This is a genomic window from Xenorhabdus lircayensis (assembly GCF_016306625.1).
Lineage (GTDB): Bacteria > Pseudomonadota > Gammaproteobacteria > Enterobacterales > Enterobacteriaceae > Xenorhabdus > Xenorhabdus lircayensis.
In genome coordinates, this window is sequence record NZ_JACOII010000020.1 from 173015 (window position 1) to 220412 (window position 47398).

The 47398-nt window shown below is 43.0% G+C and carries 38 protein-coding genes, 1 tRNA gene and 4 pseudogenes (1 of these 43 only partly in view); 25 read left to right on the forward strand and 18 right to left on the reverse strand.

Features of this window, described 5'->3' with window-relative positions; genetic code table 11:
* Window positions 1-109 carry the 5' portion of a GNAT family N-acetyltransferase gene (locus H8A87_RS03325; protein WP_198688577.1) on the reverse strand. 338 nt of this gene lie to the left of the window's left edge, so only the first 109 of its 447 coding nucleotides appear in the window; it begins with the start codon at window positions 107-109; its stop codon lies off the left edge, out of view.
* A gap of 266 nt (window positions 110-375) precedes the next feature.
* Window positions 376-579, reverse strand: a pseudogene (locus H8A87_RS03330) (helix-turn-helix domain-containing protein); the annotation flags it as partial.
* 472 nt (window positions 580-1051) lie between these two features.
* Between H8A87_RS03330 and H8A87_RS03335 the strand changes: the two are divergent.
* Window positions 1052-1645, forward strand: a complete 594-nt coding sequence (locus H8A87_RS03335) for an ATP-dependent Clp protease proteolytic subunit (RefSeq protein WP_198688578.1) — start codon at window positions 1052-1054, stop codon at window positions 1643-1645.
* A gap of 31 nt (window positions 1646-1676) precedes the next feature.
* Here the strand turns inward: H8A87_RS03335 and H8A87_RS03340 are convergent, their stop codons facing one another.
* From H8A87_RS03340 to H8A87_RS03370, 8 genes and pseudogenes are all read right to left on the reverse strand, one after another.
* The gene (locus H8A87_RS03340) at window positions 1677-2270 is read right to left on the reverse strand and encodes a GNAT family N-acetyltransferase (protein WP_198688579.1); all 594 of its coding nucleotides are present in this window, start codon (window positions 2268-2270) and stop codon (window positions 1677-1679) included.
* Window positions 2271-2557: 287 nt separating this feature from the next.
* A complete protein-coding gene (locus H8A87_RS03345; RefSeq protein WP_198688580.1) occupies window positions 2558-3697 on the reverse strand; it encodes an MFS transporter in 1140 nt (379 codons plus the stop codon).
* A gap of 17 nt (window positions 3698-3714) precedes the next feature.
* The gene (locus H8A87_RS03350; RefSeq protein WP_198688581.1) at window positions 3715-4638 is read right to left on the reverse strand and encodes an FkbM family methyltransferase; all 924 of its coding nucleotides are present in this window, start codon (window positions 4636-4638) and stop codon (window positions 3715-3717) included.
* Window positions 4639-4660: 22 nt separating this feature from the next.
* Entirely contained in the window at window positions 4661-5656 is a 996-nt protein-coding gene (locus H8A87_RS03355; protein WP_198688582.1) for an aKG-HExxH-type peptide beta-hydroxylase, read from the reverse strand.
* A gap of 1087 nt (window positions 5657-6743) precedes the next feature.
* A pseudogene (locus H8A87_RS03360) lies at window positions 6744-8172 on the reverse strand (primase-like DNA-binding domain-containing protein).
* Window positions 8109-8555, reverse strand: a complete 447-nt coding sequence (locus tag H8A87_RS19740) for a toprim domain-containing protein (RefSeq protein WP_232370050.1) — start codon at window positions 8553-8555, stop codon at window positions 8109-8111. The pseudogene H8A87_RS03360 and the gene H8A87_RS19740 overlap by 64 nt, the downstream one beginning before the upstream one ends.
* Window positions 8529-9713: pseudogene (locus H8A87_RS03365) on the reverse strand (tyrosine-type recombinase/integrase); the annotation flags it as partial. The gene H8A87_RS19740 and the pseudogene H8A87_RS03365, both read right to left, overlap by 27 nt.
* Before the next feature lie 153 nt (window positions 9714-9866).
* Window positions 9867-9961 (reverse strand) — tRNA-Sec (locus tag H8A87_RS03370).
* A gap of 227 nt (window positions 9962-10188) precedes the next feature.
* On the opposite strand from H8A87_RS03370, the gene prlC reads away from it, so the two are divergent.
* Complete coding sequence (gene prlC / locus H8A87_RS03375) at window positions 10189-12231, forward strand: oligopeptidase A (protein ID WP_198688583.1); 2043 nt, start codon at window positions 10189-10191, stop codon at window positions 12229-12231.
* A gap of 6 nt (window positions 12232-12237) precedes the next feature.
* The gene (gene rsmJ / locus H8A87_RS03380; RefSeq protein WP_198688584.1) at window positions 12238-12981 is read left to right on the forward strand and encodes a 16S rRNA (guanine(1516)-N(2))-methyltransferase RsmJ; all 744 of its coding nucleotides are present in this window, start codon (window positions 12238-12240) and stop codon (window positions 12979-12981) included.
* Between the two features lie 46 nt (window positions 12982-13027).
* On the opposite strand, the gene gdhA is transcribed toward rsmJ, so the two are convergent.
* Window positions 13028-14371, reverse strand: coding sequence for an NADP-specific glutamate dehydrogenase (gdhA, locus tag H8A87_RS03385; protein WP_198688585.1), 1344 nt, complete (start codon window positions 14369-14371; stop codon window positions 13028-13030).
* Window positions 14372-14630: 259 nt separating this feature from the next.
* On the reverse strand, window positions 14631-15062 hold the full coding sequence (uspA, locus tag H8A87_RS03390; RefSeq protein WP_198688586.1) for a universal stress protein UspA: 432 nt from the start codon (window positions 15060-15062) through the stop codon (window positions 14631-14633).
* 362 nt (window positions 15063-15424) lie between these two features.
* On the opposite strand from uspA, the gene uspB reads away from it, so the two are divergent.
* Window positions 15425-15754, forward strand: coding sequence for a universal stress protein UspB (uspB, locus tag H8A87_RS03395; RefSeq protein WP_198688587.1), 330 nt, complete (start codon window positions 15425-15427; stop codon window positions 15752-15754).
* Between the two features lie 102 nt (window positions 15755-15856).
* On the opposite strand, the gene pitA is transcribed toward uspB, so the two are convergent.
* The gene (gene pitA, locus H8A87_RS03400; protein ID WP_198688588.1) at window positions 15857-17347 is read right to left on the reverse strand and encodes an inorganic phosphate transporter PitA; all 1491 of its coding nucleotides are present in this window, start codon (window positions 17345-17347) and stop codon (window positions 15857-15859) included.
* Between the two features lie 299 nt (window positions 17348-17646).
* Here pitA and H8A87_RS03405 point away from each other — a divergent pair, with 299 nt between their 5' ends.
* The 8 genes from H8A87_RS03405 to H8A87_RS03440 all read left to right on the forward strand — a co-directional run bounded on the left by H8A87_RS03405 (window position 17647) and on the right by H8A87_RS03440 (window position 27190).
* A complete protein-coding gene (locus tag H8A87_RS03405; RefSeq protein WP_198688589.1) occupies window positions 17647-18843 on the forward strand; it encodes a BaiN/RdsA family NAD(P)/FAD-dependent oxidoreductase in 1197 nt (398 codons plus the stop codon).
* Between the two features lie 678 nt (window positions 18844-19521).
* Entirely contained in the window at window positions 19522-20652 is a 1131-nt protein-coding gene (locus H8A87_RS03410) for a LuxE/PaaK family acyltransferase (RefSeq protein WP_198688590.1), read from the forward strand.
* Between the two features lies 1 nt (window position 20653).
* Entirely contained in the window at window positions 20654-23074 is a 2421-nt protein-coding gene (locus H8A87_RS03415) for an acyl-CoA reductase (RefSeq protein ID WP_198688591.1), read from the forward strand.
* 15 nt (window positions 23075-23089) lie between these two features.
* A complete protein-coding gene (locus H8A87_RS03420) occupies window positions 23090-24334 on the forward strand; it encodes a phenylacetate--CoA ligase family protein (RefSeq protein WP_198688592.1) in 1245 nt (414 codons plus the stop codon).
* Between the two features lie 12 nt (window positions 24335-24346).
* Entirely contained in the window at window positions 24347-25273 is a 927-nt protein-coding gene (locus H8A87_RS03425; protein WP_198688593.1) for a GNAT family N-acetyltransferase, read from the forward strand.
* A 378-nt stretch (window positions 25274-25651) separates the two neighbouring features.
* Entirely contained in the window at window positions 25652-26002 is a 351-nt protein-coding gene (locus tag H8A87_RS03430) for a type II toxin-antitoxin system RelE/ParE family toxin (protein ID WP_198688594.1), read from the forward strand.
* 1 nt (window position 26003) lies between these two features.
* The gene (locus H8A87_RS03435; protein ID WP_198688595.1) at window positions 26004-26303 is read left to right on the forward strand and encodes a helix-turn-helix domain-containing protein; all 300 of its coding nucleotides are present in this window, start codon (window positions 26004-26006) and stop codon (window positions 26301-26303) included.
* A gap of 170 nt (window positions 26304-26473) precedes the next feature.
* On the forward strand, window positions 26474-27190 hold the full coding sequence (locus H8A87_RS03440) for a pirin family protein (protein ID WP_198688596.1): 717 nt from the start codon (window positions 26474-26476) through the stop codon (window positions 27188-27190).
* Between the two features lie 60 nt (window positions 27191-27250).
* On the opposite strand, the gene pckA is transcribed toward H8A87_RS03440, so the two are convergent.
* The 4 genes from pckA to H8A87_RS03460 form a co-directional block, all read right to left on the reverse strand.
* Window positions 27251-28870, reverse strand: a complete 1620-nt coding sequence (pckA, locus tag H8A87_RS03445; RefSeq protein ID WP_198688597.1) for a phosphoenolpyruvate carboxykinase (ATP) — start codon at window positions 28868-28870, stop codon at window positions 27251-27253.
* Window positions 28871-29108: 238 nt separating this feature from the next.
* Window positions 29109-29981, reverse strand: a complete 873-nt coding sequence (gene hslO / locus H8A87_RS03450) for an Hsp33 family molecular chaperone HslO (protein WP_198688598.1) — start codon at window positions 29979-29981, stop codon at window positions 29109-29111.
* A gap of 26 nt (window positions 29982-30007) precedes the next feature.
* Entirely contained in the window at window positions 30008-30421 is a 414-nt protein-coding gene (gene hslR, locus H8A87_RS03455) for a ribosome-associated heat shock protein Hsp15 (protein ID WP_198688599.1), read from the reverse strand.
* An 81-nt stretch (window positions 30422-30502) separates the two neighbouring features.
* A complete protein-coding gene (locus H8A87_RS03460; protein WP_198688600.1) occupies window positions 30503-32611 on the reverse strand; it encodes an IgaA/UmoB family intracellular growth attenuator in 2109 nt (702 codons plus the stop codon).
* A gap of 357 nt (window positions 32612-32968) precedes the next feature.
* On the opposite strand from H8A87_RS03460, the gene nudE reads away from it, so the two are divergent.
* Window positions 32969-33520 carry an ADP compounds hydrolase NudE gene (gene nudE / locus H8A87_RS03465; protein ID WP_198688601.1) on the forward strand — a complete coding sequence of 184 codons (552 nt, stop codon included), beginning with the start codon at window positions 32969-32971 and terminating at the stop codon, window positions 33518-33520.
* Window positions 33521-34048: 528 nt separating this feature from the next.
* A pseudogene (locus H8A87_RS20390) lies at window positions 34049-34147 on the forward strand (hypothetical protein); the annotation flags it as partial.
* Window positions 34148-34639: 492 nt separating this feature from the next.
* On the opposite strand, the gene mrcA reads toward H8A87_RS20390, so the two are convergent.
* The gene (gene mrcA, locus H8A87_RS03475; protein ID WP_198688602.1) at window positions 34640-37171 is read right to left on the reverse strand and encodes a peptidoglycan glycosyltransferase/peptidoglycan DD-transpeptidase MrcA; all 2532 of its coding nucleotides are present in this window, start codon (window positions 37169-37171) and stop codon (window positions 34640-34642) included.
* Between the two features lie 174 nt (window positions 37172-37345).
* Here mrcA and pilM point away from each other — a divergent pair, with 174 nt between their 5' ends.
* From pilM to trpS, 11 genes are all read left to right on the forward strand, one after another.
* On the forward strand, window positions 37346-38209 hold the full coding sequence (pilM, locus tag H8A87_RS03480; protein WP_198688603.1) for a type IV pilus biogenesis protein PilM: 864 nt from the start codon (window positions 37346-37348) through the stop codon (window positions 38207-38209).
* Entirely contained in the window at window positions 38206-38757 is a 552-nt protein-coding gene (locus H8A87_RS03485; RefSeq protein WP_198688604.1) for a PilN domain-containing protein, read from the forward strand. The genes pilM and H8A87_RS03485 overlap by 4 nt, the downstream gene beginning before the upstream one ends.
* A complete protein-coding gene (locus tag H8A87_RS03490) occupies window positions 38747-39349 on the forward strand; it encodes a hypothetical protein (RefSeq protein WP_198688605.1) in 603 nt (200 codons plus the stop codon). Before H8A87_RS03485 ends, H8A87_RS03490 begins: the two co-directional genes overlap by 11 nt.
* Window positions 39346-40440: a type IV pilus secretin PilQ gene (gene pilQ / locus H8A87_RS03495; protein WP_198688606.1), complete on the forward strand. Its 1095-nt coding sequence runs from the start codon at window positions 39346-39348 to the stop codon at window positions 40438-40440. Before H8A87_RS03490 ends, pilQ begins: the two co-directional genes overlap by 4 nt.
* A gap of 392 nt (window positions 40441-40832) precedes the next feature.
* The gene (gene aroK / locus H8A87_RS03500; RefSeq protein ID WP_038237472.1) at window positions 40833-41354 is read left to right on the forward strand and encodes a shikimate kinase AroK; all 522 of its coding nucleotides are present in this window, start codon (window positions 40833-40835) and stop codon (window positions 41352-41354) included.
* A 45-nt stretch (window positions 41355-41399) separates the two neighbouring features.
* Window positions 41400-42497 (forward strand): 3-dehydroquinate synthase, encoded by a 1098-nt coding sequence (aroB, locus tag H8A87_RS03505; RefSeq protein WP_198688607.1) that lies wholly within the window; start codon window positions 41400-41402, stop codon window positions 42495-42497.
* Window positions 42498-42654: 157 nt separating this feature from the next.
* Window positions 42655-43632: an SPOR domain-containing protein gene (locus tag H8A87_RS03510; RefSeq protein ID WP_198688608.1), complete on the forward strand. Its 978-nt coding sequence runs from the start codon at window positions 42655-42657 to the stop codon at window positions 43630-43632.
* 85 nt (window positions 43633-43717) lie between these two features.
* A complete protein-coding gene (gene dam / locus H8A87_RS03515) occupies window positions 43718-44536 on the forward strand; it encodes an adenine-specific DNA-methyltransferase (protein ID WP_198688609.1) in 819 nt (272 codons plus the stop codon).
* A 58-nt stretch (window positions 44537-44594) separates the two neighbouring features.
* Window positions 44595-45269, forward strand: a complete 675-nt coding sequence (gene rpe / locus H8A87_RS03520) for a ribulose-phosphate 3-epimerase (RefSeq protein ID WP_198688610.1) — start codon at window positions 44595-44597, stop codon at window positions 45267-45269.
* A 5-nt stretch (window positions 45270-45274) separates the two neighbouring features.
* Entirely contained in the window at window positions 45275-45979 is a 705-nt protein-coding gene (locus H8A87_RS03525; protein WP_198688611.1) for a phosphoglycolate phosphatase, read from the forward strand.
* A 4-nt stretch (window positions 45980-45983) separates the two neighbouring features.
* A complete protein-coding gene (trpS, locus tag H8A87_RS03530; protein WP_198688612.1) occupies window positions 45984-47018 on the forward strand; it encodes a tryptophan--tRNA ligase in 1035 nt (344 codons plus the stop codon).
* The last annotated feature ends 380 nt before the right edge of the window (window positions 47019-47398 follow it).

Sequence of the window (47398 nt, forward strand, 5' to 3'; positions counted from 1 at the left end):
CAGCCCAACTGGAACATGTAAGAAATTGGTAGATCGCGGTGATATCTAATAGAGATTTCTCTGTTGATACTTGATAGTTTTCTTTCTGCCAGTGGAAGTCTTGTTCCATATTTTTATTCCCCAACACATTGAAATTAATTATTTTTATTGAAAACAAAAGACATCACAGGAGTACTAAAAGCAAACTAACTTGATGATTAATAGTAAATTTTATTTTATAAAAACGACAAAACACCCCCTTAAATACCCCCAGAAAATTTTATCTGAATTTGTATATCTTAGTAGTTATATATTCATGATAGTGATTAAGGTGCTATACAGCCATGAGAAATAATGATATCGAATGTTGCTGTATCTCACGGCTGGGATATGAAGTTATTTAGCCATATTATCGCGAACTTTGCGTTCAACAAGATTACCGTTCATATCAAAATAACGGCTAGGCCAGATTTCTGACGGGTGAATATTGAGATAATTTGCAATAATCCATTCACCCTTAGACCACGGTCTGCTGAGAATATTTGCTAATGTCGATGAACTGAGTCCTGCTTCACGAGAGACAGCCGCCAAGGTTGTACCGCAATGCTTGCTCTCCCTTTCAGGCTACGGGAGTTTTTTATAGCCGTTTTTAACGGCGCGTACCCATCTGTGATGGTGATTAAACAGGTTTAGACTAACGTTTTTTTCGAACTACTGCAATTAAATGTTACTAATTCGAAAATTTTATTGATAAATTTTTTACACAAGAAATTTCTTAATAAAACTACTAATTTAAAGTGACATATATATAATTAAAAACACAAATCACAATGGATAACTATTTCATATGTTACGGAACATGACAGAAATAATGTATTTTAATTTGGTTGAAAAATATTTAATAAAATTAAGTTAAGTGAAAATATTTATATTCAGGCATATTACTTTTTACCTCAGGCCATCTGATGTCAACATGCCAATTGGATTATCTATGATTTATTTGTTATAGTTCATATTCGGAACATCAAGTTAAGTATATTTTTACTCAACTCAAGTATAAGAGGTCTGTACTATGTTAGAAGAATCATCAAAAGATTCGCCTGAGCTTCCTAAAGAAATCCCCTATGAGCAAAGTTATTTATTAAAATCCAGATGTATTATGATATCTGGTGAAATTAACCAAAAATTAGCTGAAAGAGTAACAACACAGCTACTGATTTTACAAGAAATAAGTAACGAACCAATCAAGGTTTTTATTAATAGTCAAGGTGGACATGTTGAAGCTGGCGATACCATTCATGACTTAATTAAATTTATAAAACCGGAAGTTTTTATAATAGGAACCGGTTGGGTCGCAAGTGCTGGTATTACTATTTTTCTTGCTGCCAAGAAAGAAAATCGTTATTCCCTTCCAAATACTCGTTTTATGATTCATCAACCTTTAGGAGGGTATGAAGGAAGAGCATCTGATATTGAAATAGAAGCTAGAGAGTTTTTGCTGATACGTAGTCGTATAAATCAGCTTATCAGCGATGCCACAGGACAGCCAATAGAAAAAGTAGAAAAAGATACTGATAGAAATTATTGGATGCGCCCTCAACAGGCTATTGAATATGGAATCGCAGGTCGAATAATAACCAAGTGGGAAGACATCAGCCATGTATAAATGATAAAGAGGGTGGGCAAAAGCTCACCCTCTATTTTATATTAATATCATATTCTTTTAAAAACCTTGGTACTTGCCATTCATCTTTCAGAATTGCGTATATATACATGTCACTCCATATTCCATTAACGTATTCGTTTTGTAATAAGTGAGCCTCTTGACGCATTCCTAGTTTTTCAACTAATTTTTTAGAACCTAGATTTAAAGCATCTAATCTTGCATAAATTCTATGATATTTAAAATACTTAAAACTAATATCTATTAATGCACCTAAAGATTCTGTTCCAATAGATTTTTTTTGATATAATGGATGAAATATACAACCTATTTCCCCCTGCTGTGATTCTTTGCTCGTTACCCTTAACATAATTTCTCCTGCTAAATCATTATGTTCGCGTAGAACTACAGCAAGTCTTATTTCATCACCATTATCATTAAATGCAGGGTTAAGGACTTTATTAAATTGTTCACAAATATCTTTATCTGTAGGGAGTCGTGTGTATAAAAACTTATAAATCTCTGGTAATGAATGATAGTTTTTATACTTGATGAAATCTTTTTCCTCAAATTTACGAAGAATTAAGTGTGATGTAAAAAATAAAAGAGAATCATTATTTAGTAGCATAAAACCCCCTAGATTACTTATTGATTTTCTGATTTATTAATATTTCTATTTTCTTTTAGAAAGAAAAGAAAAAATAACCCAGCTAGTAATGTCAAGATAAATATAATTATAAAAAACACTTTAAATATTTCTCTATAATAAACTATTTGAGTGCTATCACTAATTGAATTGGAATTAATATACTTCTAAGTAAGCATATTTATCAACGATCCAACAAGTGTAATAGCAATGGCTTCGCCTGCAACTCGCATAGTATTAAACAATCCAGACGCTAACCCAGCTTTTTCTTAAGGAACAACACTGACAGATAAAGCATCCATTAACCCCCAAGGTAAGGCATTACCAATTCCTATTAATGCCATAGCAAAAGATATTAACCAAATTTTTTCATATGTGGAGTTGATTAGTATACATACTCCAATAGAAGCTATAAAAAAACCAATCCCAGAAATATTATTGATTGGATAATTTTTAGCAAGATAACCAGAAATAAGCGGAATAAAAATCATCGGCAAAGTCAAAGGTAAAATAATTATCGAAGTTTTAGATGCACAGAAACCTCCTCCAACCATAAGCCACATTGGTAAATAAACAAAGAGTGATATATAACTAAAAGCAGTTAATAAAGGTAGTAATTGCACCCCAAAAAATAAAGGAATCTTAAATAATGATATATCGACTAAAGGGTGAGCGGTTCGTTTTTCTGTAAAATAAAATACAATTATAATAAATATAAGTGTATGAAATTTCATATCACTAAATCCATTTTTCCCAGCTAGAATAATTGCATATGTGAACAAGATTAAAGATAGAGTAAAAATAACAAGACCAATCCAATCTAGACGTTCGGTATTATTATTTTTTGATTCTTTAATTCTCCATCCTCCTAATGAAATTATTAGAATGGAAAAAATAGATATTCCCCAATAGAGTGAACACCAACCTAGGAAATCAATCATAAAACCAGAGATAATAGACCCAAATGCAAGCCCATCCCCAAAAGATGTACCTAAAAAAGAAAATGCAATAGTTTTATTTTTTCCATAAAATTCTTGAGCTAATAACGACGTAGCAGAAGTTGATACTAACGCACCGCCCATACCCTCAAGTATTCTCATTATAATTATAGTGAGTAAATCATGACTGATTGCAATATATATAGATGACAGGCTAAATAAAACAAAACCAATTATAAAACATAATTTTCTGCCAATATAATCACCTGCAACACCAGCAGCCATAAAAAGCCCGGCGAATGCAATGACATAAGAATTGATTATCCATTCTAGTGAAAACCTGTCGCCACCTATATCATTTTTCACGGCATGGAGAGAAATTGCAGGTCCAGTAAATACCAAAGGTATCACAAATGCTGCACAGCAGATAATTATAAGGGTGTCATGTCTTTTTTTTGTAAATTCTGTCATGGTATTATATAAACATGCTAATCTTGTATTTTGTTAAAAATTAACTGAGAATAATCAGTTGAATCAATTTCTAACTTATCTGTAATATTTTCATTTAGCCATTTCAAAAAAATATTAGAATGTTCTGTATTATTTCTTTTGTCTATTATTGATATAGCCTTATATGAAAAATCATACAGTTTATAGGATTCTGCAAGAATTATCGCAAGAACACAAAGTTTTTCATTAGGCATGGAATCCCATTCATTAATATCTCTAATAAACAATGCATCACTCCATATCCATTGATTTCCATAAATAAAAGGATCTTTATTTATAGTGATCGGTTCCAAAGGTCTTGTGCCATACCCCATGAATTTAACAAAATTAAAACCTTGTGAGCGTAGTAAAATTTCTATTTCTGAGAATCGAGGTTGACCTATATATTGCTCTACAAATTCAACTTCACATTCAATTACAAGAGTGTCTTTAAGTTTTTCCAAAGAATTATATAATGCAAGATATTCGCACCCTTGAATATCTATTTCATATAAATCTATATATTTTATATCATCTATTTCATCAAGTCGTTTCGTTTGAACTATATGTTCATCTACAACCAACATCCATTCAGAAAAAGATTTGTATTTACTCATTTCTTCTAAGTTAGGTATTAAAATGGAAGAGCAACCAGGAATCTGGCAAATAGAAAGTTTATGTACCCCACCATCCCCAATAGCATATGGAAAGTATGTAATCCTTACATCTTTATTTTTCTTTAATTTTTCGAATTCATCAGGGTTTGGTTCAAATCCATAAATTTTAAATGGATAAGATTCAATTATTTCATTGTAGTTGTTTTCTGTTGTGTCAAAATTAGCTGCACCTATATCTACTATATTTATATTTCTATTTTCTTTTGTTATATTTTTATATAATTCAATAAGAGGTTTGATCGCCATATTTAATTTACCTAATCAAAGTTCATTCAAAAGCCATTTCTCTTGTGCTATTCATTAATTTTTTTCCTAGCTCAGTTAATTTTGCATTTTCTAATATTATATTCCAGCAATCATAAAATTTGTCTTCAAATGAAGCTGGATTATTGGCATTGTTGTATGCAGTGTCAACTCGTTCTAAAATTGGATCATAATCATGATAAGAACTTAATTTCTTTAAAATACGCATTGTTCTAGCAAGAACAAACATTGCATGATATATTCCACTTAATGGCCTAGCCTCACGGCGTAATGGCGACTTATATGTACCACTATCTTCGTTTAAAATTATTGGGTCAATAAAAAAAAGCATATTTAAATGATTATGCCCAGCTTCATGAGCCAGATTCTCAAAATACCGAGTCCAAATTTGATTTTCTCTTAATTGACTAATTCTTATGATTCCAAATGTATTTAATGATGAGCCAGCATTCATGGTAGGGGAATTGACAATGATAATATCTGTAATTAAATAATTAAGCTCATCAAATAAATCCCGATCAACTTCTTTCATTCTATTTAAAGATTTTTCTACGGCATGAGTTGAATGCTCTAATTCTTTCTTCGAGGGGATATCTCCATCAAAATGATAACCATAGGTATTTATCATTCCATAGTCACATGTATCATAATAAAACTGATGTAGGGATTGTGTATATCCATTAGTAAATAATCCTATAGTACGTGGTGACTGTTCAATATAATTTAACTCCTTAAAAGAGTCTAATATGTTTTTAATTAAAATAACATTTTCATCTTCAATAGCTTTCAATAACCTATTATGTAATACATGCATCATTCCACTTATTTTGCTTTTCTTATTTAAATTTCTTATTATTTTCTCTGCTGAATTACAATTAAATCCAGAAGTATTACACTGTTCAAATATATATGAAAGACTGTTTATTAGCCTTTCATTTATCTGTTCTCTAAGTGCAATATCTCTTATTGCATCTGGGCGAGCATCATATATATCAAGCATAAACACCTCTATTAATAAGATATCCTTATGTCAAATGCATAAAAATTATTATGTTGATAATTATAGATTAAATTTTTTCTCAAAAAATACTGCCGCAAACTTTTCGCTTGCGGCAATAACTATGGATTAGTTTACTTGATCCATAATAGGTGCAGTTCGATTTGCCGAGGCAGAAAAAATTTTCTTGGCATCGAGTTTTATCTTATTAGTTTTCTTATCTTTTTTTGCAGTATTCATAGTGTATCTCCTAGATTTAATATCGTTGATTTACTACTAGAATTTACCAGAATGTACTAATTAATAACAAAACCAGATATGGTTAGTGTATCTGGTAAAAGAATACTATCAGATAAAAACAGAAGTTCGACATTTAAATAATAATATCGCATGTGTTTTTTTTTGACTAGACAATAAAAATACACAGCTTATTATTTTTAATTTCACTTTTGGCTTTGATTATAGCGATTTATAATTATAATCGTCATTCCGAAGGCATATCACAACAATCTGTTTTAATTAAGAATTAACATGTGCACAAAAAACATGTAAACGTGTATAAATCATAACATTACAGAATTATTTGTGGAATGTCGGTTATAAAACACTTATTAAATTTTATTCCTAATAAATTACTTATTAAATTTTAACTAAATTAAACTTCAAGTAGTACAATAGATTAAAATCATACTGACGCGCTGCGCTTGTCTTCTCTGGTTTGTCTGGTTGATGCATTAGCCAGACAAACCAGAGACCCTGAAAAACACCATACCCGCCAGAAAAAAATCTTCCCCCCTCCTGTTAAAGAATTAGGGATAAAACTGTTCACCCTATTCACCTTTAGATATTTTCATTTAAATTCATTATGTTAATAGATTATGACTTGAAATCCAACTCATCACCACTCTTCACCCAACCCTTCACCTTCAAACCAGAAAAAAGTGAACAGGGGTGAATACTTGTGAACAGTTTAAAAACAACTGTTCACCCTACAATATATTGATATATCTGGTTTAAATTATAGGGTGAACAGTAGTTAACACTTTTTTATATTTTTTAGGAAATGTTTATCGGTGTGAAAAGAAAAAAATTATTCTTCTGGCAGGCTGTTCCTTATCAGCTTAGGCAACCATTCAATGGTCGTGTCGATATTCAAGCTCAGATTGCTGCGAATACCCTGTTTGCTTTTCTTACGCAGGTAATGCTGGCTGTATTCAGCCAGTGCGCCCGGCATATCCATACCGAACCGAGTCACGGAAATGGGTTTATTCAGGTTGTTGCCTTTCATATAAGCAAGGTAGGCGTGATAGAGATATTTGCGGGGATTTAACGGCACTATTTCCTATTTCCGCATTGCCGATTAACAGGCCGTCAGCTTCATGAGAAGCCACCAGATAACCGCAAAAATCAACCAGTGGATCTGTACCGCGTTTGATATCCAGTGCTTCTTCAGACTTTTGTTGCGCTGCCAGTAAACGCCTTGCTGTTTGTGGGTCGGTAAACGATGAAGCAACTGCCGGATAATGACGGGTAATTCCGCCGCGGTTTTATCCCGCAGAAGTGGATCGCGCTCATGCTCTGGCACCACTTCGGAAAAATTAAAAATCACCCGACGCCGCGACACTCCGCCACTGCGATCACTGAAACTCATGGCGTTATTATTCACCACCAGTACCACAGCGGGTCTGGTCGGGCAGAATAATCAACGAATATCCCACAATCAGCGCACGCTCCCGTGGGTTTTCCAGTGCAACCATACTGGCAGAAACAGTATTGCCTTTACCTGCCAGCATCGCGCAGATTTCAGCAAAGATGCTTTTACCACTACCTCCGGCACCGGTGACTTCCAGAAACAACTGCCAGTCGTAACGGTTTGCCAGCACCATAAACAGCGCGGCCAGTACTCTCTCTGCTTTGTTTTCACAGTTGGCTGTTGCCCGGTTAAGCCAGCGCCAGAATTGTGGTGAATGATCTTTCAGGGTTTCCCCCGAAACGGGGGAGTTGAATTCAACGTCATTCGCAAGCAGCAGCCAGTCACGTTTGTGATGAGGTCGGAACTGGCTGATTTTCAGATCAAACACGCCATTACTGAACCCAATTAAATGGCGTTCTGGCGAGTTCATCATGGGAAGCTGTAATTTCAGGGCATCCACGGCAGCGCCAATACCATGCGGTGAGTACGGCATTTTCTCTTCCATAAAGGCCGCCACCATTTCCCGCCTTAAATCGCGGTCACTGACCGGACGCCAGACAATGCCATCATAGTGATGAACGGTTTCCGAAGCGCCATCCAGTGCCAAATCACCGTCATAACGTGCCAATAACACTTCTCCGCGTTGACTGGCTCCCATCTGACATAATGTCAGTTTTGACGGTTCGGCATCATTGGGCTGAATGACAGCTTTTTTCGTTGTTGGTGCCGGTTGATAAAGCCCTTGAGAAAAAGCCAGATTTGCTATTTCCACACTGTGTTGTTGACGGTAGTCATCCCAGTCCGCTTTATGCTCTGTCGGTTCCAACCATTAACCGCAATGGCCGTTTTTTCTGCTGAGATTTTACCGATATTTACTTTCGGTCTCCCGTTCTTATCCTGTTCTCTGGGATGATGCCAGTCATTATCCGCTGCAATAATGATTTTTGTGTCCGGCCAGCGCCCCCGAACGGCTTTGGCAGCAGAATGTAAATTGCCTGCATCCAGCGCCGCCAGAACAGTCCCTTTACAGAGCTGGTTAACCGTGAGTGCCGTGGCGTAACCTTCGGTAATGATTACCGTGTCGGGGTGTTCGTTCAGCTCAGACAGAGCAATAAAAGCCCCTTTCTTCTGGCTGCCGGGGAATAATTTTTTCTCGCCATTCGGTTTGATGATCTGTAGGACATTTTCATCCCGTTCCAGTGTCTCCATATAATCCGCATACCATTGCAGCATTTCCCTGCGACCCTCCAGATATTGGGCGTGATTGTAAGTTCCCCGGATACTGTTCTTATCAACATGAGCAAGCTGAGTTTCAATCCAGGCAGTGTTATAGCCTTGTTCATGCAAAATTGTGCTCATGGTATGGCAGAATCCGTGACCTGTAAGCCTCTCCCTTTGTATCCCAAAAACTCTATTACCTGATTGATACTTTCTTTACTTATCGGTTTACTGCGATTATTCCGGCCAATAAACACCAATGGATAATCACCTGTAATCAATTTCAATTCCTCAAGCAATACAACATATTGCTGAGATAATGGAACGATATGAGGCTGTCTCATTTTCATAATATGCTCAGGGACTTCCCAAATAGCATTATCAAGATCGATATCTTCCCATTTCGCATAACGTAATTCTTACGTTCTGACTCCCGTAAGCATAATAATTCGTGTTGCTGTTTTTGTGATTACACTGCCTGTATAAGCAGATAACTCTTTCAGGAAAAAAAAGTAATTCCTGTGCGGTCAAAAAAGGGAAGTGCTGCTTTTTAGGTGAAGCCAGTACACTGGCAAGATCGGGGGCAGGGTTATATTCCGCACGTCCAGTAACAATGGCATATTTAAAAACCTCGCCACAACGCTGACGAACTTTCCGCATTTTCTCCAATGCACCTCTGGCCTCCAATTTTTTCAGCACTTCAAGTCATTCCAAAGGCTTTATTTCTGATATGGGACGATGACCGATATAAGGAAAAATATCCTTTTCAAAGGTATCAATAATTTCATCACGATAACGTAATGACCATCTGTCAGCTTTGGATTTATGCCACTCTCTCGTGATAGCTTCGAATGTATTGTTTAGTTTGTGTTGGCTGGCTAATTTCTTCTGCTTTTTATCAATATTTGGATCTTATCCCTCTGCAATCAACTTATTAGCTTCCTCGCGTTTCTTTCTTGCCTCAGCCAGAGAAGTATCAGGATAAACACCCAATGCAAGCAGCTTCTCTTTGTGATTAATTCGGTACTTCAATCGCCAATATTTTGAACCACTTTGCTTAACCAACAGATACAAACCGCCACCATCAGACAACTTATAGTCTTTTTCCTTTGGCTTACAGGTATCCACTTGACGGGCGGTTAATTTCATTTGGGGGTATCTCTTTTAGAGGGTACATTTTATACTCCCCAGTTGAGAGTGGATTGCAATAGATTAAGTTAGACCACTCAAGACTTGATAACTATTTAATGTATTGAAATTGATTATTTTTATTGAAAACAAAAAACGGTACTGGACAAATTATGGCGGAAGATCACAGGAGTCGAACCTGCCGGGAGCCGCTGGCGGCCCCATCTGGATTTGAAGCCCAGCCGCCCCACCGGGGACGATGATCTTCCATTAAGAAAATTGATGAGGAGCAGGGATTATAGCGTGTCTCCCGAAACATCTAAACTCATTCGTCACTTCACAGATATCTGATATAAAAAGAACCGGATTACTCGCATAAAAGTGCAGCATTAGCATTGAACTCACGATATCTTACCCCCATCTATCGTCAACAACCCCATGGGATATATAGGGCTGGTTTCAGCGTATACCCAACTACACATATAAGGCGCTCATTATGACTAATCCGTTACTGACATCTTCTGCATTGCCTAAGTTCTCTGCAATTGAACCAAAACATGTCGTGCCTGCTGTGAAAGAGACGTTAGCCAACTACCGTCAAGTAATTGAGAAGGTTTTATCCGAAAATACCGCCTTTACTTGGGATAATCTGTGCCAGCCAATTTCCGAAGAGAAAGATAAACTTTCCCGCGTATGGTCGCCTGTCAGTCACCTGAATGCCGTCAAGAATAGTCCAGAACTTCGCGAAGTCTATGAGCAAAGCCTGCCCCTGCTCTCTGAATTTGATACTTGGCTGGGACAACACAAGGGGTTATATCAAGCATATAAGTCACTGAAAGCGAGCGAAGGCTTCAAAACGCTTCCCCAACCGCAGCGTAAGGTTATTGAAGATACTTTGCGTGATTTTGAATTGACCGGCATTGGCTTGCCAGAAGAAAAGCAGAAACGTTACGGTGAAATTACTGCCCGTTTATCTGAACTTGGCGCTAAGTTCGGCAATAATGTGCTGGATGCCACAATGGGATGGACCAAGCTGATTACCGATGAGTGCGATCTGGCGGGTCTGCCTGAAAGTGCCAAAGCCGCAGCCAAGGCCGCTGCCGAAGCCAAAGGGCAGGACGGATGGTTGCTGACGCTGAATGCGCCAAGTTATCTGCCTGTCATGACTTATGCCGATGATTCTGAATTGCGCGAGGAAATGTATTACGCCTATACGACCCGTGCGTCCGATCAAGGGCCAAATACCGGGAAGTGGGATAATAGTGAAATCATGGCAGAAATACTCGCATTGCGTCATGAACTCGCTCAATTGCTGGGGTTCAAGAACTATGCGGAAAACTCCCTCGCCACCAAAATGGCTAAAACACCTCAGCAAGTGCTCGATTTCCTGAACGATCTGACCAAACGCGCCCATCAGCAAGGTGAGGATGAGTTGGATGAACTCGCCAATTTTGCAGAATCACACTACTGGGTTGATGAGCTGGAAGCGTGGGATCTGGCGTATTATAGCGAGAAGCAAAAACAGCACGATTTCTCCATCAATGATGAAGAACTGCGTCCTTACTTCCCTGAACAACGTGCGCTGGAAGGGCTGTTTGAAGTCGTTCGCCGCATTTATGGTATCACTGCCAAAGAACGCCACGGTGTGGATACATGGCATCCCGATGTCCGTTTCTTTGAATTGTATGATGATAAGCTGGTATTGCGCGGCAGTTTCTATTTGGATCTCTATGCCCGCGAGCATAAACGTGGCGGTGCATGGATGAACAGTTATGTCGGCAGAATGCGTCACGCTTCTGGCGAATTACAAAATCCTGTCACTTATCTGACTTGTAACTTCAACAAGCCAGTCGGTGATCAGCCAGCCCTGTTCACGCACAATGAAGTGACAACGCTGTTCCATGAGTTTGGACACGGGCTGCACCATATGCTGACCCAGATCGATACTCTGGATGTTGCGGGCATCAATGGCGTACCGTGGGATGCTGTGGAGTGTCCAAGCCAGTTTATGGAGAATTGGTGCTGGGAGCCAGAAGCGCTCGCGTTTATCTCTGGTCACTATCAGACTAACGAACCTCTACCAAAAGAAATGCTGGATAATATGCTGGCCGCCAAAAATTATCAGGCGGCGATGCATATCCTGCGTCAGCTTGAGTTTGGTGTGTTCGATTTCCGTCTGCATGCGGAATATGATCCAGCCAAAGGGGCGCAAATTCTGGAAACGCTGCAATCAGTGAAAAAACAAGTTGCTGTTGTACCCTCACCTGATTGGGGACGTTTCCCGAATTCCTTTAGCCATATCTTCAATGGTGGTTATGGGGCAGGTTATTACAGTTATCTATGGGCGGATGTTCTGGCAGCAGATGCGTATTCTCGCTTCTCGGAAGAGGGAATTTTCAATCGCACAACCGGCCAGTCATTCCTCGACAATATTTTGTCCCGTGGCGGCTCAGAAGATCCAATGACACTGTTTGTCCGCTTCCGTGGCCGTGAACCAAAACTGGATGCTATGCTGAAAAGCTACGGCATCGGTGGATAATAACTTGTGAAGATTTGTTTGATTTGTGAAGAAGGCGCTGATAGCAGCGCCTTATCGTTATTGGCTGAACGCTGGAATCTGGTTCACGATGAAGATTCAGTCATGGCTCTGGTACTCACTCCCGAACGGCTGGAATTGCGCAAGCGCGATGAACCAAAGTTGGGGGGAATTTATGTCGATTTTGTTGTCGGAACAATGGCACACCGTCGTCGCTTTGGTGGCGGTCGGGGCGAAGCGGTCGCTAAGGCTATAGGTATCAAGAAAGATTATTTACCCACGGTCGTGGACGCCACCGCAGGATTGGGGCGCGATGCCTTTGTGCTGGCTTGCATTGGTTGTCAGGTCAGAATGCTGGAACGTCACCCCGTGGTAGCCGCATTGCTGGATGATGGTCTACAGCGTGGCTATCAGGATGAAGAGATCGGCAGCTGGCTGAAAGAACGCATGACGCTGATCCATGCCTCAAGCACTACAGCATTGACGGATATTACGCCACCACCGGATGTGGTTTATCTTGATCCGATGTATCCGCATAAACAAAAAAGTGCTCTGGTCAAAAAAGAGATGCGCGTCTTCCAAGCGCTGGTAGGGGCTGATGAGGATGCGGACAGTTTGCTGGAACCTGCCCGTGCGCTGGCAAAACGTCGGGTTGTGGTGAAACGGCCGGATTATGCAGAACCACTGGCGGGCGTTAAAGCCTCTGCCGCAATTACAACCAAAAACCACCGTTTCGATATTTATCCCTGCTAGCCGAGGTTTTTATTAACCCCATGTTCACGTGGGGTTTTATACCTAACTACACAATCCCCTGCGATAATATCGCATCCGCCACTTTGACAAAACCAGCAATATTCGCACCTTGCACGTAATTGGTCTGTTTGCTCTCTCCTCCATATTCTACGCAAGCGTGATGGATATCGAGCATGATGTGATGTAAGCGAATATCCACTTTCTCCGCTTTCCAACTCAAACGCGCTGCGTTCTGTGCCATCTCCAGACCCGACGTTGCCACGCCGCCCGCATTGGCGGCTTTGCCCGGTGCAAACAAGACTCCCGCTTCAAGGAAAGCGTCAGTAGCAGGGATCGTCGCGGGCATGTTTGCCCCTTCCGCAACAGCCTTCACGCCATTTTTAATCAACGTTTTCGCTGCTTCCAGATCCAGCTCATTCTGGGTCGCACAAGGCAGTGCGATATCCACTGGGATTGACCACGGATCTTGGCCTTTAAGGAAGGTTAATCCACGCTCTTTGGCATACTCTTCTACACGACCATAACGCTGATTTTTGATCTCTTCAAGATGAGCCAGTTTTTCCGGCGTAAAACCTTCTTCATCCAAGACTGTACCGCCCGAATCCGAGGCCGTAACAACTTTCGCACCCAGTTCCATACACTTTTCGATGGTATATTGGGCAACGTTTCCTGCGCCAGACACAGAGACCCGCATTCCCTCTAGCCCCATACCGTGGCGTTTTAGCATCTCATGGGTGAAATAAACCAGCCCATACCCAGTGGCTTCAGGCCGGATCAGGCTTCCACCAAAAGAGAGCCCCTTGCCTGTGAAAACGCACGCCGTATTGTTGGACAACTTCTTCATCATGCCCGCCATAAAGCCAACTTCACGCCCCCCCACGCCAATATCTCCGGCTGGTACATCGGTATCTGGCCCCAAATGACGGTAAAGTTCGGTCATCAATGCCTGACAGAAACGCATGACTTCACCGTGGCTTTTTCCTTTGGGATCGAAATCAGATCCCCCTTTTCCGCCGCCCATTGGCAGCGTTGTCAACGCATTCTTCAATGTTTGTTCAAAGCCCAAAAATTTCAGGATAGAAAGGTTAACAGAAGGGTGGAAACGCATCCCACCTTTGAATGGCCCAATAGCAGAATTGAACTGCACTCGCCACGCGCGGTTAACCTGTACTTTGCCTTGATCATCCACCCAGCAAACGCGGAATTGGATGACTCTTTCCGGTTCTACCAGACGCTCCAACAATCCTTGCTCACGATATTGCGGGTTTTGTTCAAGAAAAGGCCAGAGAGAGGTCAACACTTCTCGTACTGCCTGTAAATATTCCGGTTGATGTTGATTTTGGTACTGAATTGAATCGAGAAATGAGACTAAAGATGATGAAACATTCATTTAGGGCTTCCTTTTTGTCATTCAGAAGTGATGACCCCCAGCCATTTTCCATATTATTTTTTTGTCGAAAATGTGAGGTAATTACGGTTTGCTTTCTGAATATAGCACTATTTTATGCTTAAATTTCAACAACTATTTTTTATAGGCTTCCTTAAAAATATCTTTGACAATTTCTAAAACAGTTTCATCATCTTTTCTATGGGCAAAAAAATCGCCCGCATAAGCAGGCGATTTTATAGAATAAAATTTCAACCGAAGATTATTCTTCATCACGCAAAGGTACGATTAACATATCAACATGAACGGTGTTGATAAGCTGACGGGCTGAAGACATCAACTTGCTCCAAAAATCCTGATGGTGGCCACACACGACCAAATCCATATCGTATTGCTTAATAGCATCAACAAGGACTTGCCCTAAATCACCACTACCACTCAACGTTTCCTGAACGGGATAACCTGCGCTGGCAGACAGCTCTTTTAGGGAATTACGGGTTTCATCCGCGATACGCTCCTGCATATCGCCAAGATTAACGTCAATCAGGCCGGTATAAAGATCGGAGTAGTTAACATCAACATGGATCAGGGAAACTTTGGCATTGTACGGTTGCGCCATTGACACAGCTTTCTCCACCAAGACCTGACTTTCTGGAGATAAATCAACCGCAACAAGAATATGTTTGTAAGCCATAAGAACTCCTTCCATAACGTCGATTAAATGGATTGGCAGCACTAAACGCCATGATTCGATGTTTATACTATAACTGCTCAAGGCATCTTTTGAGTGTTGTTTTGATCACAACTTGTTGTTTTAATTCCTTAACTAACTGAAAACTTAGATCCCACCCCAAAAAACGCAACATTTCTAGAGAGTTGCTTACAATGACTTCTCTCAACCATAAATAAACAAGCCCCTAATTTTCACTTGTCCATAAATACGCGAATGACTGTATTTCTGTCTAAAATTTAATATAGTTATTATTCAAATTAGAATTTTTTCGATTGATTTCTTTTTTCTGACAGCTTTTGCTGCCACGATCAGTAGGGGGAAGTATGTCCAATACTATTGCACTCTTTTGGGCAGTTTGCCTTATCTGCATGATTAACATGATGCGCTACTTTTCTTCGCTCCGTGTACTTCTGTCCATCTTGCGCCAGTCAGACCCAATGCTATATCAAGCCGTTGATGGAAATGGTTTTTTTACAACTAATGGTCAAATTGGTAAACAGATTCGGTTGGTGCGCTATATCAATTCACAAAGTTATATCAATCATCACGACCCCGATGTCATCTTGTTGTGCGAAAGGCTGAGGAAGCAATTTATACTGACGGAAATGTTGTGTGGAGCCGTTGTGCTATGTCTGGTAGCACTCGTAATTTAACGTGACGTGAATTTGAGAAATGAGCGTGAATAGAAAACAGGTGAGAATAAAAAAGGGTTGGCTTGCAAAAATGCAATAGCCAACCCTTTTTCTAAGATGTCATTAGATCAGTTTCAGGGCAATCCAGTACAGGATGCCTGACAATCCAATTGAAATAGGCAGCGTCAAAACCCACGCCAGCATGATATTTTTGATGGTCTTGCTTTGAACACCACCACCATCAACCAGCATCGTACCTGCTACCGCAGAAGAGAGTACCTGTGTCGTGGACACTGGCATACCCGTATAACTGGCAACACCAATGGAAACCGCAGCCGTAACCTGAGCAGAAACGCCTTGGGCATAGGTCATGCCTTTTTTGCCAATCTTCTCACCGATGGTAACAGCAACACGCTTCCAACCTACCATTGTACCCAGAGACAGGGCGAGTGCCACTGCAATGATGATCCACAACGGTGCATATTCCACGGTATTCAACAGATCTTTACGCAGTTTATTCAGGAAACGAGTATCTTCAAGACTGGTTTCTGGCAATTTAGCCACTGCACCAGCCGTGTCAGCAATGCACATCAGCATACGACGCATGTTGTTACGTTGATCTGGTGTCAATTCGCTGAAATTCTGGATATTCCCCAGCATGTTTTCAGTCTTGTTCAGAACCACCAGCGCTCGTGAGCTATCGCAATGGAACGTCATATCCAGCGAATCTTTCACGGAAGAGACGGCCGGAGTCAGTTCAATCGCATGAGTCAATGCCGGACTATGCTGTTCATAATACTGCTGCAAATGGACAACGGCATCATGAGTACGAGCGATGTCATAACTGGTTGAGTTCATATTGACGACGAAGCCGGCTGGCGCAACACCAATCAGAACCAACATGATCAAACCGATACCTTTCTGGCCATCGTTTGCTCCGTGGGAGAAACTCACGCCAACAGCAGAAAGAATCAGGGCAGTACGTGTCCAGAATGGAGGTTTACGTTTACCATCCTGTTTTTCACGTTCGGCAGGTGTCATGTGGATACGGCGACGTTTTTTCGTACCGCTCCAATAGCGGCGCAGTAAAAACACCATCGCTCCGGCAATCACCAGACCAACAAGAGGAGACAGGATCAAGGACATGAAAATCTGTATCATCTTCGGAATATTCAACGCATCAACCACCGAAGTACTGGTCACTATCGCATTGGTCAGGCCGATGCCGATAATAGAGCCAATCAACGTATGTGAACTAGATGCTGGAATGCCGAAATACCACGTGCCTAAATTCCAGATAATCGCCGCCAGCAGCATGGAAAAAACCATAGCCAAACCGTGAGCCGAACTGACATTTAGTAGAAGATCCGTAGGCAGTAGATGCACAATCGCGTAAGCGACACTTAATCCACCAAGGAGAACACCAAAAAAGTTAAAAACCCCTGCCATGACAACGGCAAACTGCGAACGCATCGCCCGGGTATAAATAACAGTTGCTACTGCGTTTGCGGTATCATGAAACCCATTGATGGCTTCATAGAAAAGCACAAACAACAGAGCAAGCACTAACATAAGGCCGGTATAAAATTCCAGGCCAGTAAACAGATGTAGCATAAACGTTAAGCCAGTTAGTAGGACATGAACGCGCGCATTATCAGTGACAAACGTTAGCGGGAAAAGAGAAATATGCCCTTTTTTTGATTTAATGACAATAAAATAACATAAATCAATTCATATTTATCAATAATATCAAATGGTTATTTAATTTTAATGTTTTGATATTTTTTTGACAAAAAATCACTTTTTACGGCAAAAAGTTAAACCAAATGCATATTTTTCTCTGTAGTTCGCAAGCAGTTCCTCCACTACGCGGTAATTTCCTACAAAATAACTCGGCCAAAAGAGACAAACGAATGGAAAAATTTGATGTAGTTGTTATTGGTGCTGGCGCGGCTGGCTTGTTTTGCGCTGCTCAGGCAGGGCAAGCCGGATTAAACGTTCTGGTACTGGATAATGGCAAAAAAGCAGGTCGCAAGATTTTGATGTCCGGTGGCGGGCGCTGCAATTTTACCAACATGTATACCGAACCGATGGCATACCTTTCTGACAACCCCCATTTTTGTAAGTCAGCACTTGCTCGCTATACCCAATGGGATTTTATTGACCTTATACAACGCCACGGTATCCCTTATCACGAAAAAACATTAGGTCAGCTTTTCTGTGACGACTCAGCCCAAAAAATTATAGACCTGCTTTTAAAAGAGTGCGAAACAGGCGGAGTTAATGTTCGGTTACGCAGTGAAGTCACCCATGTAGAAAAGAAAGAACAGGGTTTTATTATCAGCGCAGCGGGAAAGGAAGTAAGTACACACTCACTCGTTATTGCATCCGGTGGCCTATCGATGCCCGGATTGGGGGCTTCGCCTTTAGGCTATCGCATCGCAGAACAATTCGGACTGAATATCCTGCCTACACGTGCAGCCTTAGTGCCATTCACTCTACATAAGCAGCTATTGGAACAATTGCAAACGCTCTCGGGTGTCGCAGTTCCTTCCGTAGTAACCGCAAAAGATGGCACGGTATTCAGGGAAAACATTTTGTTCACCCATCGCGGTCTCTCTGGCCCCGCTATTTTGCAGATTTCGAGTTATTGGCAGTCTGGTGAGTATGTGAGTATTAACTTACTCCCTGACACAGATTTGGAGAGCTTTCTGGATCAAGAACGAGAATCTCATCCTAATCAGAGTTTGAAAAATGCGCTGGCTAAACTGCTCCCCAAACGTTTAATTGAATGTTTGCAGTCTCTTGGACAATTGCCGGAACTTTCCCTGAAACAGCTCAATCCGGCTCAGAAAAAAGATCTGATCACCACCCTGCAATACTGGCAGGTACAACCAAACGGTACAGAAGGCTATCGCACGGCGGAAGTTACTCTTGGCGGAGTGGATACTAACGAACTCTCTTCAAAAACGATGGAATCCCATAAAGTAAAAGGGTTGTACTTTATTGGCGAAGTGGTCGATGTAACCGGCTGGCTCGGTGGGTATAACTTCCAGTGGGCGTGGAGTTCCGCATGGGCTTGTGCGCAGGCTTTGGCAAGCGGTGAATAAACTCAATTTTTCCGTAAGACGAGTTGAATACAGTAAATAAAGCCTGCTCTTAGCGAGAACCACTGTAAACCCTCGCCCAATGCAAAGATATCGCAATACCTTCACGCACGACCTGTTAATAGCTTGCTTTATCCACGTAAATCAACAAACAAGCGATCACTGAAAAAAAACCGTGAAAAAATATCAAGTGATCGCTTAGCCACGATGAAATTAAATGTATTTCTGGGGATAATTCTGAACTCAGATGCCATATCCTGTAGCCCCTGCCAAACATTAACATAATAATAAATAATGAAATAGCACATTAAATAATGACACCCAAAAACGCCTAATCCCCCTACAAAACATAAGATAATAGTTTGATTGTTATCATGCAGTTTGGAATAATGCGCCCACAAACACAAGGCTAAGTATTAACTATAAAAATAGGAAGTTTTGGTATCTAATATCAATATATAGCAATAAAGTCCAATAACAGACTTTATTGTCTCCATAAAACCAAACATTACACTACTTCAAAGCATCAGTTGTTGACTAACATCAACACCTTTATTCATTACATTAAATAATAAATGAAACCTATCAGAGGTGGGTGTTTTTCATACGCCAATGAATAAACAAATTAAACTTTTTTGATTAGCCATCCTCTGCCATTGTTACTGAAGAATGAGTCTGAATATGCAAAATTTACCTCACGTCAAAGCATTGTGTGCTGTCGCACACCCTTATCGTGCTTGTGCCGAATATGATGCATTATTTGATACTGCTATGCGTGAACTGACGTTTTATCACTGTGAATATACCCCTGGTTATGAGCAGTGGCTGACAGATCATGGTCTGGATAAACAAGCGATTATGGAGCTGAATGATTGGTCAAGCCTGCCTCTGCTGTTTGCCAATTATTTCAAGCGTAATCTGATACTCAGTGAAAGTGCAAAAGATGCGCTGGAGCTGACTTCTTCCGGAACGACCGGACAGAAGAGCCGCATGCGCTACGATTCTGAGAGTATTACCGCAGCCCAGTATATGGTGGACTGCATTTTCGACTATTACGGCTGGAATACTCCCGATCAGCCGTGTAATTATCTGCTGCTCAGCTATGAACCTGCCGGTGCTGTCACGTTAGGTACGGCCTATACCGATCAGTTTCTGGCTAAATATGCCCCTGTAAACCGAGCCCACTACGCTTTGCGTCATAATGGGCAGGGTAATGAATTCGATCCGTTTGGCACAATTACGGCACTTCAGCAATTTGCAGAGGAAGGGCTGCCAGTGCGCATTTTCGGTTTTCCTGCTTTTTTGTGGTTTACCCTGCAAAAAATGGAACAAATGGGGCTGCCTGCACTGAAATTACACCCCGAATCACTGGTTTTTCTCGGCGGAGGCTGGAAGACGCATGCCGATAAATCCATCCCTAAGAAAGAATTGTATCAACGCCTGACGGAGCAACTGGGCATCCCTGATATACGCTGCCGTGATGGTTATGGTTCGGTTGAACATCCAGTCCCTTATGTTGAATGTTCTCACCATAATTTTCATGTGCCGATTTATGCCCGTGCTTACGTGCGCCACACCGCCAACTTATCTCGTCAGCCTTATGGTGAACCGGGTTTTCTGCATTTTACATCGCCTTTTATCACCTCTTGCCCTGCCCACAGCATCGTGACCAGCGATCTTGCCGTTCTGCATTCTGGTGAAAGTTGTGGTTGTGAGCTGAATACCGACTGGTTTGAGCTGCTTGGCCGTGCCGGAACCAGCAAGGGCCGTAGTTGTGCTATCGCCGCTTCAGAATTGATTAAGAGATCTTGATATGTCTTCCGTAAATACAATGAATAACCCGGTTTCTTCAGAGCAGTTGGCAGAACAAAAAATCGCAAAATTACGTGAGCAATTACCGGGGCTGCTAGCACGTCCCCATACTTCAGAGCAGGTGCTTGATTGCGCACAACGCTTTGCTGATTATCTCGCCAGTCTGAGTGAGCATCCCCTGTTTGATGCTAATGCCAGAAAAGCACTTATTGGATTCTGTCAACGTAACGCTTTACAGGCCAAGCTGGAGCGTGAACTAGGGCAGAATGCCTTTTCATTGCGTCGATTCGATTATAATCAGAACCGATATGAAACTTGGAAGCCTATCGGATTAGTCGTCCATATCACGCCTTCCAATGCTGAGCTCCTGCCCTTTATGGCAGTGATAGAAAGTTTATTGGTTGGTAATATCAACTGGTTACGTCCTAGCAGCAGCGATAATGGATTTAGCACACAGCTCCTGACAGAATTTTTAGCTCACGATATCTCCGGTAATTTAGTTGATCGGGTAGCTGTCTTGCCGTTATCTGTGGCTCAACTGCCAGAATTGCTAATTCAGGCGGATGCTGTCTCTGCGTGGGGCAGCAACGCCGCGCTGGAATCCATTCGCGCCCAACTGCCGTCCGGCTGTCGCTGGATAGATTGGGGACATCGCATCAGTTTTGCCTGGTTAAGCCCGGATGCTATTGATGATGCGCAATTGGATGCGCTGGCTGATGATGTCTGTCGTTATGACCAACAAGCCTGCTCCAGTCCACAATGTTTGCTGGTCGATAGCAGCGATCCAGACGTTTTGCAGCAAATCGGACAACGCATGGCTGCCGCTCTACAGCGCCGTTCCGAATTACATCCGGCACTAAAACCAGATGTGCAGGAAGCCGCTGAAATTACCACCCAAACGGCTTTTCAACGACTCGATCTGGCTTTTACACCGGTCAAGGGTGAAGTCTGGCAGGCCGATGGATGGCGGGTGATATGGCGCCACGAAGAGGAACTCGAGGCTTCCCCATTATTCCGCACATTACAGGTACGTCCGGCTCCGCGCCAAAGATTGTGCTCTATTTTGTTGCCTTGGCGTAATCACCTGCAAAGTTGTGCTTTGATTACCCGTCAGGAACATATAGTTGAAATGAGCCATAATCTGTTTGCAGCAGGTGTCAGCCGTATCACTCCCGCAGGTCAGATGCATGATGGATATAGCGGTGAACCACATGATGGTGTCTACGCGCTGTCACGCCTTACCAAGCGTGTTTCCGTTAACCTTGCCCCAAATGTAATGACAGGCTGCGCTCATCTTGATATTCCACCCGCGCGTCCACACGGGTTGAAAAACCTGCCTGTGATGAATAAAGCCGATTTTCAGGCAATGGTTCCAAATGACAAAGCCCGCCTGTTTTTCCGCAGCGGTGGCAGTACAGGTGAACCTAAACTCGCGGCTTACAGTTACCACGATTATCATCAGCAAATGCTGTCAGCCGCCGATGGGGTGTTCTCCTCCGGGCTTGAACCTGCTACCGATCGGGTCATGAACCTGTTGTATGGTGGAAAACTGTACGGCGGGATGATGAGCTTTTTCACCATTCTGGACAAATTGGGTGTAGCTCAATATCCGATGGGCGGCCCTACCGATAATGATTTCAGTGAAATTGCTGATTTTATCGTACACCAACGCATTAATACGTTGGTCGGAATGCCAAGCACACTGCATCGATTATTTTTGAATGAAGAAGCCAAACTACGTCAATACGGTGGCGTTCGTAAGGTGTTCTGTGGTGGCGAACACTTGAATATGAGTCAGAGGGCTTTCCTGACAAGTTTCGGCGTCACCCTTATTCGTTCAACAATTTACGGTTCAGTAGATGCCGGCCCGATGGGACATGGATGTGCAGCCAGCGAAGACGGCGTTTTCCATTTAATGGCCGATACCCAATGGCTGGAAATCCTCAATGAGGAGAATGACCAACCAGCAGCAGACGGAGAAACCGGTCGTCTGGTATTTACTTCTCTGCATCGCGAGGCGCAATCTGTCCAGCGCTATGATTTAGGGGATTTTGGTTGCTGGGTTAATCAACCTTGTTCTTGTGGCCTGTCTTCACCCCGTTTCCGGTTGTTAGGACGTAACGGTTCTCTGTTACGCGTAGGCAGTATTTTTGTCAATCTGGCCGATTTGTCTGAACAACTGGGCTTGCCCGTGCAATGGATAATCGACCATAACAGTGATGGCATCGATAGCATTCGGTTACTGGTTGCCTCTTCCGACCCAATCGAAGTGCGCCAACGTTTATTGCAGGATACAAAAATCGCCGAAGTCGTTAACGGAAACTTATTGATGTTAGACATTATTTCGACTTCTTCCACTGATTTCCAGCAAAACGGCCACAGTGGAAAAACTCCATTATTCATTGACTTGCGTAAATATTAATTGAGTAAAATTAAAATGATGACCCAAACGACATTGATTGATTTGCTCCATCATGCACGCGAGCATTCTGCTTATTACAACGATCTCTACAAGTCCGTTCCTGATAATTGGACCCTGAAAGATTTACCCATCGTGGAGCCCGGTAGTTACTGGGAACATTCCAACGACCTGCAAACATGGTCGGTTCTGACCGCACCGTTAGAAGGCGGTCATGTGTATAAAACGGGTGGATCAACCAGCGATGGCCGGTTATCGGTTTTCAGCCAACAAGAATGGAAAGCGTTTATTCACGCTTTTGGTCAAGGTATTGCCCGTCAGTTGAACGCGGGGGATCGGGTAGCTAACCTGTTTTTTGCTGGCGATCTTTATACCAGTTTTATCTTCATCCATGGTGCATTATCGAATGCGCCACTCCCTATCATGGAATTTCCTTTTACCTGTAAGGTTGAAGACGATCTGCTGATCAGCAATATCCGGCTCCACAACATCAATGTGTTGGCTGGTGTCCCCGTTCAGTTAATCCGCTTGGCTCACTATCTAAAAGAAACAGAACAAACTTTGCCGATGGTAGAGACCATTCTATACGGCGGTGAAAGTCTGTTTGATGCACAAATCGCCATCATACGGCAGGTTTTCCCTAACGCACGTCTGGGATCAATCGGGTGTGCCAGTGTTGATGCAGGCTTGATCGGCTTTGCTGATCCTGAATGTAAACAGGGTGAACACAGAGTCTTTGATGACAACACGATTATTGAGATCGTCGATGAAACGACCCACGAGCCGATTACCATTCCGGGACACTGTGGGCTGTTAGTTGTCACCAACCTGCAACGTCAGCTCATGCCGGTGATCCGCTATCCTACGGGCGATCTGGCTTGTTGGTGTGAACCAGAACAGCCCCACCGTAAGTTCGCTTTGCAAGGACGTGCTAATCAGGGCTACCGCATCCGATTTGGCACACTGTCGTTATTTCCGGACGATCTGGCTGCTCAGCTATCACAGCATATTGAACTTCTGGCATGGCAGTTGGAGCTTAGCCAGCAAACAGGGCAAGACAAAATCCGGTTGTTGGTGGCAAGTCTTCAGACTGTCGATATCAGCAAGATACGCCATAGGGTACTGACTGCCTTTCCAAATTTAGCTAAGGATGGCGTACATCAAAATATGCTGGAGATCGTTCAAACCAATATTGATGGTATGTATACGCACCCACGATCAGGTAAATTGCAGCGAGTTGTGGATCTGCGTAGTTATAATTAAAGGTTGAAATCGATGACTATCTTCCCTTCCGCTATCCAGATTCAAAGCTATCAGTCGGGTGATGATAAAAAAATCAGCCAATTATTCCGTGAAGTTTACGGCGATACGTATGTCTATCCTGATATCTATCTGCCAAGACTTATTGATGATTATCAAATATCGGGGCAATGGTATTCAGCCTTAGCGTTCCATCAAGGACGAATCATTGGTCATGCTTCACTGGTTAAAGATGCCGTGCAGCAAAATCATGCTGAACTCGCACTTATCGCCGTCTATCCCGATTTTCAAGGCTATGGTGTGGCTAAGTCTCTGGGCAATTATTTATGCCGCTATGCGAAAGAGCAAGGTTATAATTTATTGACGATAAAGCAGGTGTGTTCACATCCGAAAAGCCAGTATATTGCTCGAAATTTAGGCTTTTACTCCACAGCCCTGATGTTGGATTATGTCGATTCACCATTTGGTCTGCCAGAGCCTGAAAGTATCGTACAGGGCATCTTGCCGCTTAAATCATTGCCACTACCTAAACTGAACTGGCCTCAGCCTTGGCAAAACTGGGTTGATCAGATAAGCCAATATGTTGGTGAATCACCCTCAAATACATCGTCAGCATGCCATCGTTTTCTGCCCCCAGAGCCGTTTACCATCAAAAAAAGTGGGCGACGTCTGGATATCACGCTATACGAAGTTCATTCTGACTTTTTATCGGAGGTTATCGATTTTCCTACCAGTCAGTTAATTTATTTAAAATTGCCTGCCTGTGAAGAATCACTGGGATTGTGCTCATCGCTCAAAAAAGGCGGATTTCGATTCGCAGGGCTATGCCCCGATACACATGATGGATGGTTTTTGCTATGGCTACGAGGTTATCAATTGACGCCATACACGTTTCACGACACGGGTACGCAACATCTCTATCAAATGGAGTTAGGGGTATAGCTAAAAATTCTCTTATTTGATTAAAAAAACACTTTACAAATGATATTGAGAACGATTATCATTCCTAACACTTTCAGTGCACCACCTTCAGGGTTCATGTGAAAGTACGACATTGCTCACATTGCTTCCAGTGTTTACTTTATAGGCCAACTTAATGTTGGCTTTTTTTTTGCCTCTTGAACCGTCCTAAATAAGGTTGACACTTTTCTTCATCTATTTAGGAGAGTGTTATGAAATCAGAAAGATACGATGCTCCAAGCGTGTCACGCTTATTTTGATTAAAAAATCACCCAATAATTATAGACTGCAATCTATAATAGCTATAGACTACAATCTATAAAATAACATTGAAATTATAATAAGCATAAAGGACAACCTGTGTGGGAAATAACAACAACAGAGTTATTTGACCAATGGTTTGAAGAACAACTTGCTGAATTGCAAGAAGATGTTTTAGCTGCTATGAATATACTGGAGCTGAAAGGGCCTATGCTTGGAAGACCACTAGTTGATACCTTAAATGGCTCAAAGTATCCAAATATGAAAGAACTTCGAATACAACATCATGGTGATCCAATCCGAGTTTTTTTCGCATTTGATCCGGTTCGTAACGCAATTATTCTTTGTGCCGGTAATAAAGCAGGGAAAAATCAAAAATTGTTCTATAAAGAAATGATTAATATTGCTGACGAACAATTTAAAATCCATCTAGAAAATTTGGAGAAATAATATGGCTACTTTAACAGAACTGATGGCAAAACGTAGCCCTGAAAGCCAGGCGAGGATTAAGGAGAAAGCCGCAGAAATGTTGCTTGAAACACAACTTTACCAAATTCGTGAGGAGTTGGAGCTTTCGCAAACTCAAGTGGCAAAAAACTTGGGTATAGCGCAGTCATCAATTGCAGCTATTGAGCAGCGTGGAAATGAATTAAAAATTTCCACACTGAAAAAATATATTGAATCTATGGGTGGAAAAATGACGCTAGGAGTCACGCTGCCCGATGGTAAATCAATGAATTTTTCTATCTAAAGCAAGTGGGACCATGGTCCCACTTTATTCAAGCCTGTCTGTTTCTCATCATTTGTTACAAATAAATTTATTCACCATATTCAAATATTTTGAATTCTAAGGTTAAATTTCTAATCTTTTATATTTCACGCCTTCAACTAGACTACAAAAAACATTGAGGGATTTTGAAAATGATCTACTTACGTCAGGCTTCAGAACGAGGTCATGCCAATCACGGCTGGCTGGACAGTTGGCACACTTTTTCATTTGCCAACTACCATGATACAAATTTCATGGGCTTTTCTGCCCTCAGAGTCATTAATGAAGATGTGATTGACGCGGGTCAGGGATTTGGCATGCATCCTCATAATGATATGGAAATATTGACCTATGTGCTGTCTGGGGCAGTAGAGCATCAGGACAATATGGGAAATCAGAGGCAGGTATCTGCGGGGGAATTCCAAATTATGAGTGCAGGAACGGGCATCCGTCATTCAGAATATAACCCACATCATGATAGCCAACTGCATCTTTACCAGATCTGGATCATTCCGGAAAAAACAGGGCTTTCTCCTCGTTATGAACAGCGCCGCTTTGATACTGTTGAAGGCCGCCAATTAGTTCTCTCTCCTGATGCACGATCGGGTTCTCTGAAGGTTTTTCAGGATATGACATTGTGGCGTTGGACATTAAAAAATGGTGAAAGTAGTGAATATCGCGGGGAAAAAGCACGAAAAATATGGATTCAGGTTGTTCGTGGTGAAGTGATAATCAATGGGGTACTGGCTACCACCAGCGATGGCGTCGCTATCTGGGATGAATCCCATCTTCAATTAACTGCAAACCAAGAGAGTGAGGTTCTGCTGTTCGATCTGCTATCCAACAGATTAAAAACATTACCGAGTTAAGAAAGAACCCTATCTGGTTGGATAGGGTTCTTTCATGGGATTAGCTTAATTAGATAGCAATTACAGCTTAGGACCAGCCTTCACCAATGCAGCGCCCGCTGCGGTATCGGTATATTTATCGAAATTATCGACAAAGCGCTGCGCCAAGTCTTTTGCCTTAACATCCCATTCGGATTTATCCGCATAGGTGTTGCGAGGGTCTAAAATTCCGGTATCGACACCCGCCAGTGTAGTCGGTACGGCCAAATCAAAAATCGGCAATTCAATGGTATCCGCATCTTCAATATCACCACTCAAAATTGCATCGATAATCGCGCGGGTATCTTTGATGGAAATGCGTTTGCCTGTGCCATTCCAGCCAGTATTGACCAGATAAGCCTTAGCACCCGATGCCTGCATACGTTTAACCAGCACTTCTGCATATTGAGTCGGATGCAGTGACAAAAATGCAGCACCGAAGCAAGCAGAGAAGGTTGGTGTTGGTTCCGTCACACCGCGCTCAGTTCCCGCCAGTTTCGCGGTAAAACCAGACAGGAAGTGATATTGAGTCTGTTCTGGAGTCAGTCGGGAAACCGGAGGCAATACACCGAAAGCATCTGCCGTCAGGAAAATCACTTTAGTCGCGTGCCCTGCTTTTGATACAGGCTTAACGATGTTTTCGATGTGGTAGATTGGATAGGAGACACGGGTATTTTCTGTCTTGGAACCATCATTGAAATCAACGGTGTCATCCGCCAGGACAGTGACATTCTCCAGCAGGGCATCACGGCGAATGGCGTGATAGATATCCGGTTCAGCTTCTTTGGACAAGTTGATGGTTTTCGCGTAACAACCGCCTTCAAAGTTAAACACGCCGTCATCATCCCAGCCATGTTCATCATCACCGATCAACTTACGCTTCGGATCGGTGGAAAGCGTGGTTTTACCCGTACCGGAAAGGCCGAAGAAAATGGCGACATCGCCCTTCTCGCCGACATTGGCTGAACAGTGCATCGAAGCAATACCTTTCAGTGGCAGCAGGTAGTTCATCATTGAGAACATCCCTTTTTTCATTTCACCGCCGTACCAAGTACCCCCGATCAACTGCATACGTTCTGTCAGGTTAAAAGCAACAAAGTTTTCAGAATTCAGCCCCTGCCCTTTCCATTGCGGATTCGTGCATTTGGCACCATTCATCACAATAAAATCAGGTGTGAAGTCAACCAGCTCTTCATCCGATGGACGGATAAACATGTTTTTCACAAAATGAGCCTGCCATGCCACTTCTGTGATAAAACGGACTTTCAGGCGCGTATCTGCATTGGCTCCGCAGAAAGCATCCACCACAAACAAACGTTTGCCTGAAAGCTGCTGAGTAACCAATCCCTTGAGATGAGACCAGGTTTCCTGACTGAGCGGTTTGTTATCGTTCTTGCCTTTACCCTGATCAGCCCACCATACGGTATCGCGAGTAACATCATCGCGAACAATGTATTTATCTTTCGGAGAACGTCCCGTGAAAATACCCGTATCTACCGCGACGGCGCCAAGATTGGTTAATGTGCCGCGCTCATACCCTTGTAGTGAGGATTGAGTTTCTTCAGAGAATAGCAGTTCATAACTTGGGTTATAAACAATTTCACTAACATCACGAATACCATAAACCGCAAGTTCCAGCTCAGTAATGCCTGTAACACTCATTTGTTGCTCCTGGTCAGTTATACTTTATCTCTGTGGGGATAATAAATAATTATGACTAATTAACAGCGATTGTTATCAAAAAATTGAAATTGCATTATTTTTTTTAAGTTTATATGAGACACAGAACACGGAATGAGGGGATGATTAATAATCAAAAGGGCGTAGTCACGCCCCATGAAAAACGGTTATTCACACGGGCAGTGCAACCATGCTGCCGCCACACAGTACAACGACACAATCAGTGCAACTGTTCTTTTTTCGTCGCCTTTATTGCGCTGATATCTTTCTCATCGAAAACGTAATGCATACCACAGAACTCACACTCCATGTCGATTTTTCCATCATTGTGCAAAATTTCCTGAAGATCAGCATCCGCTAACGTCACCAGAGTATCAGCGCAACGTTGCGGGGAACAGGTGCAGCGGAATTCAACCTGCTGAGGCTCGTATAGCGTGACATCTTCTTCATGATAAAGGCGGTGTAAAACCTCTTCCGCATCCAGCGTAAATAGCTCTTCTCCCTTAATGGTTGCGGTCAATTGCACCAGATGGTCAAGCATATCTTCGCTACTTTCCTCAGCACCCGGCAAGATCTGCAATAACATGCCACCTGCCGCCATTTTTCCATCCTGCATTCCGGTACGGATAAACAGGCGGGTTGGCAACTGTTCGGACTGTTTGAAATACGCATCCAGACACTCCGCCAATGTATCACCTTCGAGCGCCGCAACGCCCTGATAACGCTCACCTTCTGTTGGAGTCACAGTGATGACCATATAGCCATTGCCTATCGTGTCTCGCAAGCTGCTTGAAGCAGCCACATCACCATCAATGCGGGCGGTGCCACGCATTTGCTGCTGGTTGTTACCATTAATCACCGCCAGTTTGACCGGCCCATCCCCCTGAATCTGTACCGTGATATCCCCATTGAATTTCAATGTGGCCGTCAGCAGGCTGGTTGCGACCAACAATTCACCCAATAGCTGCTGTACAGGTTGAGGGAAATGATGATTCTCCAGCATCCGCTGGTAGGTCTCACTGACAGAAACGAGTTCCCCTCTGACAGAGTGACTTTCAAATAAAAAGCGGTGTAAGTGGTCATGCTTGGTCATAAATCTCTCTCATTTCACTAAGACGGTTATTCCGGCTCATTTAATTTTGTGTTCTTGAATTTAATCAGTGTACGCCGTTCTTTTTTGTCTGGACGGCGATCGGGATGCGGCATCGTGAGCGCATTCATTTTACGGGCCAATGCCATTTCTCCCCGATTAATAATGCTTTTTGCTGTTTCTTGATAAAGTTGCTGGGCTTCGGCGGCGCTGCGTCTATGACTGCCCAATATCAAGACGGTCACCGTTTTCTCATCATTTCCCTGACGCAGTTTGATCTCTGCATTCAACTCAACCAGTTTACTCGGCTTACTCCGCTGTCCATTATAATGGACTTTTCCCCCTTCAATCATTTCACGCGCGATGGAACGAGTCTTGTAAAAACGAGCAGCCCACAGCCATTTATCAAGGCGAACAGCCTGATCAGTGTCTGAATTCAGCATGGTTGTTTCTCTCAATTATCTAATCCAAATGTCTAATCGGAGCTGGCAAAAAACGGACTGAGGGTAACACAGCCCATCGGATCATCGCCAATCCATTAGCGGTGGCGGCAAATTGAAACAGTTATCGTAGTATTGAGTGATAAGTTGGAGGCGCCGCTGGTTCTTCCGCGTTTTCTTTATCATCAGTATGATGTTGATAGTGAATGTCGCCAGCAATATTGCCAGCAACACACAGCTTCCCAGATAACGAATGAAAGCCGTGGAATCCGGTTCACGATGCAGCATGATATGGCGGGTCCCATTTGCGTCTTCAGACAATCCCGTCACAATCCCGTCTGTTTCAAATTGAGTCCTCATCAGCATATCTGAGATATTCTGTAATTCCCGCCATCGTTCCAGAGCAGCGTGTTCATATATATTGCCCATCCGCATCGGATATTCGACTAATGGATTACCCTCATCACTGAGCAACAAAACACCTCCCGGCGATGGACTATTCATTAGAATGGCCGCTTTATCAATTTCCCGATAGATAAATGATGCGGTAGTGACATCGACCAGCTTTTCCAATGCATCCGCACTGACAGAACGCAATAACACTTTGGTTCCATTCAGTTTCCCTTTTTCAGCATCTTTCAATAGATCATCCCAATTCTTGGCGTTCCCCAGATTGACCAGCGCATTCTTCAGACGGGTACAATCTGCGTCTTTCTGACACAATTTATGCGTTTTCAAGATGATTTGTGAAAAATTGTCAAGCAGGGTCATGCCCGATTTAGCAATGGCTTCATTCAGACTTGGGTTGATTTTCCTGCGGCTTTCAATCGGGTGCAATTGCTCATTGACGGTTGTGATCAGCGCTGATGCATTTTCGATAACGTCAGACTCCAGCATGGGTAATGGCGTCTCGCTGTTCCAATAGATACCAACGCAATCAAATGGAGCGAAGATCGTGATATTGGCTTCAGGTAGGATATTGGGCGGCACATAGCACATCCCGACGCCTTTGACTTTCAGTACATCGCCTTTCCTCAACGGCATTTTTTGCAACTCGTCGACACTGGTGATGACCTTGGTATTACTACCATACAGCCAAGCGAAACTGAGCCGCATGGATAAACTCACTGGCTGGTAAAAGTACAACGTTAGCATGGCAAATACAGAGAAAACGACCAGTATCAAATTTTTCCTGTAACGCTGGTAAGGATAGTGTTTCTCTTCTTCATGCAAGGAGAGATGGCGCCCCTGCCTGACAACATGGCAGTTAGTGTACATATCTATATCGGTATTATGGTCAATATCATGGGAAACATAAGGTTCCCAATGTGCCGGATAAATAAGATCAATGCCGCCCAGTGAGATATTTTTTCTTTGTTCCGGTTCAAACTCACTGAATACCCCCCAACGTTTAGGAATGCCGCTGAAACAATGGATATTTGATAATTTTCGTCTAGAAGGCAACCGGAAATACGGCCAGAAACTAATCAGAATAAGCAAGAAAGCCACCAACATTAGCCATGGCAACATGGGTATGGGCACGAAAAGGGCCACAAACCATAACGACAATCCAGCACACATGAGAAGACCTTCCTGAATGCCTGTTGAGTGTCGCAGACGATTTTCTTCCGGTGTCTCCTTGCGGGTATGCAGTAAGTTAGCACTCGAATTGCCATTTTTTTGAATTGAGGCATGCTCGGTTTTTGCCATGACTCGCGTGATAAGCAAGTCTTGCTGATAATCTTTCAATAAGTGACCATTGACAGCGATAACAAGCGGCATCGATGTCGTCTGAACAATCTCAATCGTATTCTGTTGCTTGATGAATGGCTCAAGCAACACCGGCAAATGTATCTCCGTTTCATCAACATAATAACGCCAATGGTGCGATTCATTCGTGCCGGCTGAAAAACGGGTAATAGGGTGCCTGATAGTATAAACATACTCCTTTTTGACAGGTAACACCGGATAGCCTGCTCGGTGTCTACTACTCGGCTTCATCAGGAGACGAGTATTTCTCAAATAGGATTCAATGGCTTGATATTCATCAGCATTCAGTTTACGACGGGCTGTTTTGACCATTGAAGGTAGATAACGCGCGTTATTAAACCGCCTCCATCTGAAAATCAGAAAGGAAGCCATTATAATCAGGCTAATGATAAAAATAGCCAATATAATGACTAGTGAGCTCATTTTTTCCCCACGCCCATGACAGCAGTACAGAGATTGGCAGAATAACAATCTCGTGAAACACACAGAATAAGGCTATTCCTATTCTTGCATTCTATTTTTAATTTTATTTACATAAGGTTATATAAATTTTCTCATAACTTTCCATAAAATAAAGTCTTTTTTGTAAGGGTAAGATAGCAACAAAAATACATTCAAGCGATAATCGCTATCATTTACTAACATAATCAGCCATATTAACGCAAAGTTTAGATGCGTATCCAATTTCATTACAAGGCTGGAATTAACCAAGATGTTTTAAGTAATTGGGCGCATTATTGTTTTCAATTATCCAGCATATTACAACCATCAGGGGCAAGCATGACTAATTTTAAAAAGCCTAACATACTGAATATAAATGACATTGCCCACTCACGTTTATTCAATATTCAATCTGTTGATCTTGAATTCAGCAATGGTGTAAAACGAGTTTACGAACGTATGAAACCCACCAATCGTGAAGCTGTTCTAATTATTCCCATCATAGGGGATGAATTAGTCCTTATTCATGAATATGCCGTTGGTATTGAACAATACGAGTTAGGTTTTCCAAAAGGTGCCATTGATGCAGGGGAGAGTGTCCTTGAAGCCGCCAATCGTGAATTGAAGGAAGAAATTGGTTTTGGTGCAGGGAAATTGAAGCTGCTGACGAAATTGACTATGGCGCCGTCCTATTTTTCCAGCAAGATGAATATCGTGATTGCCCATGATCTTTATCCCGAACGTTTGGAAGGGGACGAACCTGAACCGCTGGTGCAAGTGCGCTGGCCTATCTCTGACATGATGTCACTGTTGGAGCACCCTGATTTCAACGAAGCCAGAAATGTCAGCGCTCTATTTTTTGCCCAACGGTACCTGCAAGCAAAAAAATAATAGGAAACTTTGGTTAAATTATTTTCTGAAACGGGTATAAAATTTGGTATCTAAATATCAATTTTTATACCCGTTTTAAACGAAAACCGGAAATAAAAAATATATCCCTGAATAGAATAGGGTCTAATTTTATTAGTATAATAATCTGAATTATATTTCACAAACAATTACTCAGTTTATCAAAAATAATAAATAAACAGCTTTACTATATTCCAAAAATTAATTCGTATCATAATCATACCTCCACCATAAAATTATCCTCTTTGTTGACTAATCACTTATTTAAAGTAAACACGTTGAAATAAAATAATTTTTTAAGAAACGATCAGAACCTAAATATATTTTAGGCTGGATAACCATCATTGACAGGCCATAGTGTAATCAAGCTCATCAGTCAATAAAACATAACTCACAGTTATGGCCTGGAAATAGGAATGTTGTTTTCTCTAACTACATTTCTCTATTTAAAAGGTATCATTTATGGCAAATAATATAGAATCACGGATTAGCTAAAAAACGCTCTTTAACGATAATCAGGGTTTCTATTGCTTTCCGGGTTTACCCGAAGCCAATGATGGCCCTCTGTCTTATTTAGTCAATTTATATCAACAGGTTAGGATATTTTAGAATGATACAGATAAAAAAATGCCCGATTTCTCAACCAACAACGACCTGATATTGAAAAATTACTGCTTGATAGAAAAAACCTAAATAAAACCAGTGGATTAAGTGCTAATTACCCCAATAATCCGTAATCTATCATCCTATTTGCAACAGTGTCCTTTCACTGCCTTTTCATTTTCCACTGAGACAAACCACGAGCCATCTCAACTTGGACGCTGGAATTCTCTGATCAAGATGTGATCGATAACATATTTTATTACCCAGCCTTTATACCTGTATGGCGGTTAAAAGATATCAATATTCATATCCACTATACTGCCGTGGAGGGTGGTAAACAGTTTGCAAAATCTGTAAAAGATAAAATCAAAAAATAATAGGCCAATGGTGAGAAACCTTCATTATCCTATTGATAATATGACGATAATAAAAAGCCTTGTCAGTTTACCGACAGGGCTTTTATCTTTGGTTTCCGTTATGCGGCTACCTGAAAATCAATCAGAACAATTCGTGGCTTTCGCCATTCTCAGTGACTGTCGTTCCCGCATCTGGCACGGCATATTCCGTCGGCTGTGTGCCATCAACGAAATATTCCTTACGGGTATTGCCGCCACCGTTAGATAACTTACCCGTCGCCCGATCAATCGTGACAGAAACAATGCCGGCAGGAGGTACCATCATTTTCTCAGGAACGCCTTCCAGCGCCGATTTCATGAAATCATCCCAAATTGGCTGGGCCGTTTTCGCACCACCTTCACCTTTTAATGCCGGAGTGCGTCCCAGACTTTTGCTATGTTCATCGAAACCAATCCAGACCGTCGCGACCATATCTGGGCCATAACCGGAGAACCACGCATCTTTCGAGCTATTGGTCGTTCCCGTTTTACCGCCAATATCACGGCGCTTCAAATCACGGGCAGCGCGCCAGCCTGTCCCCATCCAACCCGGCTCACCAAAGACATTGGTATTCAAGGCATCATGGATCAGGAACGCCAACGGTGTACTGATGACGTGAGGAGCATACTGTTGATCATCGACGTTAACATTCGCCGATACGCTTTCTAGCTCTGGTTGGGGTGGCATGGCCGAATTTTGCGAGACGTCGGAATGAGCCACATTCTCAATGGAATCTTCAGACAATTCGATGGAACGTGCCGTATCACCATAAATTACCGGAATGTTTTCGCACTGTGGGCAGGCAATTTTAGGTTTGGCTTCGAACAGCACGTGTCCTTCATCATTTTCAATTTTGCTGATGAAATAAGGATCAACCAAGTAACCACCATTTGCCATCACCGCATAGCCACGTACCAACTGCATAGGAGTAAAGGAAGGGGAACCCAGTGCCAAAGATTCTGTACGTACCACGTTTTCGCCCGGCAAACCGAAGCGTTTCAGATAATCAGCGGCGTAATCCACACCCATTGCACGCATGGCCCGAACCATCACCACGTTCTTGGATTGTCCCAAGCCCTGACGCAGACGAACTGGCCCATCGTAAGTCGGTGGTGAGTTCTTCGGACGCCAGTCCGTTCCAGCCCCCGCATCCCAACGGCTGATAGGTGCATCATTCAGCAGTGAAGCTAAAGTCAGCCCTTTATCCATCGCAGCGGTATACAGGAATGGCTTGATGTTGGAACCGACCTGACGCAGTGATTGTGTCACTCGGTTAAATTTACTCAGCTCAAAATCAAATCCACCGACCAACGCGTCTACCGCACCATTCATCGGATTGAGGGAAACCAGCGCCGCGTTGACTTCAGGGAGTTGCGCCAACCACCAGATATCATTGACTTGTCTGACCCAAATCTGTTCACCCGCCCGAATGACATCGTTGACGCTACGCGGTGCAGATCCTTGCTGAGTATCAGTTTTGAATGGACGCGCCCAGCGAACACCTGCCATGGTCAGCTCAACTTTACTGCCATCCACCAGCATCGCTTCCGCTTGGTTGGTGCCGGATTGCGTCACAATCGCCGGCAGCATAGGGCCATACTTGGGCAGCGTTTTCAGCTTATCGATAATCTGCGTTTGGCTCCATGCCGGCTGACTGGCTTTCCATAACACTTCCTGCGCGCCGCGATAACCATGACGAACATCATAATCAATCACATTGGTACGCACAGCATTCACCGCCGCCAACTGGGTTTTTCGCGTAATGGTGGTATAGACCTTATATCCATCGGTATAGGCATTTTCACCATAACGATTGATCATTTCCTGACGTGCCATTTCCGTCAGATAAGGCGCAGAGAAAACAATCTGTGGAGCATGATAACGGGCAACCAGTTTTTCTTCTCGGGCTTCGTTATATTGACTCTGGGTGATATATCCCTCTTCCAACATCCGCCCCAAAACCACATTCCGACGGTTGACCGCTCGATCATAGGAATAAAGCGGGTTAAACGTTGAAGGCGCTTTTGGCAATCCGGCAATCATCGCTATCTCACTCAATGTCAACTCATTGACGTTCTTGCCAAAATAGACGTGAGCCGCCGCGCCAACACCATAGGCGCGATAACCGAGGTAGATCTTGTTGAGATACAGCTCAAGGATTTCATCCTTTGTCAGCAATTGTTCGATCTTAATCGCCAGAAATGCTTCTTTTGCCTTACGTATCAGTGTTTTTTCACGACTGAGGAAGAAATTTCTCGCTAGCTGCTGAGTAATGGTACTCGCCCCTTGGGAAGCATGACCGGAAGTCATTACTACAGAAACCGCACGGATAACTCCGATCGGATCAACACCGTGGTGTTCATAAAAACGGCTATCTTCCGTGGCAATAAAGGCTTTCACCATCAAGGGGGGCATTTCGGACAAGGTAAGGGGCAAACGACGTTTTTCACCATATTGGGCTATCAATTCGCCATCAGCACTGAACACCTGCATCGGTGTTTGTAATCGGACATCCTTTAAAGTCGCGACATCGGGTAACTGTGGCTCGATATATTTGTACAAACCAAAAATCGAGGCGGTTCCCAATAAAATGCAAACAACGATAAGGATCAAAAAATACTTTATGAACTTCACCTGGAATTTCTCACGCCATGTTAATCGGGCAGTTTATAAACGATCAGTACGTAGTATAAAAGGCTTAGTATAAAGGTTATACAGCACTACGGATATGACCTTTCACCAATACCGCCTTCATGGATAACAGCTTTCATGAATAGCAGCTTTAATAGTAGATAGGGAGATCTCTACATGTATCCATCTAAATGGTATATCGGACTGGATATCCAAGATCATTACATCCGTGCTCTCGCGGCCATCAAACGCCGCGATGGCTGGCAACTTCGACATTGCTGGCAATATCGCTTATCAAACGAGATTATCTCAGGAGGACGACTGCAACATCCTGAAAAATTACTTCACATTTTAATGCAATGGCGACACATTTTACCTAAAAATATTAGCTTAAGATTAGCACTCCCTGTTCAGCAAACCTTACAGCGACAGATAACCTTACCCAGCCATACAACATTGCAGGAGCCCGAACTTGGCTGGTTTGTGCATGCCAGTGCCGAGAAACAATTTCCCGTCAGTGATCTTGCATTGGACTATCGCGTTCATGGTCAGCAGGTTTGCATCAGTGCTACCCGCCAAAAAGATCTCAATCTCTGGCTGAAGTTATTCGCGGATATCAATTTATTCCCTGATGCCATTGATATTTCTCCCTGTGCGTTACGTTATGTTGCCAAACTCGCAGGAGTTCCTGATGACAGTTGGTTGGTTCACAAACGCGTGATGGACTGGCTATGGGTTGCGCCCGCCAATCGCCCTTTCGGCTATGGGCTGATAGCATCACAATCAATAGAGTCACAATCTTATCCCCATCTGGCCCAAGTCATCAATCAGTTACCCATCACGCCAGAAACAGAAAATTATGCAATTTATTACAGTGATGAAGAGCAAACAACATCAGTAAAAACAACATCAGTGCCTACAGAATTGGCTAATGTCTGGCAGGTCTTGGCGGCATTCCGCCATTATCAGCCCCCGTTACCAGAAAAACTGAATGCATTCATTATTGCCGCAGGTCTGGCACTCAGGCCGGATGACCGATGATGTACCAAGTCAATTTTTTACCTTGGCGGCAAAAAAGATTAAAGCGCAAATGTCAGAAATGGGCATTGCTACTCTGTTTGCAAACCACATTGTGGGCAGCCGTATTGGTGTTCATCTCTACGCAGCAAACGAGCAAAATTGAGCAATATCGCGGGCAATTAACGCAAGTTGGGCGCCAATTTGCTCAATTACAACAATCTATCAGAGAAACTGATCAAGCAGTGCAGCAGCAGCACCAATTGACACAACAATTACGGAAAAAACGGATATTCATGGAACAGAATCAACGGTATTTACAGTTATTTCGTCAACTTCCCCATTTATTACCGGAAAAAAGCTGGCTCACTGCATTTAGCGACGACAGCGGGCAGTTAGTTTTTACTGCCCACAGTCAAAACTACGCTGATGTCTCCGATTTGCTGGATAACCTGACGGACGATACCTCGCTTATCAATGTACAACTGAAAAAAATGACTACGACGGAGGATTATCTCAAGGTCTTTACCATTGATGCAGATTGGTTGATGGGAGAATCCAGTGAGAAATAATTACCTTGAATGGTTTCACCGGCCTGCGTGGCAGAGGCTTCTCTGCCAACAATTAATCGTCATTCCACTGATGTTGGGGTTCTATTTTTTTGTCTGGCAAGATAATCAGCGTGAAATTCATGCCCTCCAAAACAATATTACGGAACAGCAACACAATACAACGCGATCCCAACAACGAATTACTGAACTGCCATCCCTGCCTGATATCCAACAGCAGATTCAGCAGATAACGCTAGAACTTGGCCAAGGAAACGATAATTCATCAAAGAATATTTCACCCAAAAACGCCACCGTGCTCAAACGCCTGCATTTGCCGCTAACTCATTCTGGCAGTCAGCTTATGGAGTGGAAAAGTCATAGAGAAAACAATCAAGTTTTCTGGCATATCATGCTGTCGCTAAATTATGAGCAATTTCTCCATTTCCTGCATGAAATTCAGCAATTGCAACCACCGTTACTGATTAAACATCTCACGATTACTCCCGTCGATGACAGTCTGACTGTTCGCATGGTTTTATCAGATATCGTTTTTTCAGATATGACCCTACCAAATACGGTACACCCTGAGCCTGTCCATGGGGAGAAGTCATGAACAGACATTTTTTTATCCTGCTAATCGGCCTGATACTGCCAATATTCGGTTTTGCCGCAGCAAATGTTGCTGTAGACAGTCGTACAGAGGAAGAATCAACTTTCGAAATGCCAGTAAGAAACCCGTTCCTGCCCCCCACAAGCCCAATGGAGGAAGAAACTGACTTTTCCTCGACAGAGCGAGATGAACAAGAACAGGAGATAGAATATCAGGCGATTACCCTGCAATACGCCGATGCTGACCAAATAGCCGAACAGTTGCAGAAAAATCTCCCAGCTCTGCTGACAAAATGGGGAAAAGTTGAACACGATCCCTTAACCAACAGCCTGATATTGGAAGATAAGTTTGATGCCATTACCCGTATCAAAAGCTGGCTGAAAGAAGTCGATACCCCACAGCAACAAGTGCAGATTACTGCCCATATTGTTACCAGCAGCAGGGAAGCACTGCATGAATTGGGCATTCATTGGGGTATAACTGCTAACCCACAAAATCAAGCAATAGGACTGAACCGTTTGAATCTGCATCAACCTGCGGGCAACCAACGCCATCGATTGGTATTAAATACCGCCCGTATCCATGCTAACTTGCTAGAAATGGAACTCAGCGCACTGGAACAGGAAAATCAGCTCGATATCATTGCCAGCCCACGGCTGACAGCCTCACACCAGCAACCCGCCAGTATCAAGCAAGGTTCTGATATTCCTTATCTCGTTCAGGATAAAGACAAAACGACAATTCAGTTTAAAGAAGCGGTATTAGGCATGGAAGTGACACCACATATTTTGAGAAAAGGAAAAATCCGGCTTGCACTGAAAATCAGCCAGAATTCTCCCGGTTTTCCCATCAGTCAGGGTGGAAATGAAAATCTGGCCATTGATAAACAGGAAATCATCACTCAGGTTACGATTAGAAATGGGGAAACTCTGATTCTGGGAGGGATCTTTCAACAGAAAAAAAGCGCAAGCCTGCAAAAAGTCCCTTACTTGTCAGATCTTCCCCTGCTGGGTACATTATTTAACCAAAAAGGAGAACAGCACAGCCGAAGGGAACTCGTAATTTTTATTACACCTCAATTGACTGATATTTAATCAAATAAAAAATATCACCTAAAAATCAATATGTTAATTAAAGTAATTGTGCTTTTTTTATCAGATCACCCACCATTTTTTTTGGTCTGACCTGTTTATGGATTTGACGCTGAGAGTAATTTAGCATACAAGGATTAACTAATTGAGTGAGCAGGTCTAACATCACAAGTAAGAGTCTATATACAGTAGGCTCTCAATCAGCCAGCAAGAGCATGAGCCAGATGACTGAGCTCGTGCCAGATTTATATAGTTGCAATACAGGTTGATGTGCTGAGATAATTTTCCTATCTGATCTCACATTCTCACTCATGAGGTTTCAGTTTAGGTCCCGCTGCTAATCTGATTGGCGGGGCGGGTTATCATTAACAAATAGTCTTAGTAATACCAAAAACATGGCAGAGAAACGCAATATCTTTCTGGTTGGGCCTATGGGTGCCGGCAAAAGCACTATTGGTCGTCAGTTAGCTCAGCAACTCAATATGGAGTTTTATGACTCTGATCAAGAAATTGAGCGACGTACCGGAGCTGACGTGGGCTGGGTATTTGATGTGGAAGGCGAAGAAGGCTTCCGCGACCGCGAAGAAAAAATAATTAACGAACTGACTGAAAAACAAGGCATCGTATTGGCTACCGGAGGGGGTTCCGTTAAATCAAAAGAAACCCGCAATCGCCTGTCTGCCCGTGGTGTGGTCGTCTATTTAGAAACAACCATCGAAAAACAGTTAGCTCGTACCCAGCGCGATAAAAAACGCCCTTTACTTCAGGTTGATGCACCAGCACGTGAAGTTTTAGAAAATTTGGCTGATGAGCGCAATCCTCTTTACGAGGAAATTGCTGACGTGACTATTCGTACGGATGAGCAAAGCGCCAAAGTCGTCGCTAACCAAATCATTGAATTACTGGAAAAAAACTGATTATAGCGGATCCGTACTGCGGTAAACGATAAGGCGAAAGCTGATATGGAACAAGTGACTGTTACGTTAGGTGAAAGAAGTTATCCAATTACCATAGCCGAAGGGCTATTTTCTACCAATGCGGCATTCAAGCCCTTGCAAGCCGGCCAACAGGTCATGATTGTGACCAATGAAACGCTTGCTCCCCTGTATCTTGAACAGGTGAAATCCACATTGGAGGGAATGGATCTTCGAGTAAATGAGGTTATCTTGCCTGACGGTGAACAGTACAAATCACTTTTTGTGCTCAATGACATATTTTCCGCCCTACTGGAAAATAATCATGGCCGTGACACAACACTTATCGCTCTCGGTGGTGGTGTAATCGGTGATATGACGGGGTTTGCCGCAGCCAGTTATCAACGCGGCACTCGTTTCATCCAGATACCCACCACATTACTTTCTCAGGTTGACTCTTCCGTCGGTGGAAAAACAGGAGTCAACCATCCCCTCGGCAAAAACATGATAGGCGCTTTCTACCAGCCGGCTTCTGTTGTTGTCGATCTCAATTGTCTGCAAACCTTGCCCGCTCAAGAGTTGTACTCAGGCTTGGCTGAAGTCATTAAATACGGCATCGTTCTGGACGGTGAGTTCTTTTACTGGCTTGAAGGCAATATTGAAAAATTACTGGCTCTTGACAGTCAAGCAATGGCCTATTGCATTCGTCGCTGCTGTGAACTCAAGGCGTTGGTTGTGGCTACCGATGAGCAAGAACGCAGTGGTATGCGAGCGCTGTTGAACCTCGGTCATACCTTTGGACATGCGATTGAGGCTGAGATGGGTTATGGGGTCTGGCTTCATGGTCAGGCAGTTGCTGCCGGTATGGTGATGGCAGCAAGAGCATCTGAGCTTGTCGGCACATTCTCAAAACAGGATACCCAGCGTATTATTCGCTTGCTGGAACGGGCAGAATTGCCTGTCAACGGCCCAGCGGAAATGTCCCCGGATGCCTATTTACCTCATATGATGCGCGACAAAAAAGTTTCTGCTGGAAAACTGCATCTGGTACTGCCTACAGCCATTGGGGAAACAAAACTTCGTTCTGATATTGGGCAGGAAGTGATATTGGACGCCATTCGCCTATGTCAACCATCCACCAGCTAAATGCACGATTATCTGAATTCTGAATGATGAATCATTCTCTAGCTGTTATGCTATAAAATAGTTACATTATCAGATGGAACATTATCGGTTTTAGTTAGGTCAGACTGACAAACCCCTTAAATAACCATTAACAGTATTATCTCTGTTGGGAGGGCATATGGACGAATTAAAATCAGAAAACAAGCAAAAAACAGAAAGCGAATTTAAGCCTGATACCTCCGATCGCCGCCCTCAGCGATCCAAAAAGCAATCCAATCAGCCTAAACTAGCGGTATCTCGTCAGCAAATGATGATCGGTGTTGGCATTCTGGTACTTTTGCTCCTGATTATTGCTATCAGTTCTGCATTAAAATCGCCAACTGAGCATGAGAAGCAGCAACCTTCAAATACAACCGAAAAAAGTATCGACCTTTCTGATTCTTCTTCATCGTTCTCCGGCACTCAAGCTCACAGGCAGGAAAATCCGTCTGTACCTGCAACCAGTGACACACATGAAATCGGCTTGCCACCAATTAGTAGTACCCCAAGCAAAGATCTTCCTCCCGAAACTGGAACTGGTGGCTACAACCAGCGCATAGAATTGCCCGGCGATATTTCTGATGCCTTGAATCAACAGCAAAGCAACATCAATAACTCGGTGCAAAAAAACCTGACACCATCGCAGCAGGTCAAGCCAACAAAACCGACGGTTACTCCGCCTATTGAACAGAAAAAAACGGAGCAAGCTGTATCACAGAAAATAGAAAACAAGGGAAGAGAAGAAAGTCAGTCCAAGGCAGTGGCTAAACATGTCACAGGCAATTATCAGTCCAATAACAATCATCAGGCCAACAAAAAGAACGTAGCTGATGCAGGTGGTGATTTGCTGGAAGCCCCTGCTAACCGATTCACACTCCAATTAAGCAGTGCGAGCCGCTCCGATACCTTGATTGCTTTCGCGAAAAAACATAACCTTACCAACTACAATGTTTATGAAACTAAACGTGATAGTAAAACATGGTTTATCTTGATCCACGGTAACTACAGTTCGGTTTCTGATGCTAAAAGCGCCATTTCCTCACTCCCTGTAGAAGTTCAGGCCAAAAAACCATGGGTCAGAAAACTACAACAGGTTCAGCAAGATCTGAAAAAATAAAACTATTTTGATTAGGCGCTGATATGCTGTCCTAAACAGAGTACAATCTGCGGCTCTGAAATTATTGAATAACTAATTTGACGGCATGAAAAAAAAACGCGCTTTTTTAAAATGGGCCGGTGGAAAATACCCCTTGGTGGATGATATTAGACATCATCTGCCAGAGGGCGATTGCTTGATTGAGCCATTTGTTGGCGCAGGCTCGGTATTCCTGAATACCGATTATGATTCTTACATTTTGTCAGACATCAATAGTGATCTGGTCAACCTGTACGACACCGTACAATCTCGTGCGGAAGAATTTATTAATCATGCCCGTCCATTATTTTCATCGGAGTTCAACACTTCCGAAAACTTTTATCGTCTGAGAGAAGAGTTCAACAAAAGCAAAGATCCCTTTCGCCGCAGTATGTTGTTTCTCTACCTCAACCGCCACTGTTATAACGGCCTTTGCCGCTATAATTCACGAGGCGAGTTTAACGTTCCTTTTGGGCGCTATAAAAAACCTTATTTTCCTGAAGATGAGCTTTATTGGTTTGCAGAAAAGTCCCGAAAGGCGACTTTCATCTGCCAGCATTACGAAGTCGCACTGAATAACGCACCAAAAGGCTCGGTGGTTTATTGTGATCCTCCGTATGCCCCGCTTTCGGCCACGGCTAATTTTACAGCCTACCATACAAATAGCTTTAACCTTCTCGATCAGGAAAAACTGGCGCAGATAGCCTATTATCTCTCGTCTCAACAAGGCATTCCGGTGCTCATATCCAATCATGACACACCGATGACGCGGGAATGGTATCATCAGGCTTCCCTTTACATTGTGAAAGCCCGCCGGACAATAAGCAGAAATATTCTTGGCCGAAGTAAAGTTGATGAACTTTTGGCGTTATACTGCCGGAAGTGATTGAGGTTTCCTGTCCCAGAAATAACGGGGATAAAACAATGAATTGGAGAAGATAATAATGAAGAAAGATTTTCTGATTGCCCCATCCATTCTATCCGCAGATTTTGCTCGATTAGGCGAAGATACCGCTAAAGTCTTGGCAGCAGGCGCTGATGTTGTGCATTTTGACGTCATGGATAACCATTACGTCCCAAACCTGACTATTGGCCCAATGGTCTGTCAAGCGCTACGCGATTATGGTATCACCGCTCCGATTGATGTTCACCTGATGGTAAAACCTGTTGATCGCATTATCCCTGATTTTGCCAAGGCCGGTGCAACCTATATCACTTTCCATCCCGAAGCGAGTGAGCATGTCGATCGCACTCTGCAACTCATCAAGGAACATGGCTGTAAGGCAGGTTTAGTCTTCAATCCCGCAACACCTCTCAGCTACCTTGATTATGTTTTGGATAAACTGGATGTCATTCTGCTGATGTCCGTTAACCCCGGTTTCGGCGGCCAATCTTTCATTCCAGAAACACTGAACAAACTGCGTCAGGTACGCAAAATCATCAATGACAGCGGATACGATATCCGACTCGAAGTCGATGGTGGCATTAAACCCAATAATATTGCCAAGGCAGCTCAGGCCGGCGCTGATATGTTCGTTGCTGGCTCTGCTATTTTCAGCCAGCCGGATTATAAAGCGGCTGTTGATGAGATGCGCCGCGAATTATCAAAGGTAGCATAAGCATAATGACAAATAACGTCGTGAAAGGGATTCGTGCTATTGCGTTTGATCTGGATGGCACACTGGTGGACAGTGCCGGCGGTCTGGCTGATGCCTTGGATCAGACTCTGATTGCCAAAGGCTTACCCGCTGCGGGCAAAGAACGAGTGGCTATCTGGATAGGCAACGGCGCTGATGTCATGGTTGAACGTGCATTAAAATGGGCTGGTGCAGAACCTTCTCCTGAATTGCACCGCGAAACTCGCAAACTGTTTGATGCATTTTATGAGGCTAGCATAACCACGGGCAGCCAACTGTTTCCTCACGTAAAAGAGACTCTGGCTGCATTGGCAAAACACAACTTTCCAATGGCAATTGTCACTAATAAACCAACACCTTTTATTGCCCCATTACTGGAATCGTTGGGTATCAGTGAATACTTTTCATTGGTGCTGGGCGGTGATGATGTTAAAGAGAAAAAGCCGCATCCCGCTCCGCTGTATCTAACAATGGGCATGTTTGGCCTACATAAAGAAGAATTGCTTTTTGTTGGAGACTCCCGTAATGATATTTTGGCAGCACAAACTGCCGGTTGCCCTTGTGTTGGCTTAACCTATGGATATAACTACGGAGAATCGATAGCATTAAACCACCCAGATTATATATTGGATAATTTTTCCGATTTACTCCCAACTATTGGACTATCCACGTTGAAACTTCAGGAAGCATAATAAAATGAATGACCCCACTGTAATGAAACCAAACTCCCAAAAACCTATTGTATTCAGCGGTGCACAACCCTCCGGTGAATTGACCATCGGTAACTATATGGGGGCGTTACGTCAGTGGGTTAAAATGCAGGATGAATATGAGTGTATCTACTGCATCGTTAACCAGCATGCCATTACCGTGCGCCAAGATCCCAATGAACTGAAAAAACGCACACTGGATACGCTGGCGCTTTACCTTGCCTGTGGTATTGATCCAAAGAAAAGCACCATCTTCGTTCAATCACATGTTCCACAACATTCTCAGTTGAGCTGGGTGCTGAACTGCTACGCCTATTTCGGTGAACTCAGCCGCATGACTCAGTTCAAGGATAAATCTGCCCGTCACGCAGAAAACATCAATGCCGGTCTGTTTGATTACCCTGTTCTGATGGCTGCTGATATTTTGATTTATCAGGCCAATCAGATCCCTGTGGGCGTTGATCAGAAGCAGCATCTTGAGTTGACCCGTGATTTAGCACTGCGTTTTAACGCCCTTTACGGTGATATTTTCACTGTTCCAGAGCCATTCATTCCAAAAGGTGGCGCTCGTGTGATGGCATTGCAAGATCCGAGCAAGAAAATGTCGAAGTCGGATGATAACCGCAATAATGTGATTGCTCTGCTGGAAGATCCGAAATCCGTCGCCAAGAAAATCAAACGAGCAGTTACCGATTCTGAAGAGCCACCTCGCGTACGTTATGATCTGGAAAACAAGCCAGGCGTTTCCAATTTGCTGGATATCCTTGCGGGCGTAACCGGTAAAACTATTCCTGAATTAGAAACTGAGTTTGAAGGCAAAATGTACGGCCATTTGAAAGGGGCGGTTGCCGATGCAGTATGTGAAATGCTGACAGGTTTACAGGAGCGTTTCCATCATTTCCGTAATGATGAAGCATTACTTAACCAAATCATGGCAGAAGGGGCAGCCAAGGCTCAGGCTCGCGCTCAAGCAACCTTAGATAAGGTCTATGAAGCGGTAGGGTTTATCGCTCATCCATAACAGTGTGATATGAATGCCAAAGGATATTAATTCATTCTTTGGCATTATTTTTTGTAGATGATTTCTTGTAACTTTGCATTACCATTTTTATTTCTTAATAAATTTCATAATCTTATCATAATGAATTAAACTCAAATTAGACGTAGAGGGAAACTCTGTATCATCATGGCCGATACCATGGACTTTTCTGGGATATCTCCACCTTCCACTCGCATCAGCCTTTCCAAAAAGATGTTCTTTATCTTTCTCAAATCTAAACGCCGCAGAAGGCCTCAAGTCTCTAGATATTCTATTTTTATCAATTCCCTTTAAATATTATTCAGACACTGCTGGCCCCGTATTATTACAAGTAACCCGATATATGGACACCGACTTAATTC

Coding starts and splice junctions, on each gene's coding strand:
- H8A87_RS03335 (WP_198688578.1), top strand. CDS start 1,052: ATGTTAGAAGAATCATCAAAAGATTCGCCTGAGCTTCCTAAAGAAATC.
- H8A87_RS03340 (WP_198688579.1), bottom strand. CDS start 2,270: ATGCTACTAAATAATGATTCTCTTTTATTTTTTACATCACACTTAATT.
- H8A87_RS03345 (WP_198688580.1), bottom strand. CDS start 3,697: ATGACAGAATTTACAAAAAAAAGACATGACACCCTTATAATTATCTGC.
- H8A87_RS03350 (WP_198688581.1), bottom strand. CDS start 4,638: ATGGCGATCAAACCTCTTATTGAATTATATAAAAATATAACAAAAGAA.
- H8A87_RS03355 (WP_198688582.1), bottom strand. CDS start 5,656: ATGCTTGATATATATGATGCTCGCCCAGATGCAATAAGAGATATTGCA.
- H8A87_RS19740 (WP_232370050.1), bottom strand. CDS start 8,555: ATGGAGACACTGGAACGGGATGAAAATGTCCTACAGATCATCAAACCG.
- prlC (WP_198688583.1), top strand. CDS start 10,189: ATGACTAATCCGTTACTGACATCTTCTGCATTGCCTAAGTTCTCTGCA.
- gdhA (WP_198688585.1), bottom strand. CDS start 14,371: ATGAATGTTTCATCATCTTTAGTCTCATTTCTCGATTCAATTCAGTAC.
- uspA (WP_198688586.1), bottom strand. CDS start 15,062: ATGGCTTACAAACATATTCTTGTTGCGGTTGATTTATCTCCAGAAAGT.
- uspB (WP_198688587.1), top strand. CDS start 15,425: ATGTCCAATACTATTGCACTCTTTTGGGCAGTTTGCCTTATCTGCATG.
- pitA (WP_198688588.1), bottom strand. CDS start 17,347: ATGCTACATCTGTTTACTGGCCTGGAATTTTATACCGGCCTTATGTTA.
- H8A87_RS03405 (WP_198688589.1), top strand. CDS start 17,647: ATGGAAAAATTTGATGTAGTTGTTATTGGTGCTGGCGCGGCTGGCTTG.
- H8A87_RS03410 (WP_198688590.1), top strand. CDS start 19,522: ATGCAAAATTTACCTCACGTCAAAGCATTGTGTGCTGTCGCACACCCT.
- H8A87_RS03415 (WP_198688591.1), top strand. CDS start 20,654: ATGTCTTCCGTAAATACAATGAATAACCCGGTTTCTTCAGAGCAGTTG.
- H8A87_RS03420 (WP_198688592.1), top strand. CDS start 23,090: ATGATGACCCAAACGACATTGATTGATTTGCTCCATCATGCACGCGAG.
- H8A87_RS03425 (WP_198688593.1), top strand. CDS start 24,347: ATGACTATCTTCCCTTCCGCTATCCAGATTCAAAGCTATCAGTCGGGT.
- H8A87_RS03435 (WP_198688595.1), top strand. CDS start 26,004: ATGGCTACTTTAACAGAACTGATGGCAAAACGTAGCCCTGAAAGCCAG.
- H8A87_RS03440 (WP_198688596.1), top strand. CDS start 26,474: ATGATCTACTTACGTCAGGCTTCAGAACGAGGTCATGCCAATCACGGC.
- pckA (WP_198688597.1), bottom strand. CDS start 28,870: ATGAGTGTTACAGGCATTACTGAGCTGGAACTTGCGGTTTATGGTATT.
- hslO (WP_198688598.1), bottom strand. CDS start 29,981: ATGACCAAGCATGACCACTTACACCGCTTTTTATTTGAAAGTCACTCT.
- hslR (WP_198688599.1), bottom strand. CDS start 30,421: ATGCTGAATTCAGACACTGATCAGGCTGTTCGCCTTGATAAATGGCTG.
- H8A87_RS03460 (WP_198688600.1), bottom strand. CDS start 32,611: ATGAGCTCACTAGTCATTATATTGGCTATTTTTATCATTAGCCTGATT.
- nudE (WP_198688601.1), top strand. CDS start 32,969: ATGACTAATTTTAAAAAGCCTAACATACTGAATATAAATGACATTGCC.
- pilM (WP_198688603.1), top strand. CDS start 37,346: ATGTATCCATCTAAATGGTATATCGGACTGGATATCCAAGATCATTAC.
- H8A87_RS03485 (WP_198688604.1), top strand. CDS start 38,206: ATGATGTACCAAGTCAATTTTTTACCTTGGCGGCAAAAAAGATTAAAG.
- pilQ (WP_198688606.1), top strand. CDS start 39,346: ATGAACAGACATTTTTTTATCCTGCTAATCGGCCTGATACTGCCAATA.
- aroK (WP_038237472.1), top strand. CDS start 40,833: ATGGCAGAGAAACGCAATATCTTTCTGGTTGGGCCTATGGGTGCCGGC.
- aroB (WP_198688607.1), top strand. CDS start 41,400: ATGGAACAAGTGACTGTTACGTTAGGTGAAAGAAGTTATCCAATTACC.
- H8A87_RS03510 (WP_198688608.1), top strand. CDS start 42,655: ATGGACGAATTAAAATCAGAAAACAAGCAAAAAACAGAAAGCGAATTT.
- dam (WP_198688609.1), top strand. CDS start 43,718: ATGAAAAAAAAACGCGCTTTTTTAAAATGGGCCGGTGGAAAATACCCC.
- rpe (WP_198688610.1), top strand. CDS start 44,595: ATGAAGAAAGATTTTCTGATTGCCCCATCCATTCTATCCGCAGATTTT.
- H8A87_RS03525 (WP_198688611.1), top strand. CDS start 45,275: ATGACAAATAACGTCGTGAAAGGGATTCGTGCTATTGCGTTTGATCTG.
- trpS (WP_198688612.1), top strand. CDS start 45,984: ATGAATGACCCCACTGTAATGAAACCAAACTCCCAAAAACCTATTGTA.